The following is a 57671-nucleotide window of genomic DNA, read 5'->3' as shown; positions in this document are numbered from 1 at the left end:
GTCCTTCCACTCGGCGCCCTGGCCGCCGATGCCGAAAAACCACCTGCAAATGCCATGGCACCGGCTGCCGAGGCCCCACGCCCACCCTTGCTGGAACGCAGCCAGGAGGATGCACTGGCGCTGGAACGGCTGCTGCCCAAGGCTGAGCAGCAGACCCTGCAGGCCGGTGCCGACAGCTTCCTGGCCCTGTGGAAGCCGGCCAACGACAACGATCCGCAAGGGGCGGTGATCATTGTCCCCGGCGCAGGCGAAACGGCCGACTGGCCAAATGCAGTCGGCCCACTGCGGCAAAAATTCCCTGATATCGGCTGGCACAGCCTCAGCGTCAGCCTGCCCGACCTGCTCGCAGACAGCCCGCAAGCGCGGGTCGAAGCCACACCACCGGCAGCGCCTGCGCCAGACAAAGGCGAAAGCGCACCGGCCAAGGACGTTCCGGCCGATGCCAACGCCAACGTGGCCCAAGCCACCGCAGCCGATGCCGACACAGCAGAAAGCACCGATGCCGAACAAGCCAGCGAGCAGGCCGACCCGGCAGATGCCGAACGCATCTTCGCCCGCCTGGATGCCGCCGTGGCGTTCGCCCAACAACACAATGCCCGCAGCATCGTACTGATCGGCCATGGTAGCGGTGCATATTGGGCGGCGCGCTACCTGAGCGAGAAGCAGCCACCACAGGTACAAAAACTGGTGATGGTCGCTGCGCAGACCCCTGCACGGGTGGAGCAGGACCTGGAAAGCCTGGCCCCAACCTTGAAGGTACCCACGGCCGATATCTACTACGCCACCCGCAGCGCTGACCGCAACGCAGCCCAGCAACGGCTGCAGGCCAGCAAGCGGCAGAAGGATAGCCAGTACCGACAATTGTCATTGATTGCCATGCCAGCAAACAAAGCGGCGGAACAAGAACAATTGTTCCGCCGGGTGCGGGGGTGGATGAGCCCTCAGGGCTGAGTCAGGCTTGATCCTTGTGGCGGGGCGTCAAAGGCCGCGCCGCTTGCGGATCATGGCATAGGCCTGGTGCAACTCACGGGTACGCGCGGTTGCTTCACGCACCTGCGCCTCGCTGGCACCGGTACCTGCCAGCTTGTCCGGGTGATGCCGGCTGACAAGCCGACGATACGCCTGCTTGACCTTATCGGTGTCGGTGTCTGCGTCCACCGCCAGCAAGCGCAACGCTGCCGCGTAGGTCATGGGCACGCTTTCTGTACCCGTGGCCTTGCGCGGCTCGTACTCCAGGGACATGGCCTGCACCTGGCGTCGACTCATGCCCAGCTTCTGCCCCCAGTCCAGCAGCAACTCACGCTCCTTGTTGCCCATCTTGCCGTCAGCCCAGACCATGCGCCAGCAGGCCCGCAAGGTACCTTCCGCCGCGTGGGGCTGCTGACTGATGCGCCGCAGGTGCCCGCCAAGCCGGTCTTTGCCCGCCTTTCCACGGTTGAACGCATTGATGGCGCGCAACCGGGCTGCCTCGGCCAGGTCCAGGCGCACCATCTCCTGACGCGCCTGCTGGATATGCTGCTCGGCTACCCGGCCATCGCACTTGGCCAGGCGCCCGAGCATCACGAACAACAACTCGTCGTCGCGTAATGCGGGGCGCCCACCCAGGCGTTCGCGCATGTCTTCCCAGCCTTGCAAGCGCAGCCGGCGGTCGATGGCCTGCCCAAGCAACGCACCGAGCAAGGCACCCGGTATGCTCGCAACGGCAAAGCCGGCACCCACGCCTATCACCGTGCCTGGCCACCACATGTCAGGCGCGCTCGCCAATCAGAGACTCAGCCTCGGCCAGGCGTTCAAGCGTGCCAACATCCACCCAGTGCCCACGGTAGTGTTCGCCAGATACCTTGCCGGCCGCCATCGCCTGGCGCAGCAACGGTGCCAGCTTGAAGGCACCCGCCTGGCAACCTTCGAACAGCGCCGGGTGCAGCACGGAAATGCCGCTGAAGGTCAGCGTGCCGGGCGCGTCATCGCCGTCAACGACCTGCTCGCCCACCAGGCGGAAGTCACCACGGCCGTGATGGCCAGGGTTGTCGACCAGTACCAGGTGAGCCAGACCTTGCAGGGGAGCCTGCAATCGCGCGAAGTCGTAGTCGGTCCACACATCGCCATTCACCAGCAGGAACGGCGCATCACCCAACAAAGGCAGGGCCTTGAAGATGCCGCCGCCGGTTTCCAGCGGTTCACCTTCAGGTGAATAGCGAATGCTCAGACCGAAGCGGCTACCGTCGCCCAGATGGTCTTCGATCTGCTGGCCAAGCCAGGCATGGTTGATCACCACTTCGGTCACGCCCGCTGCCGCCAGGGCGCGCAAGTGGTACTCGATCAGCGGCTGGCCGGCGACCGGGACCAACGGTTTTGGGGTGTGCAGGGTCAGCGGGCGCATGCGCTCGCCCTTCCCCGCAGCCAGGATCATGGCCTTCATGCACGCGCTCCGGCCTGCAACTCGGCAATCAGCTCACCCAGCTCCGCCAATTCGGGCCGGCGACCGATCACTTCATTTATATAGGCGAAGAAACGCGGCACGTCGCCCAGGTAACGCGGCTTGCCGTCGCGGTGGCAGATACGGGCGAAGATGCCGATCACCTTCAGGTGCCGCTGCACGCCCATCAGGTCACTGGCGCGGTGGAAGGCTTCGAACTCGGCGTGCACCGGGATGCCAGCCGCCTGCGCCTGCTGCCAGTAGTCGCTCAGCCAACCTTCGACCCGCGCCTGCGGCCAGCTGACAAAGGCGTCCTTGAACAGGCAGGTTATGTCGTAGGTGACCGGGCCGTATACCGCATCCTGAAAGTCCAGCACACCAGGGTTGGGGGTGCTCTGCATCAGGTTGCGCGGCATGTAGTCACGGTGTACCAGCACCTTGGGCTGCGCCAGGGCGCTGTCGATCAGCAACTGGCTGACGCGCTGCCAGGTGGCCTTCTGTGCATCGGTGAAGGTCAGGCCCAGCTCACGCCCCACGTACCATTCGGGGAACAGTTCCACTTCCCGGCGCAGCAGGGCGTCGTCGTAGCTGGGCAGCGGCGCGTCCATTGGCAAACGCTGGAACTTCAGAAGGGCATCGATGGCGTCGGCGAACAGGCCATCGGCGTTGTCGGCATTGATGATGTCAAGGTATGTCTGAGTGCCCAGATCCCCAAGCAGCAAAAAGCCGCGTTCCAGGTCCTGGGCGTGGATCAGCGGCACATGTACGTCAGCGCTGGCCAGCAGGTGGTCGATGGCGACGAACGGTCGGCAGTTCTCCTGCGGGGGGGGCGCATCCATGATCACGAAACTGTGGCCAGCGCCCTGCCAACGGAAATAGCGGCGGAAGCTGGCGTCGCTGCTGGCAGCGGTCAGGCTGCCTGCAGGCACCTCGCCCCAGGCGTTGTCACGGAAAAGATCATTGAGCTGCTCATCGAGCCAGACCGTCAGTTGTTGCAGGCGTACATCGTGTTCAGGCATTGCAAGGGTCTCCGACGGCCCTAGCCGTCAAGCGGGTCATGCTTTATTATCCAGCATCTTTTTCAGACCATCGAGAGGCGTGCGGCCCCACACGCGGGCAGATGGCACGCAGGAAGCCCGGACTAATAAGATGGCATTGAAATCCCCCGCGTTTCGTAGAAAGTTTCCGTTGCTGGTAACCGGCGGTCTGCTGGCCCTGCAACCTCTGGCCACCTCATACGTAGTGGCAGCCGAACAGTTCGACTGCCAAGTGTCCGCCGCCGGTGGTTGGGACTGCAAGCCCAAAACCCCAGTCAACAACTTGCCGCCGCGCCCGGTGCACGAAGGTGCAGCCGTCAGCTCCGGCACCGAAGCGGCGGGCGAAGCCGAAACTGCGGACCGGCCCATGCTGGTCACCGAGGCCAAGGGCCGTGGCCTGAAGTCGCGCAGCGAAGACTACAGCCACCTGGACTGGGTTCCGCGTGAAAAGCTCACCGCCGCACAGCTGGCTGAAACCGGCCCGTACTGCGGTGGCGCGTATATCGAGCCGACCCGCCCGGGCATGGCCGACACCACGCCGAAGGACGAGTCGCCGACCTACATCAATGCCAAGGTATCCAAGTACCAGCAGGAGCAGCAGATCGCTACCCTCGCCGGTGACGTGGTGATGCGCCAGGGCAGCATGCAGGCCGAAGCCGACGAGGCCAACCTCTACCAGGCCGAAAACCGTGGCGAGCTCAAGGGCAACGTCAAGATCCGTGACAACGGTTCGCTGGTGGTCGGTGACGAGGCCCAGATCCAGCTCGACACTGGCGAAGCCCAGGTCGACAACGCCGAATACGTGATGCACAAGTCGCACATCCGCGGCAGTGCCCTGTACGCCAAGCGTGGCGAAAACGCCATCATCCGCCTCAAGGACGGTACGTACACCACCTGCGAACCGGGCAGCAACGCCTGGCAGCTGAAAGGCAACAACATCACCCTGAACCCGGCCACCGGTTTCGGTACTGCGACCAACGTTACACTTCGGGTCAAGGATTTCCCGGTGTTCTATACACCGTACATCTACTTCCCGATTGACGACCGTCGCCAGTCCGGTTTCCTGCCGCCGTCGTTCAGCACCAGCAGCGACACCGGCTTCATGCTGGTCACGCCGTACTACTTCAACCTGGCGCCCAACTACGACGCCACGTTGTACCCGCGTTACATGGCCAAGCGCGGCCTGCTGATGGAAGGCGAGTTCCGCTACCTGACACCTTCCAGCGAAGGCCAGTTCGGCGGCGCCTACCTGAACGACAAGAACGACGACCGCAAAGATCAGACGGATTACAAAGATCAGCGCTGGATGGTCAACTGGCAGCACAAGGGTGGCCTGGACGAACGCCTGATGACCGAGGTGGACTACACCGACATCAGCGACCCGTTCTACTTCCAGGACCTGGAATCCGACCAGATTGGCGTGGAAAGCCGCGACCTGCTGAACCAGCAGGGTGCGTTGACCTACCGAGGCGACAGCTACACCGCGCGGTTGAATGTGCATGCCTACGAGATGGCGACCATCTCGCAGATCACGCCGTATGATCGCCTGCCGCAGCTGACCCTGAACGGTACACTGCCGTTCCAGCCTGGCGGTTTGAACCTTGGGTACGAGACTGAAGCTGTTCGCTTTGATCGTGACCTGAAGGACGATTTCGTTCTGGACGAAGATGGCAATCCAGACGCCAGCGCCGGCGTACCCGGTCGTCGTCTTGACGAAAACATCTTCGGTGTAGCGCGTGCCAACGGTACCCGCCTGAACGTCGCCCCGTCCATCAGCCTGCCGATGGAGGCCAGCTACGGCTACATCACGCCGAAGCTGAAGTACATGTATACCCATTACGACCTTGACCTGGATAGCAAGGGCAAGAGCGACATTGCTGCCGCGAACGCAGACACACTGGACGTGTTCGGCGACTACAAAAGCAACCTGAACCGCGATATCCCGATTTTCAGCGTCGACAGCGGCCTGTATTTCGACCGCAACACCTCGTTGTTCGGCACCAACTACCGCCAGACCCTCGAACCGCGCATGTTCTACCTCTATGTCCCGTACAAGGACCAGATGGACATCCCGCTGTTCGACACGGGTGAAACCCTGTTCAGCTACGACTCGCTGTTCCGTGACAACCGTTTCAGTGGTACCGACCGCATCGGCGACGAGAACAAGTTGTCGCTGGGCGTGACCACCCGCTGGATCGAGGAGAACGGCTTCGAGCGCCAGAACTTCAGCATCGGCCAGGCCTACTACTTCAAGGACCGCAAGGTCCAGCTGCCAGGCATCGACTACCGCACCCGCAAGGACGCGCAGTCCGATGTATCGCCATACGCCCTGATGTACAACTACTACTTCAACCGCGACTGGCGCTTTAATTCGGACTTCAACTGGGACCCGGACAGCCGCAGCACCCGCTCGGGCAGCGCGATGTTCCACTACCAGCCTGAAGACAACCCGAACAAGATCGTCAACCTCGGTTATCGCTACCGTAACGACACCATTGCCTACGACTCGACCACGGGTACCTGGAAAGTGGGCGGCGGTGACTATGGCACCCCGGGCGATCCGAACTACATCAAGGATTACTACAAGATCCAGCAGCACGACTTCTCGGTCATCTGGCCGATCGTGCCGCAGTGGAACGTAATCGCTCGCTGGCAGCATGACTACAACCGCAACCGTACCCTGGAAGCCATGGGTGGTTTCGAATACGACAACTGCTGCTGGAAGCTGCGCCTGATCAACCGTTACTGGATCGACTACGACGATTTCAGCCAGGCCCTTCCACAGAACGAAAAAGGCGACCACGGTGTCTTCCTTCAGATCGTCCTGAAAGGCCTCGGCGGCGTAGTTGGCAACAAGGTCGAGTCTTTCCTCGACCAAGGCATTCAAGGTTACCGTGAACGTGAAGACCAAGCTTATTGATCGTCTGCGCCCAGTGTTGCTGGGCGTCGCTTTGCTGAGTGGCGCGGTGCATGCCGCGGTGCAACCTCTTGATCGCGTGGTGGCTATCGTCGACAACGACGTGGTCATGCAAAGCCAGCTGGACCAGCGTGTCCATGAGGTCCAGCAAACCATCGCCAAGCGCGGCGGCGGCGTGCCGCCGACCAGCGCCCTGGAACAGCAGGTCCTGGAACGCCTGATCGTCGAGAACCTGCAGCTGCAGATCGGCGAGCGCTCTGGCATACGCATCACCGACGAAGAGCTGAACCAGGCCATTGGCACCATTGCCCAGCGCAATGGCATGTCGCTGGACCAGTTCCGCGCGGCGCTGGCCCGTGACGGCCTGTCGTTCGACGACGCTCGCGAGCAGGTCAAGCGCGAGATGATCATCAGCCGCGTGCGCCAACGCCGCGTTGCCGAACGCATTCAGGTGTCCGAGCAGGAAGTGAAGAACTTCCTGGCCTCGGACCTGGGCAAGATGCAGATGTCGGAAGAGTACCGCCTGGCCAACATCCTCATCCCGACCCCGGAAGCCGCCAACTCGGACGATATCCAGAAGGCTGCGCGCAAGGTCGGTGACGTGTACCAGCAACTGCGCCAGGGTGCTGACTTCGGCCAGATGGCGATTGCCAACTCGGCCAGCGAAAACGCCCTGGAAGGCGGCGAGATGGGCTGGCGTAAAGCCGGTCAGCTGCCACCCGACTTCGCCAAGATGCTCAGCAGCATGCCGGTGGGCGAAATTACCCAGCCTATTCGCATCCCCAACGGCTTCATCATCCTCAAGCTCGAGGAGAAGCGTGGTGGCAGCGAGAACGTGCTGCGCGACGAAGTGCATGTACGCCACATCCTGATCAAGCCAAGCGAGATCCGCAGCGAGGCTGCCACCCAGCAACTGGCCGAGCGCCTGTACGATCGGATCAAGAACGGCGAAGACTTCGGCGAACTGGCCAAGAGCTTCTCGGAAGACCCGGGTTCGGCACTCAACGGCGGCGACCTCAACTGGGTCGATCCGAACAGCCTGGTACCGGAGTTCCGTGAACAGATGGCCAATGCCCAGCAAGGCGTAGTGACCAAACCGTTCAAGACCCAGTACGGCTGGCACGTTCTGGAAGTGCTGGGCCGCCGCGCCACCGACAGCACCGAGCAAGCTCGCGAACAGCAGGCCCTGAGCGTACTGCGCAACCGCAAGTATGACGAAGAACTGCAAACCTGGCTGCGCCAGATCCGCGACGAAGCCTACGTTGAAATCAAGCTGCCTGGCGCTGACCAGGCCGCCCAGTGAAGCCCCTGCGCTTCGCCGTCACCCCCGGCGAGCCGGCCGGCATAGGTCCCGACCTGTGCCTGCTGCTCGCCGCAGACGCCCAGCCTCACCCCCTGATCGCCATCACCAGCCGTGACCTGCTCGCCGAGCGGGCCACGCAGCTGGGGCTGGCCGTCAGCCTGCTGCCGGTAGCCCCGGGCCAATGGCCTGACCTCCCGGCACCCGCAGGTAGCCTGTACGTCTGGGATACCCCTTTGGCGGCCCCGGTGGTGCCAGGCCAGCTCGACAAGGCCAACGCAGCGTTCGTGCTGGAAACCCTGACCCGCGCCGGGCAAGGCTGCCTGGACGGGCACTTCGCCGGGATGATCACGGCCCCGGTGCACAAGGGTGTGATCAACGAAAGCGGTATCGCCTTTTCCGGGCACACCGAATTCCTTGCCGAACTGACCCGCACCGCACAAGTGGTAATGATGCTGGCCACCCGCGGCCTGCGCGTGGCCCTGGTGACCACGCACCTGCCACTGCGTGATGTTGCCGACGCTATCACTGCAGAGCGCGTCGAACGTGTAACCCGTATCCTGCATGCCGACATGCGCGACAAGTTTGGCATTGCCAACCCGCGTATCCTCGTGTGCGGCCTCAACCCGCATGCGGGCGAGGGCGGCCACCTGGGCCGCGAAGAAATCGACATCATCGAGCCGACCCTGGCCCGCCTGCGCACCGAAGGCATGGACCTGCGCGGACCGCTGCCGGCCGATACCCTGTTTACCCCCAAATATCTGGAGCACTGCGATGCGGTGCTGGCGATGTACCACGACCAGGGCCTTCCCGTACTCAAGTACAAAGGCTTCGGCGCTGCAGTGAACGTGACCCTGGGCCTGCCGATCATCCGCACGTCGGTTGACCACGGCACCGCCCTGGACCTGGCCGGCACTGGCAAAGTCGACACCGGCAGCCTGCGCGTCGCACTGGAAACCGCCTACCAGATGGCCGAGAACCGACCATGAACGAGCAATACCAACACCGGGCGCGCAAGCGCTTCGGCCAGAACTTCCTGCACGACGCCGGTATCATCGACCGCATCCTGCGTGCCATCAACGCCAAGGCCGGCGAACACCTGCTGGAAATCGGCCCGGGCCAGGGCGCCCTGACCGAAGGCCTGCTGGGCAGTGGCGCACAGCTGGACGTGGTGGAGCTGGACAAAGATCTGGTGCCGATCCTGCAGCACAAGTTCGCCGATCGCAGCAACTTCCGCCTGCACCAGGGCGACGCCCTGAAGTTCGACTTCAACCAGTTGGGCGTGCCGCCGCGCAGCCTCAAGGTGGTTGGCAACCTGCCCTACAACATCTCCACCCCGCTGATCTTCCACCTGCTCAGCCACGCCGGGCTGATCCGCGACATGCATTTCATGCTGCAAAAGGAAGTGGTCGAGCGCATGGCCGCCGGCCCTGGCGGCGGTGACTGGGGGCGCTTGTCGATCATGGTGCAGTACCACTGCCGCGTGGAGCACCTGTTCAATGTCGGCCCTGGTGCCTTCAACCCACCCCCGAAAGTGGATTCGGCGATCGTCCGCCTGGTGCCGCACGAAGTGCTGCCGTTCCCGGCCAAGGACCACCTGCTGCTGGAGCGTGTCGTTCGCGAAGCGTTCAACCAGCGCCGCAAGACCCTGCGCAACACCATGAAAGGCCTGCTGGACAGCGCCGCCATCGAGGCTGCTGGCGTTGATGGCAGCCTGCGCCCTGAACAGCTTGACCTGGCAGCCTTCGTGCGCCTGGCTGACCAACTGGCTGATCAGCAACAAGCCTGATTTAGCCCGTACCGGCCTCTTCGCGGGCCACAAGGGATCGCACAACCCTCAAATCCTGTGCGACCCCTTGTAGGAGCGGGTTTACCCGCGAAGAGGCCGGCACAGACAACACACCCCCCAAGCCCGATCACCGCTGGCCCTCCCCCCTCCCAATGGCCTAGACTGCATTATTGCGTCAGTTCGCCCAAGGCCCTTGCATGTCCGACCCCCGCTATCAAATCGACGTCAGCGTCGTGACCCGCTACCTGAAAGAACAATCCGACCCCGAAAACAGTCGCTTCGCTTTCGCCTACACCATTACCGTGCAGAACAACGGCTCGCTCAGTGCCAAGTTGCTGTCGCGCCACTGGCTGATCACCAACGGTGACGGCGAGGTAGAGGAAGTACGCGGTGCCGGCGTGGTCGGCCAGCAACCCAACATCGACCCTGGCCAGAGCCACACTTACAGCAGTGGTGCCGTCATCAGCACCCGCGTTGGCACCATGCAGGGCAGCTACCAGATGTTCGCCGAGGACGGTAAGCGCTTCGACGCCGAGATTGCCCCCTTCCGGCTGGCAGTGCCCGGAGCGCTGCACTGATGGCCACCTACGCCGTCGGAGACCTGCAGGGCTGCCTGCAGCCGCTCAAATGCCTGCTCGATCGCGTCAGTTTCAACCCCGCCGTCGACCGCCTGTGGCTGGTCGGCGACCTGGTCAACCGCGGCCCCGAGTCACTGGAAACCCTGCGCTTCCTGTACTCGATCCGTCATTCACTGGTCTGCGTGCTGGGCAACCATGACCTGCACCTGCTGGCCGCCTGGCACAACGTCGAGCGCCTCAAGAAAAGCGACACACTGCGCGAGATCATCGAAGCGCCGGACGCCGACCAGCTGTTCGACTGGCTGCGCCAGCAAAAGCTGCTGCATTACGACGAGCCTCGCGGTATCGCCCTGGTTCACGCCGGCATACCGCCACAATGGACCCTTGGCAAAGCCTTGGAACTCGCCGCCGAGGTCGAGGAAGTGCTGCGTGACGACACCCGCCTGCAGCTGTACCTCGACGGCATGTATGGCAACGAGCCGAACAAGTGGAGCAAGAACCTCGCCGGCGTCGAACGCCTGCGGGTCATCACCAACTACTTCACCCGCATGCGCTTCTGCACGGCCGATGGCAAACTCGACCTCAAGAGCAAGGAAGGCCTGGGTAGCGCGCCCAAAGGCTACAAAGCCTGGTACGCACACAAGGACCGCCGCTCACGCCACGTGAAGATCATCTTTGGCCATTGGGCCGCCCTGCAGGGTGAGGTCACCGAGCCCGACGTCATCGCCCTGGACACTGGCTGCGTATGGGGTGGCGCCATGACCCTGTACAACGTCGACAGCGGCGAATACCACCGCTGCGACTGCGCCGACGACGGCACCCTGCGCCAGCCGGCACAACCCACTACACTCAACGACCACACCTGAAGGAAGTAGTACCCATGAGCGAATTCAAGCGCATCCCTCCTGAGCAGGCCTTGGAGCTTCGCAAGAAAGAAGGTGCGGTCGTCGTCGACATTCGCGACCCGCAGGCCTTCGCCGCCGGCCACATCACCGGCGCCCGGCACCTGGATAACCACTCGGTCGCTGATTTCATTCGCAACGCCGACCTCGACGCGCCAACCCTGGTGGTCTGCTATCACGGCAATTCCAGCCAAAGTGCTGCCGCCTACCTGGTAGGCCAGGGTTTCTCCGACGTGTACAGCGTGGACGGCGGCTTCGAACTGTGGCGCGCGACCTACCCGGCCGAGACCGCCCAGGGCAACGCTGAATAATTTTTTATTTTCCCCTGCAGCCCGTGCGCCGCGCGGGCTTGCGGCTTATCTGACGAACGGTCGTTCGTAACTTCTGCCTTCCTCGCCCCTTTACCTTGCAGATAACCAACTACGCTTAAGCTCAGGCCATCCAAAAAGGGGAGAGCCGGTACACCGGCGTGCGGGTCATCGGTAGCGTTACAGGGTGTTCTGGGGGGTATACAGCAATCGGCCAACCCGGTTGCATGCCAGCATCAGCTGACTGATCCGGCGTCGTCTCCACGTATCGAGCGAGGTGACGTCATGAGTATTTTTAGCCACTTCCAACAACGTTTCGAGTCTACGCGCCAGGAAGAACTCTCGCTGCAGGAGTACCTCGAGCTGTGCAAAGAGGATCGCAGTGCCTACGCATCGGCGGCCGAACGGCTGTTGCTGGCCATCGGTGAGCCAGAGCTGATCGACACCTCTACCAACTCCAGGCTGTCGCGCATCTTCTCCAACAAGGTTATCCGCCGCTATCCGGCCTTTGCCGACTTCCATGGCATGGAAGAGTGCATCGACCAGATCGTGTCGTACTTCCGCCACGCCGCCCAAGGCCTGGAAGAGAAGAAACAGATCCTCTATCTGCTGGGCCCGGTAGGCGGCGGCAAGTCCTCGCTGGCGGAAAAACTCAAGCAGCTGATGGAAAAGGTGCCCTTCTACGCGATCAAGGGCTCGCCGGTATTCGAGTCACCTCTGGGCTTGTTCAATGCCACCGAAGATGGAGCCATCCTCGAGGAAGAGTTCGGCATCCCACGGCGCTACCTCAACACCATCATGTCGCCTTGGGCCACCAAGCGCCTGCAGGAGTTTGGCGGTGACATCTCCAAGTTCAAGGTGGTGAAGCTGTACCCGTCGATTCTTAACCAGATCGCCATTGCCAAGACCGAACCCGGCGATGAAAACAACCAGGACATCTCGGCCCTGGTCGGCAAGGTCGATATCCGCAAACTTGAGGAATACCCACAGAACGACGCCGACGCCTATAGCTACTCGGGCGCGCTGTGCCGGGCCAACCAGGGCCTGATGGAATTCGTCGAAATGTTCAAGGCGCCGATCAAGGTCCTGCACCCCTTGCTCACCGCCACCCAGGAAGGCAACTACAACAGTACCGAAGGCCTTGGAGCGATCCCCTATACCGGGATTCTGCTGGCGCACTCCAACGAATCGGAGTGGCACACCTTCCGTAACAACAAGAACAACGAAGCGTTCATCGACAGGATCTATATCGTCAAGGTGCCGTACTGCCTGCGGGTCAGCGATGAAATCAAGATCTACGACAAACTGCTGATCAACAGCTCGCTATCCAAGGCCCACTGTGCGCCAGATACGCTCAAGATGCTGGCTCAGTTCACGGTGCTTTCCCGCCTGAAAGAACCAGAGAACTCTAATATCTATTCCAAGATGCGCGTTTACGACGGGGAAAACCTCAAGGACACCGATCCAAAGGCCAAGTCGATCCAGGAATACCGGGACTCTGCGGGTGTCGACGAAGGCATGAACGGCCTGTCGACGCGCTTCGCCTTCAAGATCCTGTCCAAGGTGTTCAACTTCGACCCACACGAAATTGCCGCCAACCCGGTGCACCTGCTGTATGTCCTCGAACAGCAGATCGAACAGGAGCAATTCCCGGCTGAAGTGCGTGAACGCTATCTGCGCTACCTGAAGGAATACCTGGCTCCGCGCTACATCGAGTTTATCGGCAAGGAAATCCAGACCGCCTACCTGGAGTCCTACAGCGAATACGGCCAGAACATCTTCGACCGCTACGTGCTGTATGCAGACTTCTGGATCCAGGATCAGGAATACCGCGACCCGGAAACCGGCGAAATTCTCAACCGCATTGCGCTCAACGAGGAACTGGAGAAGATCGAGAAACCGGCTGGCATCAGCAACCCGAAAGACTTCCGCAACGAGATCGTCAACTTCGTACTGCGCGCACGCGCCAACAACAATGGCAAGAATCCAAGCTGGCTGAGTTATGAAAAGCTGCGGGTCGTGATCGAGAAGAAAATGTTCTCCAACACCGAAGACCTGCTGCCGGTCATCAGCTTCAACGCCAAGGCCAGCAAAGAGGACCAGAAGAAACACAACGACTTCGTCACCCGGATGGTGGAGCGTGGCTATACCGACAAACAGGTGCGCCTGCTGTCGGAATGGTACCTGCGGGTCAGGAAATCGCAATAAAGCGGCAAGCTACGAGCCGCAAGCTGCAAGCTGCCTGGCGTTGGCATCGCTGCCCGCGTCACAGCTTGCAGCGGCGGTGGCTGCGCTTTCTTGCAGCTTGAAGCTTGTGGCTTGCAGCTTGTGGGTTGCAGCTGCATCCAGTCACCGGAGGGACCATGAGCTACGTTATAGACCGACGCCTGAACGGCAAGAACAAGAGCACGGTCAACCGCCAGCGCTTCCTGCGGCGGTACCGCGAACATATCAAGAAGGCCGTCGAAGAGGCGGTGAGCCGCCGTTCCATCATGGATATGGAACATGGCGAGCAGATCAGTATTCCCGGGCGCGACATCGACGAACCGGTCTTGCACCATGGTCGCGGGGGCAAACAGACCATCGTGCATCCTGGCAACAAAGAATTCACTGCCGGTGAACACATCCCACGGCCGCAAGGCGGTGGAGGTGGCGGCGGTCGCGGCAAGGCCGGCAATTCCGGCGAGGGCATGGACGAGTTCGTCTTCCAGATCACCCAGGAAGAATTTCTCGAATTCATGTTCGAAGACCTTGAGCTACCCAACCTGGTCAAACGTCACCTGACGGGCGCCGACACCTTCAAGACTGTTCGCGCCGGCATCGCCAACGAAGGCAACCCGTCACGCATCAATATCGTGCGCACCCTGCGCTCGGCCCATGCCCGGCGTATCGCCCTGACCGGCAGCAGCCGCGCCCTGCTGCGCGAAGCACAAAAGGAACTCGATCGCCTGCGGGTCGAAGAGCCGGACAATTTCACCGATATCCAGGAAGTCGAACAGGAAATCGAGCGCCTGAAGGCACGTATCAACCGCCTGCCCTTCCTCGACACCTTCGACCTCAAGTACAACCTGCTGGTCAAGCAACCCAACCCCAGCTCGAAGGCAGTGATGTTCTGCCTGATGGACGTATCCGGTTCGATGACCCAGGCCACCAAGGACATCGCAAAGCGCTTCTTCATCCTGCTGTACCTGTTCCTCAAGCGTAACTACGAGCGCATCGAAGTCGTGTTCATTCGCCACCACACCAGTGCCCGGGAAGTCGATGAAGAAGAGTTCTTCTACTCGCGGGAAACCGGCGGCACCATCGTCTCCAGTGCCCTCAAGCTGATGCAGGAGATCATGGCCGAGCGTTACCCGGCCAGCGACTGGAACATCTATGCCGCGCAGGCTTCTGATGGCGACAACTGGAACGACGACTCGCCCATCTGCCGCGACATCCTTTCCAAACAGATCATGCCGCATGTGCAGTACTACACTTACGTTGAGATCACCCCCCGTGAACACCAGGCGCTGTGGTATGAATACGAGCGTATCGGAGATGCTTTCCCCGACACGTTCGCCCAGCAGCAGTTGGTATCGGCCGGCGACATCTACCCGGTCTTCCGTGAACTCTTCCAGCGCAGGTTAGCCACATGACCGCCAGAGCACAGAGACGCCAACCCATTTCCACTGGGTCCGAGTGGACGTTCGAGCTGATCCAGACCTACGACCGGGAAATCAGCCGCTTGGCCGAGCGTTACGCCCTGGACACCTACCCCAACCAGATCGAGGTCATCACTGCCGAACAGATGATGGACGCCTACGCCTCGGTCGGCATGCCGCTGGGCTACCACCACTGGTCCTACGGCAAGCAGTTCCTCAGTACGGAAAAGTCTTACAGCCGCGGCCAGATGGGCCTGGCCTACGAGATCGTGATCAACTCTGACCCCTGTATCGCCTACCTGATGGAAGAAAACACCATGTGCATGCAGGCACTGGTGATTGCGCACGCGTGCTACGGCCATAACAGTTTTTTCAAAGGCAATTACCTGTTCCGTACCTGGACTGACGCCAGTTCGATCATCGACTATCTGGTGTTCGCCAAGCAGTACATCGCCCAGTGCGAGGAGCGCCACGGTATCGATGCTGTGGAGGACTTGATCGACTCCTGCCATGCCCTGATGAACTACGGTGTCGACCGCTACAAGCGGCCTTACCCTATTTCTGCGGAAGAAGAGCGGCGCCGGCAACAGGAGCGCGAAGAGCATCTTCAGCGTCAGATCAACGACCTTTGGCGGACAATTCCGAAAAACGCCGAAAAGGGTAACGACCGCGATGAGGGGCGCTTCCCCGCCGAACCGCAGGAAAACATCCTGTATTTCATCGAGAAGAACGCCCCGCTGCTCGAACCCTGGCAACGTGAGGTAGTGCGCATCGTGCGCAAGATCGCCCAGTACTTCTACCCGCAGCGCCAGACCCAGGTCATGAACGAAGGTTGGGCAACCTTCTGGCACTACACCCTGATGAACGACCTGTACGACGAGGGGCTGATTACCGAAGGCTTCATGATGGAGTTCTTGCAGTCGCACACCAGCGTGGTGTTCCAGCCCGGCTTCGACAGCCCGTACTACAGCGGCATCAACCCCTACGCACTGGGTTTTGCGATGTACACCGACATCCGCCGCATGTGCGAAAACCCCACCGAGGAAGATCGCCACTGGTTCCCCGAAATTGCCGGCAGCGACTGGCTTTCTACCATCAAGTTCGCCATGAGCAGCTTCAAGGACGAGAGCTTCATCCTGCAGTACCTGTCGCCCAAGGTGATGCGCGACCTCAAGCTGTTCAGCATCCTCGATGACGACCAGCGCGACGACCTGCTGGTGCCCGCCATCCATGATGAGGCCGGCTACCGGGTGATTCGTGAGCAGCTGGCAGCGCAGTACAACCTGGGCAACCGTGAACCGAACGTACAGATCTGGAGCGTCGACCGCCGCGGAGACCGCTCGCTGACACTGCGGCACCAGCAACACAACCGCAAACCGCTGGGCGACTCGACCGACGAAGTGCTCAAGCACCTGCATCGCCTGTGGGGCTTCGATATCCACCTGGAGACCGTGCAAGGCGAGCAAGTGATGAGTACTCACCACATGCCGCCGCGCGGCGAGCATAGCGAAAGCGCCGACTACGGCCGCATGGACCTGGCTGTTATCCACCACCTCTGATGCGACCCCATGACCGCCGACGGGTTATCCTGTCGGCAGTTATGGAGAGCTGCACATGCACATCTACAAAGTTGGCGGCGCCGTGCGCGACCGTTTGCTCGGCCGCCCTGTCAGCGATATCGACTGGCTGGTGGTGGGCGCCACCGTCGAAGAAATGCTAGCAAAGGGCTATCGGCCGGTGGGAGCCGATTTCCCGGTGTTCCTGCACCCGAAAACCGGTGAGGAATACGCCCTGGCGCGCACCGAGCGCAAGAGTGGGCGAGGCTACGGCGGGTTCACTTTTCACGCCAGCCCCGACGTAACCCTGGAAGAGGACCTGATCCGCCGCGACCTCACCATCAATGCGATGGCCGAGGATGAGGCGGGCACGGTCTACGACCCCTACCAAGGCAAGAACGATCTGGATCAACGCCTGCTACGCCATGTTTCCCCGGCATTCGCCGAAGATCCTTTGCGGGTGCTGCGCGTTGCACGCTTTGCTGCCCGTTACGCACCACTGGGGTTCCGGGTTGCCGATGAAACCTTGGCGCTGATGCGCCAGATCAGTGCCTCGGGCGAACTGCAGGCACTCACTGCCGAGCGCAGCTGGAAGGAAATCGAGCGCGCGCTGATGGAAGTACAACCGCAGGTATTCTTCAAGGTGCTGAGCGCGTGTGGGGCCCTGCAGGAGCTGCTGCCAGAGCTCGATGACAGCTCCCGGACATTGGCGGCGCTGGAGCAGGCGGCGGCGCACGAACAACCGCTGCACGTGCGCTGGGCCTGCCTGTTGCGAGGGTTGGCACCGACATCGATCAAAGCCGTCAACCAGCGCCTGAAGGTACCGCGAGAGTGCCAGGAACTGGCAATGCTGGCCGGGGAATGCCTGGCGCAGGGTAATCAGGCGCTCGAACTGCCTGCCAAAGCACTGCTGGAGCTGTTGCAGAAGTTCGATGTTTACCGACGGCCGCAGCGATTTGAGGATTTTTTGGCCGTTTGCGAGATGGCGGCGCGGGGCGATGGCGAGCAGGGTTACCCACAGGCCGATTACCTGCGAGGCGCAGCAGCGGCGGCGCGAGCGGTGGATGTGAAGCCGTTGGTGCAAGCCGGGCTGACGGGTCAGGCACTTGGCGAAGCACTCAAAGGTGAACGGCTGAAAGCGCTCGAGGCTTACCAGCGCGGTTAGACCTACCGGCCTCTTCGCGGGTAAACCCGCTCCTACGGGAGGCACACATCAGAGGTTGGGCTCAGCCCGTCGTAGGAGCGGGTTTACCCGCGAAAGGGCCGGACCTGCTGGCCAATTTCCACCCGCGGTTCACCGTCGCAGCCGCCACAGTATTCGCGGGTAAACCCGCTCCTACAGGGGGCACACATCAGAGGTTGGGCTCAGCCCGTTGTAGGAGCGGGTTTACCCGCGAAGAGGCCGATACAGGCTCAAGCGGGCGTCAACTGTAACCCGCGCCACTCAAAGGCCACCGGGGCCAGTACCTGATCAATCTGCGCTTCCTGCCATAGCTGCGCCATGCGCTTGCCCACACCCGGATGCACCAGGTCGGGTGCCAGCAACGACAGCGGCCACAGCACAAAAGCGTTCTTCAGAATCTCGGCCCGGGGCAGTACCAGCCCATCGAAGGTACCGTGCAAATCGTCATACATCAGCACGTCGATATCCAGCGGCAGTCCCTTGCGGTCAGGTGCATAGCGGCCATTGTCGGCCTCGATGAACTTCAGCCGGCGGTCCAGCTCGATCAACGGCAACGCGGTTTGCCCCGTCACCACGAAGTTGATGAACGGCCCGCTCTTGATGCCCACCGCCTGGCTTTCGAAGGCCGGCGAACAGCGCATGTCAGTCAGGATGCCAGCCAACGCATCGAGCCCGGCGCACAAATGCGCCTCACGGTCGATATTGCTGCCCAGGCCCAGGTAAACCGTGCTCAGAGACATCCGCGCTCGATCTCCACGCCAACACCACCACGAGCCGCGGGCACCGCGCCCGGCTTGGTCAGCTTCAAGCGCACCCAGGGGATGTGGAACTCGTCCATCAGGGCTGCCACCAGGCGCTCGGCAAATGTCTCAACCAGTTCGAAACGGGCCTGTTCGGCAAACGCCTGGATGCGCGCCGACACACTGGCGTAATCCAGCGCCAGGTTCAGGTCGTCTCCGGCGGCGGCCGGGCGGTTGTCCCAGGCAAAGCTCAGGTCCAGGCGCAAGCACTGGCGAATATCCCGCTCCCAGTCATAGGCACCGATGACGGTATCGACTTCCAGGCCTTCGATGAACACTCTGTCCAAGCACTTCTCTCCACAGCACGACAAGGGCGACTGGCGCCGTTAGAATCAGGGCGTCCTCGCCCGGAATAGTTAGCATGTTTTGGTTACTGGCGTTGCTCGCCTACCTGCTCGGCTCGCTGTCCTTCGCCATTGTTCTCAGCCGCCTCTCGGGCAGCCCGGACCCGCGTTCCAGCGGCTCAGGCAATGCCGGCGCCACCAACATGCTACGCCTGGCAGGCCGTAAACTGGCGATCCTGACCCTGCTAGGCGACCTGTGCAAGGGCCTTTTGCCGGTATTGCTCGCCCGCGCTGCTGGGCTGGACCTGCACGCGCAGGCCTGGGTGGGCATATGCGCAGTGCTGGGCCACCTGTTCCCCCTGTACTTCCGTTTCAAGGGCGGCAAGGGCGTGGCGACGGCTGCCGGCATGCTCATGGCCCTGTACTTTCCGGCCGCGCTGCTGGCCATCGGCGCCTGGCTGCTGACCTTCTACCTCACGCGCACCAGCTCACTGGCCGCGCTGATTGCCACGCCACTCACCTTGCCATTGCTGGCCTGGCGCGAGCCCGAAGCCCTGCTGCCGATCAGCGTACTGACAGTGATGATCGTGTGGCGCCACCGCAACAACCTGCGCGACCTGTTTGCAGGGCGCGAACGGCACTTCTGAACCTTCGACGCGCTACCTTACAGCGGCGGCAACTGTTCCATCGGCCAGCGTGCCTGCACGCTGATCGCCAGGTCTTGCTGCTGCCCGGCCAGCAGGCGCTGGCAACCGGCGTAGGCGATCATCGCACCATTGTCGGTACAGAATTGCGGGCGCGCGTAGTACACGTTGCCCTTGATGCTACCGAGCATGTCCTCCAGAGACGCGCGCAGGGCCTTGTTGGCACTCACGCCACCCGCGATGACCAGCCGCTTGAGGCCGGTCTGCTTGAGCGCCCGCTTGCACTTGATGGTCAAAGTCTCCACCACCGCCTGCTGGAATGCCAGGGACAGGTCGCAACGGGTTTGCTCACTGTCGTCGCCAGCATTCTTGCATTGCTGCCAGGTGTTCAGGGCGAAGGTCTTGAGGCCACTGAAGCTGAATTCCAGGCCTGGCCGATCGGTCATTGGCCGCGGGAACACGAAGCGCCCGGCCACACCTTGTTCGGCCAGACGCGCGATTTCCGGACCACCCGGGTAATTGAGGCCGATCAGCTTGGCGGTCTTGTCGAACGCTTCACCGGCAGCATCGTCCAGGCTTTCGCCCAACAGTTCGTACTGACCGATGCCATCGACCCGAACCAGCTGGGTATGTCCACCGGAAACCAACAAAGCGACGAACGGAAACTCTGGCGGGTTTTCTTCCAGCATGGGTGCCAGCAGGTGACCCTCCATGTGGTGCACACCGATCGCCGGGATGTCCCAGGCAAAGGCCAGCGCCTGGGCGCAGGAAGCGCCCACCAGCAAGGCGCCGACCAGGCCGGGGCCCGCGGTGTAGGCGATGGCGTCGATTTCGGTGGCAACGCAGCCTGCCTCGTCCAGCACCTGGCGGATGAGCGGCAGCATGCGCTTGACGTGATCACGCGAGGCAAGCTCGGGCACCACGCCGCCGAAGACGCGGTGCAGGTCGATCTGGCTGAACAGTGCGTCGGCCAACAAACCGCGTTCACTGTCGTATAATGCGACGCCGGTTTCGTCGCAGGATGTTTCCAATCCCAGTACTAGCATGGGCTCGTCCCTTGTGGGGGCTGAATTCGAAGCCGCGCATGATAGTCCCCGTGTCGGGTGCCGACCAGCGGTTTTCGATCAGAGGCTTTGCATTCCGGCTTGCTAAGGGTTAACATCCGCAACCCTTGAAAACCGACGTTCTCCAGCACACCTTTGTTTTGCCAGGAGCACGTCTACCCCGGTAATGAATTAAGGTAGCCCTGGATGCCAGCCGTCAAAGTTAAAGAGAACGAACCCTTCGACGTAGCTCTGCGTCGTTTCAAGCGCTCCTGCGAAAAAGCCGGTGTACTGGCTGAAGTTCGTAGCCGCGAGTTTTACGAGAAGCCGACCGCAGAGCGTAAGCGCAAAGCAGCTGCTGCTGTTAAGCGTCACGCCAAGAAAGTTCAGCGCGAACAGCGCCGCGCCGTTCGTCTGTACTAATACAGGCGTTCAACGCAAAGCTTCTGCCCTGCCCGGCTAACCCCCGGGCGATGGCAGTGGTCGTTTCAAACTTGAGCAGCTAGCTCAAGGCCCTGCACAAGCTTCATGCGAACTGCATCATGGGCAACCTGCCTGAAACGTCAGAGCTGGTCCTCCTTGCTGTATGACCAGACGTGCACGTCCGACTGACGAGCCCTTAGGGGCTGGCGACGAGCACACATTCCCTCGCACTTCCCCAAGCAGCACTCGCCCCCTTCGGCGCGTGAGCGATTAGACTTGCCAGTTGCCAGATAACGAGACTGCCATGGCCGGGCTGATTCCCCAGAGTTTCATTGACGACCTGATCAACCGCCTCGACATCGTCGACGTGGTGAGTTCGCGCGTCCAGCTGAAAAAAACCGGCAAGAACTACTCCGCCTGCTGCCCGTTCCACAAAGAAAAAACCCCGTCCTTCACGGTCAGCCCCGACAAGCAGTTCTACTACTGCTTCGGCTGTGGCGCCGGTGGCAACGCCTTGGGCTTTGTCATGGACCACGACAACCTGGACTTCCCCCAGGCCGTCGAGGAACTGGCCCGCGCCGCCGGCATGGAAGTGCCCCGCGAGCAAGGCCGCCGCGACCAGAAGCCGCGCCAGCCCACTGACTCGCCACTGTACCCGCTACTGGACGCCGCCTCGGAGTTCTACCGCCAGGCCCTGCGCAGCCACCCGTCCCGCAAGGCAGCGGTGGACTACCTCAAGGGCCGCGGCCTGTCCGGGGAAATTGCCCGCGACTTCGGCCTGGGCTTTGCCCCGCCCGGCTGGGACAACCTGCTCAAGCACCTGGGTGCCGACACCCTGCAACAGAAGGTGATGATCGATGCCGGCCTGCTGATCGAGAACGCCGAGAGCGGCAAGCGCTACGACCGCTTCCGCGACCGGGTGATGTTCCCGATACGTGACAGCCGCGGGCGCATCATCGCCTTCGGTGGCCGGGTGCTCGGCGACGACAAGCCCAAGTACCTGAACTCCCCGGAAACCCCGGTGTTCCACAAGGGGCAGGAGCTGTACGGGCTGTACGAGGCGCGCAAGCACAACCGCAACCTCGACGAGATCATCGTCGTCGAGGGCTACATGGACGTCATCGCCCTGGCCCAGCAAGGCCTGCGCAATGCCGTGGCCACCCTTGGCACCGCCACCAGCGAAGAGCACCTCAAGCGCCTGTTCCGCGTGGTGCCCAGCGTGCTGTTCTGTTTTGACGGCGACCAGGCCGGGCGCAAGGCCGCCTGGCGCGCACTGGAATCGACATTGTCGAACCTTCAGGACGGCCGTCGCGCGCGCTTCCTGTTCCTGCCCGAAGGCGAAGACCCGGACAGCCTGGTGCGCGCCGAAGGTACCGACGCCTTCATGGCCCGTATCAACCAGCATTCCCAACCGCTGGCCGACTACTTCTTCGAGCAACTTGGCGTAGAAGCCGACCCGCGCTCGCTGGAAGGCAAGGCGCATATGGCGACCTTGGCCGCACCGTTGATCGAAAAGATCCCCGGCGCCAACCTGCGTCAGCTGATGCGCAACCGCCTGAAGGAAATCACCGGCCTCGACCCGCAGCAGGTCGAGCAGCTGGCGCAACAAGCGCCGGCGACCGGCAGCATGCCGGACTACGACCCTGGCTACGACTACGACGCCATGGCCAGCTACACCCCCGACTACGGCGACATGCCGCAGCACGATTTTGCCCCCGTTCATCAGGAGCAGGCGTGGAAACCCAACAAGGGGGGCAGCAAGAAGCCGTGGAGCGACAAACCCTGGGACAAGAACCGCAAGGGCGGCAAGCCCTGGCAGCAACGCGACGAAGCACCTCCCCGCGTACCAGCACCGGTCGAGCCGCCCACCCTGGCCGCCCTGCGCACCCTGCTGCACCACCCACTGCTGGCCGGCAAGGTGGAAGATGCCAGCCACTTCGCCGACGAAGAACACCTGTACAGCCAGCTGCTGGTGGCATTGATCGAAGCCGCGCAGAAAAATCCTGGGCTAAGCTCAATGCAGTTGATCGCACGTTGGCATGGCACCGAACAGGGCCGCCTGCTACGGGCTCTGGCGGAAAAGGAATGGCTTATCGTGGCCGACAACCTTGAACAACAGTTTTTCGACACTATAACTAGCTTGTCCGCCCGCCAACGCGAGCGCAGCCTGGAACAACTGCTCAGGAAATCACGTCAAAGCGAATTGACCAGCGAGGAAAAAACCCAGCTCCTCGCCCTGCTGAGTCGAAATGTTCCCGCACAAACGCCGACCTCATCTGGCGCGTGAGGCCCATGCTCGGGTATAATCCTCGGCTTGTTTTTTGCCCGCCAAGACCTTCAGTGGATAGGGTGTTATGTCCGGAAAAGCGCAACAGCAGTCTCGTATCAAAGAGTTGATCACCCGCGGTCGTGAGCAGGGCTACCTGACTTACGCGGAGGTCAACGACCACCTGCCTGAGGATATTTCAGATCCGGAACAGGTGGAAGACATCATCCGCATGATCAACGACATGGGGATCAACGTATTCGAGAGTGCTCCGGATGCGGATGCCCTTCTGTTGGCGGAAGCCGACACCGATGAAGCCGCGGCCGAAGAAGCCGCTGCTGCGTTGGCGGCAGTTGAAACCGATATCGGCCGCACGACCGACCCGGTGCGCATGTATATGCGCGAAATGGGTACTGTCGAGCTGCTGACCCGCGAAGGCGAGATCGAAATCGCCAAGCGTATCGAGGAAGGCATTCGTGAAGTCATGGGCGCCATCGCCCACTTCCCGGGCACTGTCGACTACATTCTCGGCGAATATGACCGCGTCACCACCGAGGGTGGCCGCCTGTCGGACGTTCTCAGCGGTTACATCGACCCTGACGACAACATTGCCGCGCCAACCGAAGAAGTGCCGATCCCAGGTGCCAAGGCCGCTGCGGCGAAGGAAGAGTCCGACGACGACGAAGAAGAATCCGAAAGCGGTGACGACGAGGAAGAGGCCGAGAGCGGCCCGGATCCGGTCGTCGCAGCCCAACGCTTCGGTGCGGTATCCGATCAGCTTCAGGCAACCTCCAAGGTCCTGAAGAAAAATGGTCGTAACCACAAGGAAAGCATCGAGGCCCTGCAGGCCCTGGCTGACCTGTTCATGCCGATCAAGCTGGTACCAAAGCAGTTCGAGGTACTGGTCGAGCGTGTCCGTGACGCCCTGAACCGTCTGCGACAGCAAGAACGCGCCATCATGCAGCTGTGCGTACGTGACGCCCGCATGCCGCGAGCCGACTTCCTGCGCATGTTCCCAAGCAACGAAACCGACCAGACCTGGAGCGGTGACCTGGCCAAGCGCAACACCAAGTGGGCTGCCGCCCTGGGTGAAAAGAACGCTGCCATCGTCGCTTGCCAACAGAAGCTGATCGACCTTGAGACCGAAACCGGCCTGACCGTTGCCGAGATCAAGGAAATCAACCGTCGCATGTCGATCGGTGAAGCCAAGGCCCGCCGCGCCAAGAAAGAAATGGTCGAGGCGAACCTGCGTCTGGTGATTTCCATCGCCAAGAAGTACACCAACCGTGGCCTGCAGTTCCTCGACCTGATCCAGGAAGGCAACATCGGTCTGATGAAAGCGGTGGACAAGTTCGAATACCGTCGCGGCTACAAGTTCTCGACCTATGCCACCTGGTGGATCCGTCAGGCGATCACCCGTTCGATCGCCGACCAGGCACGCACCATCCGTATTCCGGTGCACATGATCGAGACGATCAACAAGCTCAACCGTATTTCCCGCCAGATGCTGCAGGAAATGGGTCGCGAACCGACTCCGGAAGAGCTTGGTGAGCGCATGGAAATGCCTGAGGACAAGATCCGCAAGGTATTGAAGATCGCCAAAGAGCCGATCTCCATGGAAACCCCGATCGGTGACGACGAAGATTCGCACCTGGGCGACTTCATCGAGGACTCGACCATGCAGTCCCCGATCGACGTGGCCACGGTCGAAAGCCTCAAGGAAGCCACCCGTGACGTGCTCTCGGGCCTGACTGCACGCGAAGCCAAGGTGCTGCGCATGCGTTTCGGTATCGACATGAACACCGACCACACCCTCGAAGAGGTGGGCAAGCAGTTTGACGTAACGCGTGAGCGGATCCGTCAGATCGAAGCGAAGGCGTTGCGCAAGCTGCGCCACCCGACTCGCAGCGAGCACCTACGCTCCTTCCTCGACGAGTGATGACAAAACCCCGGCCCAGGCCGGGGTTTTTCTTTAGTGGCCCGTGACATAAAGCCCGCCTTCCGTTGCACACCTGCGGCAATGCCCGTCTACACTCGACTTCAGACCACCTGAGTGCGAGGCTGCCATGTCCTTGAAGCCGGCCATTCTGTTGCTGATCCTGATTTTGTGGAACACAACGGCCGGCGCCCTGACCCTGACAGATGAGGAGAACGCCTGGCTGGCTGCCCACCCGCAGCTGAAACTGGGCGTAGACGCCTCTTGGCCACCGTTCGAGTTTCGCGACCAGGAGGGCCGGTACCAGGGATTGGCCGCCGACTACATCGCCATGATCCAGCAGCGCCTGGGCGTGACGTTCAAACCGGTCGAACCCAGCAGCTGGACCGAGGTGCTGGCGCAGGCGCGGGAAAGCCGTATCGACCTGCTGCCCGGCATCATGTCCACCCCCGAACGCCAGGGCTTCCTGGCTTTCACTCGCCCGTACCTCGACTTCCCCATTGTCATCCTCGCGCACAAAGGCGGCGCACAACCGCGCAAGCTGGCTGACCTGTACGGCCTGAAAATTGCCGTGGTCGAGAACTACGCCCCGCACGAGTTGCTGCGTACCCACCACCCGGACCTCAACCTGGTTGCCCTGCCAAACGTCAGCTCCACGCTGCAAGCCCTGGCCACCGACCAAGTGGATGCCGTGGTCGGCGACCTCGCTTCCAGTATCTGGAGCCTGCGCCAACTCAAGCTCGACGGCCTCTACGTCAGCGGCGAAACGCCCTACCGCTACCAGTTGGCGATGGCCGTTCCCCGCGACAAGAGCGTGCTGGTCGGCATTCTCGACAAAGTGATGGCCGACATGAGCAGCAGCGAAATCAGCCAGATCCAGCAACATTGGGTGGGCAATGTGGTCGACCAGCGGATGTTCTGGTCCGACCTGCTGGTGTATGGCCTGCCAACGGTGCTGCTGCTGATGGCTGTGCTGGCAGTGGTCATTCGCATCAACCGCCGGCTCAGCTCGGAAATTTCCCGGCGCATCGCCCTTGAGCAAGAACTGCGCAGCAGCGAATACCACTACCGTGGCCTGGTCGAGAGCCTGTCAGCCATCGCCTGGGAAGCCGATGCCAACGACTTCACCTACAGCTACGTTTCACCCCATGCCGAAGACCTGCTTGGCTACCCATTGAGTGACTGGCTCAGGCCCGGTTTCTGGCGCAGCATCCTGCACCCGGAGGACGCGCTCTGGGCTCAGGCCTACTGCGACAGCGAGACCGCAGCGGGGCGCGACCACAGCCTGGACTACCGGGTGATCCGGGCTGACGGTCAGCCCCTCTGGGTACGCAATATCGTCAGCATGATCGAGCACGGCCACCAGCCAGTGATGCGCGGGCTGATGATCGACATCAGCGAAACCAAGCGCACTGAGGACGCCCTGCGCCTGTCCGAACAGAAGTTCGCCTCGGTATTCCAGCAGTGCCCCGATATCTTGCTGATCGCTCGCCACAGCGATGGCTGCCTGCTGGAGGTGAACGAGGCTTTCGAAGAGCAGATCGGACTGCCCCCAGACCAGGTCATTGGCCGCACTGCCACCGACCTTGACCTGTGGGGCGTAGAGGGCAGTGGCCCGCTCCTGCTTGAAAGGTTGCACCAAGGTGGTATCCGTAACCTGGAAATGAGCTTCCGTCGCAGCAACGGCCAACTGTTCACTGGCCTGACTTCGGCTGAAACCTTCGAACTGGACGGCACGCCCGCGCTGGTAGTGGCAGTACGCGACATCAGCCAGCTCAAGGAGACCCAGCAACAGCTGCAAACTTCGGAAGAAAAGTTCGCAAAGGCTTTCCACGCTTCGCCCGACGGCCTGCTGCTGTCGCGCCAGAGCGACGGTTTGCTGCTGGAGGTGAACGAAGGCTTCTGCCGCCTCACCGGCTACGACCTCAACCCAACCATCGACCAGACCTCGCTGGACCTGGGTATCTGGGTCGACCTCAACGAGCGCAAACGCCTGGTCGACCAGCTCAACCGCGACGGCTTCGTGCGCGACTTCACCTGCCATATCCGCCGCAGCGACGGGCAGATCCGACTGTGCGAGCTTTCCGCCCGGCCCCTGCCGATTACCGGCGTCGACTGCATGCTGACCATCGCCCGCGACATCACCGAGCGTCACCTGATGCAAGAAAAACTGCAGCTGGCCGCCACTGTGTTCGAGAACACTGCCGAAGGGGTGCTGATTACCGACATTGACCAGCGCATCAGTGCCGTCAACCGCGCCTTCAGCGAAATCACCGGCTACAGCGAGATCGAGGCCCTCGGCCAGACCCCGCGCCTGCTCGCCTCTGGCCAGCACGACAGCGCTTTCTACCTGGCCATGTGGCACCAGCTTACCGCCGAGGGCCACTGGCAGGGCGAAATCTACAACAAGCGCAAGAACGGCGAACTTTACCCAAGCTGGCTGACCATCAGCGCCGTGCGCAACAGCGACCGCGAGATCACCCACTTCGTGGCGGTTTTTGCAGACATCTCCAGCATCAAGCACGCCCAGGCCAAACTCGACTATCAGGCCCACCATGACCCGCTGACCGGCCTGCCCAATCGCACCTTGTTCGAAAACCGGCTGCAGGGCGTACTCACCTGCGCGCAGGTGTCCAACCGCCAGGGCGCAGTGCTGTTCCTGGACCTCGACCGCTTCAAGCACATCAACGACAGCCTTGGCCACCCGGTCGGCGACCTGCTGCTCAAGGGCATCGCCCAGCGCCTGAAAGAGCAGGTACGCGACGTTGACACCGTAGCCCGCCTTGGTGGCGACGAATTCATCATTCTGCTGCCCGGCTTGCACAAGCCCAGTGACGCCAGCACTATCGCCAACAAACTACTGGCCTGCTTCAACGCACCGTTCCAGGCCGGCGAGCATGAGTTTTTCACCAGCGCCAGCATCGGCATCAGCCTCTACCCACAGGATGGCACCGACGTCTCCACACTGATCCGCAACGCCGACGCCGCCATGTACCGCTCCAAGGCCAAAGGCCGCAACCGCGTCGAAGCCTACACCCGCGACCTCACCGCCCAGGCCAGCGAGCGCATCGCCCTGGAGCATGAGCTGCGCCGGGCCGTCGAACGCAACGAAATGAGCCTGTGCTTCCAGCCCAAGCTCAGCCTGAAGACCCAGAGCCTGGTGGGTGCTGAAGCGCTGATTCGCTGGAGCCACCCGACCTTTGGTGAGGTACCGCCGGAACACTTCATCCACTTGGCGGAAGAGAACGGCACCATCCTACAGCTCGGCGACTGGGTACTGGAGCAAGCCTGCCGGCAGATGCAGGCCTGGAAGCAGCACTACCAACCCTTCGGCCCGCTGTCGATCAACCTTGCCGGCGCCCAGCTGCGCCACCCGCACCTGGCACGGCGCATCGAACAACTGCTCAAGCACCATCAGTTGAAGGCCGGTGACCTGCAGTTGGAAATCACCGAGAACTTCATCATGAGCCAGGCAGAAGAGGCCCTGGCCGTGCTGTACCAACTGAAGAAACTCGGCGTACAGCTGGCCATCGATGACTTCGGCACCGGCTATTCCTCGCTCAGCTACCTGAAGCGCCTGCCGCTGGACATCCTCAAGATCGACAAGTCCTTCATCCGCGGCCTGCCCGACGATCCACACGACGCCGCCATTGCCCGGGCGATCATTGCCCTGGGCCGCAGCATGCAGCTGACCATCATTGCCGAAGGCGTGGAGAACCAGGCCCAGCAACGTTTCCTGGCGGCCGAGGGTTGCGAGCAGATCCAGGGCTACATCGTCAGCCTCCCGCTACCACCAGAGGAATTCGCGGCCGCGTTTCTTCGCATAGCACTATCGGATCTTTCAGATGGCACAGGTGCGAAACCCTCGTTATAATCCGCCCACTTACTGAGGGCCTATAGCTCAGTTGGTTAGAGCAGAGGACTCATAATCCTTTGGTCCACGGTTCGAGTCCGTGTGGGCCCACCACACTCAAAGCCGCGCACTGCGCGGCTTTCGTGTTTTTGGCGGAACCACCTCAGATACAGTCCTATGGTCTAAAGGTACAAATTAGGTACAGTGCGGCTTCGCTTGCACGCCTTTGGAGTCCTTCAGATGGCTACAATCGTCAAAACCCCTGCCGGCACCTGGAAGGCCGTTATCCGCAAGACCGGATGGCCGACCAACGCCAAAACCTTCCGCACCAAACGCGACGCTGAGGATTGGTCACGACGCACCGAAGACGAGATGGTGCGCGGTGTGTACATCCAGCGCAGCGGCTCTGAGCGCATGACGCTGGAAATAGCGCTCAAGCGCTACCTGACCGACATTACACCTACAAAGAAGCCTACGACTCAACGCGGTGAGATCTCCAAGGCTAAAAAGCTAACGGAGCATTTGGGCAAGTATTCTCTCGCAGCCCTTTCCGCTGAAACCATTGCCAACTATCGCGACAAGCGCCTTAACGAGCCAGGCCGCGCAGGCACGACCAGCAACAACACCGTTCGCCTGGAGCTGGCTCTACTGAGCCACGTTTTCACGGTCGCGATCCAGGAGTGGGGGCTGGGCCTGACGTTTAACCCCGTGTTGAATATACGCAAGCCAAGCCCCGGGGAGGGTCGCAATCGTAGACTCTCGCCGGATGAGGAACGGCGGCTGTTCGCAGAGGTGAATCGGCATAGCAATCCAATGCTTGGGTGGATCGTTGGCATCGCTCTGGAAACTGGTATGCGCTCAGGTGAAATCGCGTCGCTACGCAGACCTCAGGTGGATACAGAGCGACGCATCGTAAGACTCGTTGACACGAAAAATGATGGTCAACGAACTGTGCCACTGAGCAAGCGAGCGACTGCGCTTTTCAAAGCCGCGATGATGAATCCCGCTCGCCCTAGCGATTGCAATCTGGTGTTTTTTGGTGAACCTGGGAAGGACGGGAAACGTCGCCCCTACGCGTTCACAAAAATCTGGGGGCTACTGGTCAAGAAGCTACAGCTATCCGACTTCAGATTTCACGACTTGAGACATGAGGCGGTAAGCCGCCTTGTGGAGGGCGGTCTCTCCGACCAAGAGGTATCGAGCATCAGCGGCCACAAATCAATGCAAATGTTGAAAAGATATACGCACTTACGCTCCGAGGATCTAGTTGCCCGACTAGATAGCATGTCAAAAAGAAAGAAAAGTTTAGCTAAACCCCAAAAGGTAGTTTAGCTAAAGTCCTTAGCTATTCTATCGCGACCCACAAGCTGAAAATAAATTTTAGCCGCTAAAAAAACTACAACTCTGGAAAAGTTTAACTAAACAATTAAGAGGCACTATAGCTAAACTTTTTCACTGTCAAGTAGAGTTTGAAAAAATACTTTTAAAAATCGCGTTAGGTGTCATAGGATATCCGAAATTAAGCGGAGGACACCTAACATGACCACGGAAGAATACATACGCGACTTATTCTCTGGGGCTCCACTTTTGTCCCTTGAGCAGCTTGCAGAGGTATTACATAGAAGCAAGGACGGCCTGAGAATCAGCCTGAGTGGCGACAATGAGGTATCGAGAAAATTTCTTCCTTGCAAGGTCAGAATTGGCAGAAGGATTTACTTTAGAACCGCAGATGTAGCCAAGGTTCTCGAGCAGGGCTGACGACGATGTCTATATCCCTAATTGTAAAAAGGAAGGTATCCAGTCATTTCACAATCATCCCTAACGATGTAATAAGTGACCAAAACTTGAGTTGGAAATCGTTAGGACTATTGGTGAAATTGCTTTCCCTACCCCCAGGCTATCCGTATCTGACAATGGAATCGCTAGCCAAGAAAAATGGCACTGGTGCCGCCGCAACCAGGAGCGGACTGCAAGAGCTTGAGACCGCAGGCTATTTGAGCATCGAGCGCACCCACGACTCCCGAGGTCGATTCGCAAAGACGGTGTGGCATATCTCTGACGAACCGTCTGAAAGGGCCGACTCTGCACCATATTGCGAAAACCCAAACGTGGATAAACCGAAGACGGATCAGCCGCACCCGGAGAAACAAGCACATATAAATACTAAACAAACAATAAAACCAAAAAATAAAAAAACTACTACGTCGCCCAACCCAGCCCCGGCGGCCGGGGATCCTCCGCTACGGTTGGCGGCATTGGTCTCCGCGGAAACCAGGAGCCAAATTTTCAAGGCGCTGGAGCAGGTTGCGCCCATTGACCAGCAGCGGATGCTGAACGAGCTGTCAGCTGCAATCAAAGCAGGATCGATCAAAACCACAGCGATCAGGTGGTTCCACGGAGTGATCAAGCGCTACCGAGACGGCAGTTATAACTTCAAGGACCAATCATCTTCATGGGAGCCAGCGAGTTCCGATAACGCGCCTCCAAGGACCCCGACAGCAAGTCCGAAAGAAAGCCCCTCAACTGTCAAGAACGAGAGTCGGTCTACCGTAGGAAAGGAATATTTAAAGAAATTAAAGGTAAACAGGTCTAGCTCTAGCTTATCACCAGTTCGGATTTTGACAGTTGAGGGTCCAGAGCCTAGCTCTGAGACATAGTGGTCAAAGAGGTTGAAATGAAACCACTTACTGTACGGATCGCGGAACGAGTAGCTGCAACCTATCCGCCCTCAAGCCCTGCTACCAACTTGGCCAAGTTCATCCTGCTACGCGAGGATATTCTGCAAGCGATTGAAGGTGGTTGGTCTTTGTTAAGAATATGGACGACCTTGCATGATGAGGGATCTATCGACTTTGGCTATCAAGCGTTTCGTCGCTACGCCAAGCGATTGCTACCCGTACACTGCGGCGTTCAATAGCTATTGCACACCGTTGCTGAGCTGAACAATCGTTGCCCAGGCGTTCAATATTCGATCAATACCATTGTTTCAGCGATCACCTCATAACTGAACGCTGTAGCAACCCTATTGTTTACCCGAGATCACTGCTGACATTCATGCCAGCCATACGAATATTCAGGGCAAGACAGGTGAAGTTAGCTAACCGACAAGTCGGCTATCTAATTTCACTCTCGCGTAATCGCGCCTTCGGCGCTCAATGCTGTCTTGCTCTGCGAGGCAGTCGCTGCCGCGACTCTGTGAACACCAAAGAGAGGTCAGACCATGAACCGCAATGAAGCTGCGAGAGATACACGTAAACACGGAAAGCATTTACGTGTGCCGGTATTACCGAGTGAGGAGCTAACCATTAAAGAAAACGCATCCAAGGCGAGCCTGACGGTCGCTGAGTACCTGCGGCGCCTGAGCCTCGGCTATGAGATTACAAGCACGCTCGACTCCCAGTACGTAGCGCAGATAGTAAAGATCAACGCTGACCAAGGCCGCCTTGGTGGGCTTCTGAAGCTATGGCTAACCGATGACGCCAAATTGACGGCCTGCGGTACTCCGCTAACACCAGGCATGGTACGAGCGCTGCTGAAACGCATTGAGGCCAATCAAGACGAAATGCTTCGGCTGGTCCAGGCACTGAATTTTAGCGGCTAAAAAAATCGAGCCTTCGCTTCTGGAGTCCCTATGAAAAGATCGAAGAAACAGCAGTGGATTTTCGCGATAGCCAGCGCCCTGCCCTTGCACCTTGCATTCGCCGGAATCCCTGTCGTGGATGGAGTGAATCTGAGCCAGACGACTGTCAGCGCGATTCAAAATGTCGCTGCGGTGACTAAGCAGATCGAGCAGTACAAAACCCAACTGCAGCAGTACCAGATCATGCTGCGAAACTCAGCGGCTCCAGCAGACTACATCTGGAGTCAGGCCGATCAGACGATTTCTATGCTTCTCGCTGCTCAGGACACGCTCAGCTACTACAAGACCCAAGCTGGCAGTCTGGAGAAATATCTTGAGCGTTACCAGGATACGGCCCACTACGAAAGCGCATCTTGCATAGGCTCGGACGCGTGCGGTGTATCGGATCAACAAGCCATTGCACAAGCACAGAAAGAGGCCAGCTCCACAAAGAAGCGCGCGAATGATGCCCTACTGACCAGCGTCTCAAAGCAACAGGAAACATTGCGCAAAGACGCTGGTGAGCTCGCAGGCCTACAGCGACAGGCAACCAGCGCGGAAGGTCAGATGCAAGCCATCCAGGCAGCCAATCAGCTTGCTAGCGCACAGGCAAATCAGCTTCTGCAAATTCGCAGCTTGCTGATTGCTCAGCAAAACGCCCAGGCCACCAGCGCTCAAGTCCGTATTGATCGCGACGCTCAACACACCGCCGCTGACAAACGAGCACTGAGTAGCCGAAACAGCCCAAGCGCTGATAAAGGCTGGTGAGGTAAAGAGCATGCACGCACAAATTAAACGAATTCTCATTCTGAGCGCACTGCTGCTCAACGGCTGTGACGCTCCACAAGCGCCTACCTCTGTTGAGTGCGATACCCCGACGGAAGGACGAGATACATCTCAAAAAAATAGCTACGACGCTTGCGTCCTTGGGCATAAAAACACCCAAAGCGATGATAGGAAATGGTGACCCATGAAAAGATCATTGACCATCTACCTAGCCATAACAGCACTTTCGTTCAGCAAGACCGCACTCGCTGGTGGGCTCGATAGCGGAAACATGCTCAATAGAATCCTCGACAGCTTCTCGACCGTTGCCACCACTTGGCAATCCGAGATTACCGCCAGCGCGTCATGGCTGTTCTGGAGCCTCGCGCTGATCAGCATGGTGTGGACTTACGGCCTCATGGCACTACGAAATGCTGATCTACAGTCATTTTTTGCCGAAACCATCCGCTTCTTCGGCACCATGGGCTTTTTCTGGTGGCTGCTCCAAAATGCCCCAGCTATCTCAATGTCCATCATCAACACGATGCGGGCGATAAGCGCAAAAGCGGCAGGGCTAGGTACCGGATTATCTCCGTCAAGCATCGTGGATATCGGATTCGGCATCCTGACCAAGGTCAGCGCTTCTGCCTCGGTGTTGTCCCCAGTGGTATCCGCATTGATGCTCGCAGCAGCAATAGTGGTTCTGGTGATCTTGGCACTCATCGCCGTGAACATGCTGCTATTGCTGGTATCAGCTTGGCTGCTGGCGTACGCCGGGATCTTCCTCTTGGGCTTTGGAGGTAGCCGCTGGACCTCAGATATCGCGATCAATTTCTATAAAATGGTACTCGGGATTGGGGTTCAGCTATTCACCATGACTCTTCTGATTGGCGTAGGTAAATCATTCCTAGATCATTATTACAATGCATTTCAGACTGGTACACCCGATCTGAACAGCCTCTGCGTGCTGCTCGTTGCATCTGTGATCCTGCTATCTCTTACTAACAAGCTTCCCCCTATGCTTGCAGGTATCACGGGCTCATCAAGCCAAACCTCGGGAATCGGCGGCTTCGGGGCCGGATCTGCTATAGGGGCCGCTACCCTCGCCGCGTCGACGATTGCATCTGTAGGAAGCCAAGCACTGAAAGGCGCAACGGAAATAGTTGGTGGGGCGTCAGCAATTTCTTCAGCGTTCAAAGCGGCCCAAGGTGAGATGGAGAGCGCCGCTGCTGATACTGGTGAGCTTTCACATGATGATCAAGGGGTAAGGACATCGAATACCACGGGCTCATCCGCATTCGCCGATGCTATGGGTAACTCCTCAGGTGGGCAGACAAGCTACTCTGAGAAGTTGGTTGCTGCCGGACGACTCTCAAAGAACGCTGGCTCAATCATCGCGGAAACCATTGGCCAGAGCCACAAAAACCAAGCAAGCACAGCTACTGAGAATACGATTGGCGGAATGCTATCTAAAGCAATCCATGCAAAGCATCACGGATCGCATGCTGAAAAGGGTCCCCGCGAAAATGATGTTAACGGCGAATCCTCCGACGAGGTTTCGGATTTCGTTAACAAGAAACCTACAATAGAATAATACACAAGCACACACCGACATAGGCGTTGGTGCATTAACACTTGAACCAGGAGCGCAGATATGATCCAGCCGTCCACTTTCAAAGAACTACATTTTATTGACGATGATGATGACATCCCAACCACACTACCCCACTTCATAACACGAACAACTCTTCGCTCTATCGTCAGTGCAAGTACGTTGAAGACACTAGAAGAACTTACAAACAAGGAAATTACCAACTCGCCAAGAAAATGCGATTGATGTATAATGCAAACCCTAAAACTCTTACACTTTTTCGCACGCCAATAAAATGCCATCTTACTCTCGCATAATAAATCCTAAGCGGCACTTAGATTCCGCCGAGGCAGAGGGGCGAAAATTATTCCCATACTACGCTGGCTTTTCAAGCTCTTTTGTTGATAGTGTTTTCGAAACACTTGAAATCCCTAATGACTCCGTAATATTAGACCCCTGGAATGGTAGCGGCACTACCACCAACACGAGTTTGAAGCATGACTACTCAGTAATCGGGTCCGATTTAAACCCGGCTATGATTATCGTTGCCAAAGCATCTCTGGTGTCAAAATTTGATATAGATAGCTTGTTGCCACTTGCACACTCCATAATAAAAAAATCAACAAAATCTTATGCAGTCTTGGAGCAGGACCCTTTACTCAATTGGTTCGACTCTCGTTCAGCCGAGCACATAAGGAAAATAGAGTCCAGCATTAACTCTACCTTAGTATCACATACTCACTATGTGGAGCTCGGCTCATCTGAAGGGCTTGAAAAGACCACTCCAATTGCCGCCTTTTTCTATCTTTCGCTCTTTAGGTCGGTTAGAAGAATGGCGGCTAGCTTTGTCGCGTCTAATCCAACGTGGACTAAAGTTGGCAAAACCCCTGAAGAAAAAGTAACTGCATCCAAAGAAGAAATTTTTTCAAGTTTTCTCACGGAAGTAACATTGCTCGGCCAGCAGCACAAAGCAAATACATCCACAAAAGAAGTTGACACGACTAAACTGAAATTACTGCTATCGAATGCAGAAAGCCTACCACTATCCGAAAATTCAATCGGCGCAGTAATCACATCTCCGCCTTACTGCACTCGTATTGACTATGCAATCGCCACTTATATTGAGCTTGCGCTAATAAGGGTGGGCGCCGAGAAATTTTCACTTCTTCGTCGCGAACTTACGGGAAGCTCGACCGTACCTAAAAGCTACCTCGAAGAGAGAATTGAATGGGGACCTGCATGCTTAGAGTTTTTAGAGAGCCTTAAAAACCATCCATCCAAAGCCTCTCAAACCTACTACCTAAAGAACCATACGAAGTACTTCGACTCCTTATACAAGTCGCTAAATGAAACAGCGCGAGTCCTCAAGCCTAACGCGCCTTGCGTACTTGTTGTGCAAAACTCTTATTACAAAGAAATCCGAAACGATGTTGCATTGATCATTTCGCAGATGGCCCAAGGCATGGGCCTCAAGTTAAATCATCAAGCGGACTTCGTCGCAGCCCGCTCGATGGTCGACCTTAATAAAAAATCCAAGTCTTATATTAATAAGCGCCATACAGTAGAAAGCGTACTTATCCTCGAAAAGAATTGACTGTATCAGGATGCGTATGAAGCACGATGATCTGCCTTAACAAAGCCCAGATTAAGCGCTTGTTCCTCTAAGACGTCTAAGAAATAAGAGCAAATACTGTACACAGCGTTTAGCCTTATTTCCAATTCATTCAGAGAAAGTGAGCGCCCAGCGTTACTAGCCGACTCACGGCCATGGGCCACGGCGTTACGCTTTTCAGTTATCTCTCTAAAATATCCGACCTCGCTAGGGTGTTGCGTCGCCGGTCGAACAATTCCTAAACATTGAAAAATTTCCAGCACTGTCTTCGGGTATACATTATGCAGATAACTACCAAAGACAGTATCTGGTATATCGCAAAAAGAGCTGGAAAACTGGCTAGAAAATATTTCTCTCCTAGCATTCCATTTATTTTTTTCCGATCCTTCTCGGGCCGATTTAAGCTGCGAATCTAAAGCTATGGAATACAGCGCCTGCTCCAAATGCGCGGTCTGAACATTCAAACCGCACAAATGAACTATAAATTGCTGAACGCCCTGGGTAACTGTATATTCAATCGCACCATATAGGCTAACGTAAATAAGACCACGCAACGTTAGAGACATCGGCGTGACTGGCTGTGGAGCATCATCCACCAATTCTATCGACTTGATACTAGAGTATAGAATCCTAGCCTCAGAAAGCCTATCATTCGCCCCTTCTCGAGCAAGTTGGCAGATCATAACGCATCTCGCACGTGTTCGATGCGTCCCACCACAAACTTCTTCTGGTTGGACCCAGCTCCAGTGAATTTTTTCAAATCCGCACTGTCAACCAATGGAATAAGTTTGAGCGGATCAATTACCTTCCCTTGTTTTAATGCAAGAGCAACGCCCACTGATAAAGCTTCAAAAAGGTTTACCGGCGTAACACCCTTACCTCGATTTATTCCATTCGGAAACGCTTTCGCAAGCTCACCCATAACAGTTTCGAATAACTTCTTATCGGCTTGAGGAATGATATTGTGTCGAACATCACTCATAAAACCATTTAAAAACTCTTTGACCGAGTGATTAAAATCGCCATAACGATGTAAGTATACGAAAAATCTAAGAGCCAGCTCCTCATACGTTCCATTAGACGCATTTTTACTACTAATTTTTATCACAGTTCTAAAATCTTGCAACTGAGCCAAAGCTTTTAGATCTTCATTGTAAGCGCCTCTGTATACGCAGTTCCTTATTTCTTGGTCTGTAAGCGAAACACCACCGGTATTTAATCTCTCAAACAGATCAAAGCGAACAGCTAAGTCGGTACGGTCGTTCAACACAGTCACACGGATAGGTCGTGTCAAAAACTGCAATTGCATTGACTTTGGGAAATCCTCGAATCCAGCATCATTAAACGTGCTAAGTTTCTCCAGACCATGGATAACCAGAGGTTTATCTCGACTAATCCGCCCCAATAGCCCTGCTGTGCCTACGAAATGGCTCAGAGATCCTAGTCGTTGCACTCCATCAACAACTTCCCAAGTAGAATCAGCATTCATCGCCATGAACAAGCTGGGCACAGGAATCCCTAACATAACTGATTCAACCAGCACAGACTGTCTTTCCGAGTCCCAGATAAACTGGCGCTGGTACTCGGGAGGAACAAAAATGTCTCCGGACTCCACCATATCTAGGACTTGCCGAACAGAGAGATCATAGCTATCAAACGAAACTGTTTTTCTCTTAGCCTCAAGTTGGCTTTGCATAGCAGAAATCTTTTTTGCAGCGAGCGCCATTTCCTTTCCTTCCCTTTTCACAAAAATCCAGTCGGCTGGCTGATCGACCTAAAGAGGCTGTGCATCTATGCTTTGCTCGATCCATGCGCCTTCCATTTCGGAGTGCGCGTATGACAGCTGCACTCCCGTTCAGATTATGCTGGAAACGGTACAATGGAGGTACAGCTCTGTGCTTTCCTATGATTCGCCATTCTTCGCTAAACCCCCACAGGGGCTTCATCCCACCTTGCGTACCTTTCGGTAAGCTCTGTACGATTTGTGTAGGCTCGTAGCGACGCGAGCTAACTCATAATCCTTTGGTCCACGGTTCGAGTCCGTGTGGGCCCACCAGATACGACAAAGCCGCGCGATTGCGCGGCTTTTTCATGCCCGCAAGAAATAAATGGGCAGGGGCGCGTACATCCAGCGCAGCGGCGCCGAGCGCATGACCTTGGAAGTAGCGCTGAAACGGTATCTCAGCGAAATCAGCCCACCAAGAAGCCGATCACCCAGCACGCCGATAATCGCGGAAAGGTGCCCTATCGATACTTCAAGCCAAACACCCTAGCTTGAGGATCGGACAATGAGCCGAATAGCCACCATTATCAGCTCACAAAATGAGCCGAATATGCTCGCTAATCGGCTCACAGATGAGCAAACCTATGAATGAACCTAGGCCTGCCCCGTGACAACGGACGCCAGGAAGCTGGCTACAGAGCCAACTGCCTCAAGCCTTTGCGTATTCGTTCGGTGCGCTCATCACTGGCGCGGCGCCTGGGCTAAACGAAGAAGGCCGCACCACTGCACGATCCAGTCCATCGGGCGAGGCCATCAACCATGGGCAACCCCATAAAAACCCTCCCAGCCTGCTCCACCCCCCTCTGCCAACGTCCAGAAATGTACCGCTGTTGGTTAACCCCCTCCCGGACGCATCTCGACCTGCCGTGGGTTGTAGAAGGTCATGCCAGGCGGAATATCCCGCGTAACCAACGACATCGCGCCAATCACCACGTCATCGCCAATGTCGATTCGATCAGCAACGATGCAACTGTTGGCGCCCATGCTCACGTTGTCACCAATGCGCAGTGCGTACTCCTGCAACCCCAGGGTCTTGATGCCGATCGAGCAGTTCTGCCGGATGAAGAAGTTGCGCCCGATGCTCACATACCGGGTAATCACTACCCCCGGCAGGTGCGCGATGCGCAGGCCGGGGGCAATCTGGGCGCCGATGTCGATGTCCACCCCATACTTGAGGTTGAGCCGCTGTTGCATGCGCCGGGCGTGACGCCGGGCAAGGCCGCCGCGGGCGTCAAGGTACTGGGCCAGGCGATAGGCGAAGAGGAAACGCAGTTTGTTGTCCTTGCGTGCGCGGCGCAGCACGTTGAACAGCAGGCTGATAGGGCGTCCGGGCCTTTTCTTGTTGGAGACTTCCAGTCGCCAGCATTCGAGCAGGTGGTCGAGGTTCACGCTGAGGTTCCCGTTGGACTAGCGCTTCATCATGCCGAATTAGTGCCGAAGACGCAGCCTTCGGACATGCACGGCCGTTCTCACCAAAAGTGCCAAGCCGACGCCGTCAACGGTGATCGACTGTACCTGGCCTTGCCCTGATTGGCACAGGCTGGCTAGGCTAGCGGGCCAACCGTAGAGACTCGCCATGTCGGATTCCCGCTCCATCACGCTGGATGAAATCGATCGCCAGCTGATCGCCCTGCTGCAGATCAACGCCCGCGAAAGCGTCGCCACCCTCGCCCGCCAGTTGGGCATCGCCCGCACCACCGTCAATTCGCGCCTGGAGCGGCTGGAGAAAAACAAGGTTATCTCCGGCTATGGCGTACGCCTGGGCCAGAGTGTGATAGGCGGCGGGTTGCAGGCGTATGTCGGGATCAAGGTGCAGCCGCGTTCCGGCAAGGACGTGGTGCGGCGCCTGAGTGCCATGGGCCAGGTGCAGCAGCTGTGTGCGGTAAGCGGCGAATTCGACTATGTGGCCTGGCTGCGTACGGACTCGCCCGAGCAGCTGGATCAGTTGCTCGACCAGATTGGCAGTGTCGACGGGGTGGAGAAAACCACCACGTCGATCATTCTCAGCAGCAAGGTGGACCGTGGACAGCCGCTTTGAACGGACTGGCGCTCGGGTGAGGTTAGCGGGCGTGGGTCAGTTCTAGATTTCACGACAGGAGCCGGTTGTAGGAGCGGGTTTACCCGCGAATAGGGCAGAGAATCTACCGACGCATTCGCGGGTGAACCCGCTCCTACAAAGGGCCAGGGCGGTTTTTGAATTACCTCGACCGCCTGCCTCGTCTTAATGAACATGAGCTTAATCATTACGACGAAACTAACTACATTCAGACAACACTCTGCACCTTAATAACGAACACCCCACTCCCTAAAATGACAGCCAGGCATCTCCTATACTCAGGCTCCGCTCCTCGCGCAGCCTCTCTGGCAAGGTCATTTCATGAACAAGAAGAACCGCCACCCCGCCGACGGCAAGAAGCCGATCACCATTTTCGGCCCGGACTTCCCTTTTGCTTTCGACGACTGGCTGGAACACCCGGCAGGCCTGGGCAGCATTCCGGCTGAGCGCCATGGGGAAGAGGTGGCCATTGTCGGTGCCGGTATCGCCGGCCTGGTAGCGGCCTACGAGCTGATGAAGCTGGGCCTCAAGCCGGTGGTGTACGAGGCTTCCAAGCTGGGCGGCCGGCTGCGCTCGCAAGCCTTCAATGGCACTGACGGGATCGTTGCCGAGCTGGGTGGCATGCGCTTCCCGGTGTCGTCCACCGCCTTCTACCACTACGTCGACAAGCTGGGCCTGGAGACCAAGCCCTTCCCCAACCCGCTGACCCCGGCTTCGGGCAGCACGGTGATCGACCTGGAAGGCCAGACCTACTACGCCGAGAAGCCCACCGACCTGCCGCAACTGTTTCATGAGGTGGCCAACGCCTGGGCCGATGCGCTGGAGAGCGGTGCGCAGTTCGCCGATATCCAGCAGGCCATCCGCGACCGTGATGTACCGCGCCTGAAGGAACTTTGGAACAAGCTGGTGCCACTGTGGGACGACCGCACATTCTACGACTTCGTCGCCACCTCGCGCTCTTTTGCCAAGCTGAGCTTCCAGCACCGCGAAGTGTTCGGCCAGGTCGGTTTCGGCACCGGCGGTTGGGACTCGGACTTCCCCAACTCGATGCTGGAAATCTTCCGCGTGGTGATGACCAACTGCGACGACCACCAGCACCTGGTGATCGGGGGCGTGGAACAAGTGCCACAAGGCATCTGGCGCCACGTACCGGAACGCTGCGTGCATTGGCCAGAGGGCACCAGCCTGAGCACGCTGCATGGCGGCGCACCGCGTACCGGGGTCAAGCGCATTGCCCGCGCTGCCGATGGCCGCCTGGCGGTCACCGACAACTGGGGCGATACCCGCCACTACAGCGCAGTACTCGCCACCTGCCAGACCTGGTTGCTGACCACCCAGATCGACTGCGAAGAATCGCTGTTCTCGCAAAAGATGTGGATGGCCCTGGACCGTACCCGCTACATGCAGTCGTCGAAAACCTTCGTCATGGTCGACCGCCCGTTCTGGAAGGACAAGGACCCGGAAACCGGCCGTGACCTGCTGAGCATGACCCTCACCGACCGCCTCACCCGCGGCACTTACCTGTTCGACAACGGCAACGACAAGCCCGGGGTGATCTGCCTGTCGTACTCGTGGATGAGCGACGCGCTGAAGATGCTGCCGCACCCGGTGGAAAAGCGCGTACAACTGGCCCTGGATGCGCTGAAGAAGATCTACCCGAAGACTGATATCGCCGGGCACATCATCGGCGACCCGATCACGGTTTCCTGGGAGGCCGACCCGTACTTCCTCGGCGCCTTCAAAGGCGCGCTTCCGGGCCATTACCGCTACAACCAGCGCATGTACGCGCACTTCATGCAGCAGGACATGCCGGCGGAGCAGCGCGGTATCTTCATTGCCGGTGACGACGTGTCATGGACCCCCGCCTGGGTTGAAGGCGCGGTACAGACGTCGCTGAATGCGGTGTGGGGTATCATGAACCACTTTGGTGGCCACACCCACCCCGGCAACCCCGGCCCGGGCGATGTGTTCAATGAAATCGGCCCGATCGCCCTGGCGGATTGAGACAAGGAGGCACCATGCACATCGCTCTGTACCAGGGCGCACCCAAGCCACTGGATGTGCCCGGCAACCTGCAACGGCTGCGCCACCAGGCGCAGTTGGCAGCCGAACGCGGCGCACAGTTGCTGGTGTGCCCGGAGATGTTCCTGACCGGCTACAACATCGGCCTGGCCCAGGTCGAGCGCCTGGCCGAGGCCGCCGATGGCCCGGCAGCCATGACCGTGGTGGAGATCGCCCAGGCGCACCGCATCGCCATTGTCTATGGCTACCCGGAGCGCGGCGATGACGGGGCGATCTACAACAGTGTGCAGCTGATCGATGCGCATGGCCGCAGCCTGAGCAATTACCGCAAGACCCACCTGTTCGGTGAACTGGACCGCTCGATGTTCAGCCCTGGTGCGGACCACTTCCCGGTGGTGGAACTGGAAGGCTGGAAGGTTGGCCTGCTGATCTGCTACGACATCGAGTTCCCGGAGAACGCCCGACGCCTGGCGCTGGACGGCGCCGAGCTGATCCTGGTGCCGACGGCGAACATGACGCCGTACGACTTTACCTGCCAGGTGACCGTGAGGGCACGGGCGCAGGAAAACCAGTGCTACCTGGTATATGCCAACTACTGCGGCGCGGAAGAAGAGATCCAGTATTGCGGGCAGAGCAGCATCATCGGCCCGGATGGCAGCTTGCTGGCCATGGCTGGGCGGGATGAGTGCCAGTTGTTGGCAGAGCTCGAACATGAGCGGGTGGTACAGGGGCGCAGGGCGTTTCCCTACCTGACCGATTTGCGCCAGGAGCTGCACCTGCGTAAAGGCTGACAGGGGCCGCTATGCGGCCCATTCGCGGGCACGCCCGCTCCCACGGGATCTGCGCTGCCTTTCATACCGGCGCCATACCCGCGAAAAGGCCGGGCCTGCAAACAAATCGGTTAGCATGGAGCGCAGCCACCGGAGCCCCCATGCCTGACGCCATCCGCCAACTCACCCTCGCCAACGGCTTGCAGTTGACCCTGCGCCACGCCCCTCGCCTCAAGCGCTCGGCCGCCGCACTGCGGGTGCACGCGGGCAGCCACGACGCGCCTGCCAAATGGCCCGGTCTGGCGCACTTCCTCGAACACCTGTTCTTCCTCGGTACCCCGCGCTTCCCGCTGGAAGACGGCCTGATGCGCTACGTGCAAGCCCTGGGCGGCCAGGTCAACGCCAGCACGCGCGAACGCGCCACCGACTTTTTCTTCGAGGTGCCCCCCAACACGCTCGGTGGCGGTCTAGAGCGCCTGTGCCAAATGCTGGCAGAACCGGATCTGGGCATCGAACGCCAACGCCGTGAACGCGAAGTGATCCACGCCGAATTCATCGCCTGGTCGCGCAATCCATCGGCCCAACAGCAGTTCGCCTTGCTGCAGTCAGTGTCGGCCAAGCATCCACTGGGCGCTTTTCATGCTGGCAATCGATACACCCTGGCCTTGCACGACGCGGCTTTCCAGCAAGCGCTTGCGGGCTTTCATCAACGCTTCTACCAAGGCGGCCAGATCTGCTTGAGCCTTTGCGGTCCGCAGCCGCTGGATGAACTTGAACACCTTGCCCGGCAGCATGCCGAACTGTTCGCCGCAGGTGAGCGCGTGCCGCAAATGCCCCCGCCGCCACTGCCAGCAATCGCTAGCTCCCTGACCTTCACTCACCAAGGCCTCCCCAGCGGCGCCGAGCACGCCCTGGAACTGCTGATCGCTTACCTGGAGGACAGCCGCCCAGGTACCTGGCTGGGCACGCTGCGCGAGCGTGGCTGGCTACAACGTTTCACGGCCGAAAGGTTGTATGCGTTCGCCGGTCAGCTGCTGTGGCACCTTGACCTGAAGCTCAGTGCCGACGCTTGCCCGGACGAAGCCAGCGCCCTGCTGCAAGGTTGGTTGAGGTTCATCCGCCAGGCCGACCGCGAACAGTTGAACCACCAATTCGGCCTGTTGCAGCGCAGCCGTGCGCACAGTGCCAGCGCGCTCGAGCTGGCCCGCCGGGACAGCACAGGCCAGCCGTTCGCCAAGCTGGATGCCCAAGGGTTGCAGGCGCTTGGCGCCCTGCTGGAAAGCCTGCCTGGTGGCGACCATGGCGATTGGCAGCTTTTGCCAGTCGACCCATTGCTGAAGGCTGACCTGCCCCATGCCAAGGCGCAGCCGCTGCCGGCAGCGCTGAAGATCAGTGACCAGCTCCCGCCCGCGCGCCAATACGCTGCGCTGTACCTGCGCTGGCATGTACCTTCGCCGTTGCGCCAGCAGCTACAGCTTGTGCTGGAACTGGCCCTGGCACCGCTGCAGGAACGCTGTAACCGCGCCTCCGTGCAACTGCATTACAGCAGCGCCGGAGAATACTGGCAGTTGCACTGCGCCGGCCTGCCAGCAGCAGTGCTGCGGGCAGTGGAACAAGCCTTGGCCTTGATGCTCAAGCCACCTGCCAGTTGCTGGCTGCCCTGCACGGCGCTGCCCCCGGCCCTGATCCCCATCAGGGCCCTGCTCAAGCAACTGCCAGACGCGGTACGGGGTAGCCTGCCCGCAGCGCTGCCTGCCTGCACGCTTACCCAGCAGCAACTCGACAGCCTGTGGCTGCACACCGAGTGGCATGGCATGGCCGCAGGCTTCGAGGATACCGCGCTAAAGGCCTTGGGCACTGCGCTGCAGCAGTGCCCTGGGCAAGGCTGGCGACCTGGCCCCCTGCCAACCTGGGCAAACCACCGCTGGCAGCATGTTCAAGTGCCAGGCAGCGAACATGCCCTGCTGCTGTTCTGCCCGTTGCCTGCTGCCAAAGAGGCCGCAGGCCGCCTGTTAGCCCAATTGCTGCAAGGGCCGGTTTACCAGCGCCTGCGGGTAGACTTGCAACTCGGCTACGCGGTGTTCAGCGCCTTTCGTCAGGTCGAGGGGGTCGGTGGGCTGTTGTTTGGTGTGCAGTCCCCCCACACCGGTCAGGCACAGGTGCTCGACCACCTGCTCAGCCTGCTGCGCCATGGCGTCACCCTTGACCCGGCCGCTCGCCAGGCATTGGCTGGGCAATTCGACGAGCCCGCCATGGCCAATGCCGATGTCGCCGAATGGGCGTGGCAGACACACTTGGCCACACAAGCCGATCGGCTGGATGTGCTGCGCAGGTCTATCCTGACTACGCGGCAGACGGATCTGGACCACCTGCTGAGCGCCCTGCTCGACCCAGGTTCCGCTTGGCTATGTTTGGCCAACGCTGCCGCGCCAGACACTTCCTGGCAGGGCGAAAATCGATGATTATTACGCGAACTGCAACGGCGCTTCTCGAATAATTAACCTTCCGGTTCAAATTTTTCTTGTAAGATAGCGCAATCCCGTTTTCACGGAACTGCCAACGCATGGCGGTACCCAAGTAGTAGCTGAACAACCCAACCCTCATTCGGAAGGAGTAATTCCATGTGGACCAAACCTGCATACACTGACCTGCGTATCGGCTTCGAAGTCACCATGTACTTCGCTAACCGCTAAGCCAGGCTTAGGGTTTCACGCCTCGGCCTGCCGGGGCGTTTTCGTTTTTCAGATCCGGTTTCTGCATAGAGAGTGGCCATGTACATCCAGGTTCTCGGCTCCGCCGCCGGTGGCGGGTTCCCGCAGTGGAACTGCAACTGCGTCAACTGCAAGGGCTACCGTGATGGCACCCTGAAAGCCACGGCGCGCACCCAGTCATCCATCGCCCTGTCCGACGACGGTGTGCACTGGATATTGTGCAATGCCTCGCCCGACATCCGCGCCCAACTGCAAGCCTTTGCGCCGATGCAGCCGGCCCGGGCACTGCGCGACACCGGTATCAACGCCATCGTCCTGCTGGACAGCCAGATCGACCACACCACCGGCCTGCTCAGCCTGCGCGAAGGCTGCCCGCATCAGGTGTGGTGCACGGACATGGTCCACCAGGACCTGACCACCGGTTTCCCGCTGTTCAACATGCTCAGCCACTGGAACGGTGGCCTGCAGTGGAACCGTATCGAGCTGGAAGGCAGCTTCGTGATCGACGCCTGCCCCAACCTCAAGTTCACCCCCTTCCCCCTGCGCAGCGCCGCGCCGCCTTATTCGCCACACCGCTTCGACCCGCACCCGGGCGATAACCTGGGTTTGATGGTCGAAGACACCCGCACCGGCGGCAAGCTGTTCTACGCCCCGGGCCTGGGCCAGGTAGACGAAAAGCTGCTGGCGATGATGCACGGTGCCGACTGCCTGCTGGTCGACGGCACTCTGTGGGAAGACGACGAAATGCAGCGCCGTGGCGTGGGCACCCGCACCGGCCGCGAGATGGGTCACCTGGCCCAGAACGGCCCTGGCGGCATGCTGGAAGTGCTCGACGGCTTCCCGCGCCAGCGCAAGGTACTTATCCACATCAACAACACCAACCCGATTCTCGATGAAAACTCCCCCGAGCGCGCCGAAGTCCTGCGCCGGGGCGTCGAAGTTGCCTTCGATGGCATGAGCATCGAGTTGTAAAACAGTCTGTGAGGCGACACCAGACCCTGTGGGAGCGGGCATGCCCGCGAAAAAGCCAACACGGTCCATGGCACCGGCTTCGCCGGTGTTCGCGGGCACGCCCGCTCCCACAAGGGAGAGGGTGTGCCAGGCCAGATAATCGTTCTACAGGAGCCAGCCGAATGAGCGACGCACTGCCAATGTCCCCTGCCGAATTCGAGCAGGCCCTGCGCGCCAAGGGCGCCTATTACCACATCCATCACCCGTACCACGTGGCGATGTACCAAGGGCGCGCCACCCGCGAGCAGATTCAGGGCTGGGTGGCCAACCGCTTCTATTACCAGGTCAACATCCCGATGAAGGATGCCGCGATCCTGGCCAACTGCCCGGACCGCGAAGTGCGCCGCGAGTGGATCCAGCGCCTGCTCGACCACGATGGTGCTCCCGGCGAGGATGGCGGCATCGAAGCCTGGCTGCGCCTGGGCCAGGCTGTCGGGCTGGACCCGGACCAATTGCGCTCGCAAGAACTGGTATTGCCTGGCGTGCGCTTTGCCGTGGACGCCTACGTCAACTTCGCCCGCCGCGCCAGCTGGCAGGAAGCCGCCAGCAGCTCGCTGACCGAGCTGTTCGCCCCGCAAATCCACCAGTCACGCCTGGACAGCTGGCCGCAGCACTACCCGTGGATCGACCCCGCCGGCTATGAGTATTTCCGTACCCGCCTGGGCCAGGCGCGACGCGATGTGGAACACGGCCTGGCGATTACCCTGCAGCACTACACCACCCGTGCGGGCCAGGAGCGTATGCTGGAGATACTGCAGTTCAAGCTGGATATCCTCTGGAGTATGCTCGATGCCATGAGCATGGCCTACGAACTGAACCGCCCACCCTATCACTCCGTCACCCAGGAACGGGTGTGGCACAAGGGAATCACCCTATGAGTTTCGACCGTAACCAGGTACCCAACTGGCGCCCCGGCTACCGCTTCCAGTACGAGCCGGCGCAAAAGGGCCATGTGTTGCTGTACCCCGAAGGCATGATCAAGCTCAACGACAGCGCGAGCCTGATCGGTGGCCTGATCGACGGCCAGCGTGACGTGGCAGCGATCATCAGCGAACTCGAACAGCAATTCCCCGGTGTCCCGGAAGTGGCGGACGACATCGAGCAGTTCATGGAGGTGGCCCGTGCCGAACACTGGATCGTCCTCGCCTGAGTTGCCGCCCACGCCCGAGGTCGGCCTGCCGCTGTGGCTGCTGGCCGAACTGACCTACCGCTGCCCGCTGCAGTGCCCTTACTGCTCCAACCCGCTGGACTTCGCCGCCCAGGGCCAGGAGCTGAGCACCGAACAGTGGTTCAAGGTCATGGCTGAAGCGCGGGAAATGGGTGCCGCACAAATCGGCTTTTCCGGCGGTGAACCGCTGGTACGTCAGGACCTTGCCCAGCTGATCGCAGAGGCCCGTCGCCTGGGTTACTACACCAACCTGATCACCTCGGGCATTGGCCTGACCGAGGCGCGCATCGCCGACTTCAAGAAGGCCGGCCTGGACCATATCCAGATCAGCTTCCAGGCCAGCGACGAGCAGGTGAACAACCTGCTGGCCGGCTCGAAAAAGGCTTTTGCACAGAAGCTGGAAATGGCCCGCGCGGTGAAAGCCCATGGCTACCCGATGGTGCTCAACTTCGTCACCCATCGGCACAACATCGACAAGATCGACCGCATCATCGAGCTGTGCATTGCCCTGGAGGCCGACTTTGTCGAGCTCGCCACGTGCCAGTTCTATGGCTGGGCGCACCTCAACCGCCTGGGGCTGCTGCCAACCCGCGCGCAGCTCGAGCGGGCCGAACGTATCACCAACGAATACCGGGACAAGCTCAAGGCCGAGGGCAACCCGTGCAAGCTGATTTTCGTTACCCCTGACTACTACGAAGAGCGCCCCAAGGCCTGCATGAACGGCTGGGGCAACCTGTTCCTCACCATCACCCCGGACGGCACCGCATTGCCCTGCCACGGCGCCCGCCAGCTGCCGGTGCAGTTTCCGAATGTACGCGACCACGACTTGCACCATATCTGGTATGAATCGTTCGGTTTCAACCGTTTCCGTGGCTATGAGTGGATGCGCGAACCGTGCCGCTCCTGCGACGAGAAAGAAAAGGACTTCGGCGGCTGTCGCTGCCAGGCCTTCATGCTGACCGGTGATGCCAGCAACGCCGACCCGGTGTGCGCCAAGTCGACCGAGCACGGCATCATCCTCAAGGCCCGCGAGGAGGCAGAAACCGCCCAGCTCGCGATCGAACAGATGACCTTCCGCAATGATCGAAACTCCCGTGTCATCGCCCGCGGCTGAATTCAGCGCGGCCCAGGCGGTTGCCGCCGGCACCGACTTCGCCGAACTCAAGGTCAGTGCCGACGGGCTGTTCTGGAACGAATTCCGCCCGGCCGATGGAGCGTGCCGTATCTGGCACTGGCTGCACTACCAGGCCCGCTGCCTGACCCCGGACGGCTTCAGCGTACGCAGCCGGGTCTATGAGTACGGCGGCGGCAGCTTCTGCCTGGGTGGCGACGGGCTGGTGTTCGTCAACGAAAAGGATCAGCAGGTCTACACCCAGCCGCTGGACGATCTGTTACCACGTGCACTGACCCAGGATGCCAGCTGCCGCTATGGCGATGTGCAGTGGCACGACGGCCAGGTGCTGGCCGTCGAAGAGCGCCATGCCGAGCAAGTAGAGCACCGCCTGGTCGCTTTGGGTGACAGCAGCCGCGAGGTGCTCGCCGAGGGCGCCGACTTCTATGCCTCGCCTGCTGTCAGTGCCGATGGCCAGCGCCTGGCGTGGATCGAATGGGACCGCCCGGCGCAGCCCTGGACCGTCACCCGGCTGATGTATCGCGCGCGCGATGCCAGCGGCCACTGGGGGCCGGCGCAATGTGTAGCCGCCGCAGAAGAATCGCTGCAACAACCACGCTTCGATGCCGAAGGTCGGCTCTACTGCCTGTCCGACCGCAATGGCTTCTGGCAACCCTGGGGTGAGGTCGATGGCCAATGGCAGGCGTTGCCTGCTGCACCGGCGGACCATGCTGCTGCGCCTTGGCAATTGGGCACCTGTACCTGGCTGGCACTGGGCCCGCAAAGCTACCTGGCCAGCTGGTTCGAAGACGGCTTCGGGCAATTGGGGCTGCGTGGTGAAGATGGCCGTATGGAGCGTTTCGCCAGTGCCTACACACGCTTTCGCAGCCTGACCATGGACAGCGAACACCTGTATGCCATTGCCGCGTCGCCCATCAGCCCACCGGCAGTCATTGCCATTGACCGCGGCAACCATGAAGTACGCGTACTGGCCGGTGGTGCCGAAATACTGCCAGCAGGGCAAATCAGCCTACCGCAGCCGATCCACTACGGCAGTGGCGGCGAGCAGGCCCATGGTTTCTTCTACCCGCCAGCGCAGCCGCAAGGCGCCGCACCGCTGGTGGTGTTCATCCACGGCGGGCCAACCTCAGCCTGCTATCCCGTGCTCGACCCGCGCATCCAGTACTGGACCCAGCGTGGCTTTGCCGTGGCCGACCTCAACTACCGGGGCAGCACCGGCTATGGTCGGGAATACCGCCAGGCACTGCACCTGCGCTGGGGCGAAAGTGACGTGGCCGATGCCTGCGCGGCGGTCGAATACCTGGCTGCTCAAGGCCTGGTCGACAAGCACAAGGCGTTTATCCGCGGTGGTAGCGCCGGTGGCTACACCACCTTGTGCGCCTTGGCGTTCCATGACGTGTTCCGCGCTGGCGCCAGCCTCTATGGGGTCAGCGACCCGCTAGCCCTTGGCCGTGCCACGCACAAGTTCGAAGGGGATTACCTGGACTGGCTGATCGGCGACCCGCAGCGGGACGCTGAACGCTATCGCCAGCGCACGCCGCTGCTGCATGCGCAGCGCATCAAGGTGCCGGTGATTTTCTTCCAGGGTGAGCTGGATGCGGTGGTGGTGCCGGAGCAGACACGCGCCATGTTGACGGCGCTACAGGCCAACGGGATCGACGCTGAAGGGCATTTTTATGCGCAGGAGCGGCACGGGTTCCGCAAGGCCGAGAACCTGGCGCATGCCTTGGAAGAAGAGTGGAAGTTCTATTGCCGGGTGTTGGCGCAGTAGTTCCAGGCGCCCCGAGCAGGAGCGACCTTGCGCTGCTCCTGCAGGGGTCAATCTCTGCCTGTATCAACGCTTGGCGATGATATACACCGCATGCACGATCCCCGGAATGTATCCCAGCAAGGTCAGCAGAATATTCAGCCAGAACGCCCCGCCAAACCCCACCTGCAGAAACACGCCCAGCGGTGGCAGAAGAATGGCGATGATGATGCGAATAAAGTCCATGCGAGTCTCTCCTGAAGGGTTACATCAAAGACTAGCTCCCAGCCGTAGAGGTTCCACAGGCAAAAAAAAACGCCCCGGGCCGAATGAAACAGGCCAGGGGCGATGCGCAGGAACGCCAGACGGTTCGTTGAATTCTTTGGCAGGCCGCTACGCCGGCACTTCGCGACGGGCCTGCTGCTGGGCATGCAGGCGGGCGAAAGCGCGCGCCAGGCGCAGCAGCATTTCGTCGATGTTGCCTTTGCTCACAGTCAGCGCCGGTGAAAAGCGCACTACATCCACTTGCGGCGCGTTGAGCAGCAGGCCTTCGTGCAGGGCCGCGGCCACCAGTTCGCGGGCCAGGTTTTCTTTCAGTTGCAGGGCCCATAACAGCCCGTGACCGCGCACTTCACCCTGACCATAGCGCCCGGTCAGGCGGCTCAGGCCTTCACGCAGGTGACGACCGTTGTCCTGGACCTGGGCCAGAAAGCCAGGTTCCAGCACGCTGTCCAGCACCGCCAGGCCGGCGGCGCACATCAGCGCGTTGCCGTGATGGCTGCCTTCCAGCTCACCAGGCTCGGCGCAGCATGCCTTGCCCCTCGCCAACAAGGCGGCCAGCGGCACGCCGCCCCCCAGGCCCTTGCCCAAGGTGATGATGTCGGCACGCACGCCATAGAGCTCCTCGGCCAGCAGCGCACCACAGCGACCAATACCGGTCTGCACCTCATCAAGGATCAGCAGAATGCCCAGTTCGCGGCAGAGCGTTTCCACGCCCTTGAGGTATTCCTGAGTAGCGGGAATAACGCCCGCCTCACCCTGTATCGGCTCGAGCATGATTGCCACGGTGCGTGAATCCACCTCGGCGTGCAGCGCCGCCAGGTCATTGAACTGCACCTTGCTGAAACCCGGCAGGCCAGGTTCGCAGCGATTGCACGGCAACGGGTCGGACGCGGACAGCGCGCCCAGGCTCCGGCCATGGCAGGCTTGGCTGGCAGTAATGATGTGATAGGCGCCATTGCGGTGCAGCTGGCCCCACTTGCGCGCCAGCTTGATCGCCCCTTCACAGGCCTCGGCACCGCTGTTGAGCAGGTAGGCCTGGTCACTGCCGGTACTCTGACACAGCCGGTTGACCAGCCCCAGCAAGCCACGGTTGTGGAAGCCCGAGCCCGGGTTGATCAAGGCCTGAGCCTGGTTGCCCAACGCTTTGACCAGCACGCTGGGGCTGTGGCCCAAGCTGTTGACCGCACCGCCCTGAGTGAAGTCCAGGTAGGCATGCCCTTCGTTGTCCCACAACCACGAGCCCTGGCCACGCACGAATACCTGCGCTGCACGTTCGGCGCCGGGCATCAGGCGCTCAGGCGACAGCTCAGACGCGTGCGGCACGATCACCGGCGCACGCTTGGGCTCGGCGACGGCGGCAGGAGCCGAGCGGCGCAGGTTGAACAGGTTCATCAGGGCTCCAACCAATCACGGTAAAGGGCAGCCACGGTGCGGTCTTGATGCCGGCACTCGATATTTTGCCTTGCCTATCAAAAGTGTTTTTCATCCGGGGTAACAATCGACCGAATCATCGCTGTAACCCTTTGGAATACGGCGATAGACTAGGCTTCAGCAGGGTTTTCGACCATTTCGTTTTTCCAGCATTTTCGATAAGTGTTGCTTATGGATTTCCGCCAACTGCGTTATTTCGTCGCGGTGTACGAAGAAGGCCACGTAGGCCGTGCCGCCGAACGCCTGTCGCTGTCACAGCCGGCGCTTTCCCAGCAGATCCGCCAGTTGGAGCACAGCCTCGACCTGAGCCTGTTCGAGCGCAGCAACAAACGCTTGCTGCCGACCCTGGCCGCCCACACCTTGTACAACCATGCCCTGCCGTTGCTCGACGGCCTGCAGCGGGCCCACGAGGCCATGCGCAACTTCAAGGGCCAGTCGCTGCGCACCTTGGCTATCGGTGTATTGCAGACCGTGCGGCCAAGCCTGATACCGCAGCTGCTTGAACGGCTGCGCAAGGCTCAACCTCACCTGGTCGTGCAGATTTACGAGTTGTCGGGGTTGGAGATCGAACGGCGCCTGCTCAACGGCAACCTGGACATCGGCATCAGCTATTTGCCGCCGCGCCAGCCAGGGCTGCATGGCCTGCTGCTGTACGAAGACGAGCTGCAACTGGTCATACCCGATACCCACCCGCTGAAGGACTTCAAGAAGGTGTCCATCCGCCAAGCCGCCGAGTTGCCCATGCTGATGCTGGGCGAGGAGTTCCAGATCCGTCAGATCTGGCAGGCGCAGCTGGCCAGCCAAGGCCGACGGCCGCAGGTGCAGGCAGAGATGAACAATATGGCAGGGATTCTCGATAGCCTCGCGCACACTGCGCTGGCGACCATTCTGCCGGGGCGCGCCAAGGAGGCCGCCGAAGATGATCAGGGGCTGCTGTGGAAGCCGTTGAGCGAGCCGCGCGTGCCGTTGAAGGTCGGCCTGGTATTTCGCGATGCCCAGCGCCAGCAGGCCTCTGTAGAGCTGCTGCGCACGTTGCTGGAGGAAGAGACGGACGCTCGCCTGATGGGAGCATAACCGCTGGATGTGCTGGCCTGAAAAACACGCACGCAAAGAAAACCCCGCCGAAGCGGGGTTTTCCAGACTGTTTCCCTGTGACATCCGTATCGCCCCGCCATCCTGGCAGGTGGTCCTTCGTCGTCGTCCTTGATCTGTCCTTTGCGCTTCCTGCGCAACGTCCATGTGGTAAAGATTAACCGTGGATCCAATCTTAGAACAGTGGTGAAAAGTCACCACGTCGTGTAGGAAAAAGCTTACACAGGAGATTCATTGACAGATATGCGATGGCTTGGGGCCGCTTCGCGGCCCAGTCCCGACGCAAGGCCGCTCCACATATCCAAACTTAGGCGATACCTGTGGGAGCGGCCTTGCGTCGCGATTGGGCTGCGCAGCAGCCCCAAAAATCGATCAGAACTGCTCGGCTTCCAGCAGGTACAGCGACTCACTCCCCGCCTTCACCGAAGCCACCAGCGAATCCACCCGTGGCAGCAACCGCGCAAAGTAGAACCGCGCCGTACCCAGCTTGCCTGAATAGAACGGCGCATCCCCCTCGCCCGCCAGCGCCGCCCGCGCCATCAGTGCCCACATGTAGCCATAGGCAACATAGCCAAAGGCATGCAGGTACTCGACCGAAGCCGCGCCAATTTCATTCGGGTTGCCCTTGGCCTGCTGCAATACCCACTCGGTCAAACCGTCAAGCTGGTCGAGCGAAGCGCCCAGTGGCTTGGCGAATTCGTCCAGTTCGCTGCCTGCACCGGTAATGAACTGGCGAATCTCGTCAGAGAACAGCTTGTAGTATGCCCCGCCGCTGGCCACCACTTTACGCCCCATCAGGTCGAGGGCCTGGATGCCATTGGTACCCTCGTAGATCTGGGTAATGCGCACATCGCGCACCAACTGCTCCTGCCCCCACTCACGAATGTAACCATGCCCGCCGAATACCTGCTGGCCATGCACTGTGCACTCCAGGCCCAGGTCGGTGAGGAAGGCCTTGGCCACCGGTGTCAGCAGTGCCACCAGCTCTTCGCTGCGTTTGCGCACGCTGGCGTCTTCGCTGTACTTGGCACTGTCCAGTTGCATGGCCACGTAGGTGGAGAAAGCGCGGCCACCCTCGATCAGCGCCTTCATGGTCAACAGCATGCGACGCACGTCCGGGTGGACGATGATCGGGTCGGCAGCCTTGTCCTTGGCTTGTGGGCCGGTCGGGGCACGGCTTTGCAGGCGATCGCGGGCGTACTCCACGGCGTTCTGGTAGGAGCGCTCGGCCGAAGCCAGGCCTTGAATGCCGACGCCCAGGCGCTCGTAGTTCATCATGGTGAACATGGCCGCCAGGCCTTTGTTCGGCTCACCGACGATGTAGCCGACAGCTTCGTCGAAGTTCATCACACAGGTAGCCGAAGCCTGGATGCCCATTTTGTGCTCGATCGAGCCGCAAGTGGCCGGGTTCCGTGCGCCGAGGCTACCGTCTTCATTGACCAGGAACTTCGGCACCAGGAACAGCGAAATCCCTTTCGGCCCCGCCGGTGCATCCGGCAACTTGGCCAGCACCAGATGGATGATGTTCTCGGTCAGGTCGTGTTCACCACCGGTAATGAAGATCTTGGTGCCGCTGACCTTGTAGCTGCCGTCAGCCTGGGGCTCGGCCTTGGTGCGGATGATGCCCAGGTCGGTGCCGGCATGCGGCTCGGTCAGGCACATGGAGCCGGCCCAAACGCCGGCATACATGTTCGGAAGGTATTTTTCCTTCAAGGCCTCGCTGGCGTGGGCGTTGATCGACAGGCAGGCGCCGGCGGTCAGCATCGGGTACAGACCGAAGGCCAGGCTGGACGCGTTGACCATTTCCTCGACCTGGGCCGAGATGGCCTTGGGCATACCCATACCACCGAACAGCGGGTCGCCGCCCACGCCCACCCAGCCGCCTTCGGCGTAGGTGTTGTAGGCCTCGATGAAACCGGCTGGGGTGCGTACCGCGCCGTTGTCCCAATGGCAGCCCTCCTCGTCGGCGGCGCGGCTGAGAGGCGCAATGGTCCTGGCGGTGACCTTGCCGGCTTCTTCCAGCACGGCCATGGCCGTGTCGGCATCGACAACCTCGGCCAGCCCGGGCAACTGCGTCCACTGCTCGGCCACGTTGAAGACTTCATTCAGTACGAAGCGCATGTCGCGCAGCGGCGCTTTATAGTCAGCCATGACAACCTCTCGCTAGTCGGGTCGGGGCGGTCTCGGGGAACCGCGACACTGGGGTTACTGGCAGTGTAACCGAACAACTTTTGCGAGACATAGGGTCATCAATCGACTGCATAGTCTAATTCGGTCACGCCGTGCGCACTGCCCCACGCGGTGATTGTCGCCCATGCACCATGACACAATTGCGCCCCGCGCCTTTGGCACTGTAAAGCGCCTGGTCGGCGGATTTCAGCACCGCCTCGGGGTTGCGATGATCGGCCTGGCGCTCGGCCACGCCGATACTGATGGTGACCGAGACCGTGCCGCCGGCGCTGCCAGCCCGGCGCTGGCGCCCGGCGGTATCGTCCTGCGGGCGGTTGTGCTGATCGCGCAGGTGCATCACGTAATTGGCGATCACTTCACGCACGGCTTCCACATGCGGCACGCATTCCGCGGCGGTCTTGCCGGCGAACACCAGGGCGAACTCCTCCCCGCCATATCGGTAGGCACGGCCACCGCCGGTGACCTTGGACAAGCGGCTGGCGACCAACCGCAGCACCTGGTCCCCGACGTCATGGCCGTGGGTGTCGTTGAATTTCTTGAAGTGGTCGACATCGGTCATGGCGATCACATAGTTACGCCCCAGGCGCTGCATGCGCTCGTTCAGCGCACGGCGCCCCGGCAGGCCAGTCAGCTCGTCACGGAAGGCCATCTGATAAGCCTCGTGCGCCACCGCTGCGGCGATCATCAGCATTACCTGGCTGCACATGATGTTCAAGGTAAACGGCAGGATGAAGGTTTGCGGCAGCATCCAGAAAATCCCCAGCAGACCGATCAACTGCGCGGCGTGCAGCGGCCGGGGTGCACGCAGGTACTGCACCACCAGCAGAATGAACACACCCAGGAACAGTGGGTAGACCATCTGGATCAGGCTCATCCAGTGGCCATGCAAAGCCGGCCAGCGGATCTCCGCCAACCAGGTCAGCAACGCCTCGGGGTAGCTTTGCTGGAGGGCCACCGCCACACTGCCCACGGCAAACAGCACCGCACCGCGGGCGACCAGGTCCTGCAGCAGGTGCGTACGCTCCTGCCAGGCGCCATACAGCCCGAACAGCGCCGGCAGCAACAGGCAGACAAGGTGGAAGATCACCGCGGCGTCCTCACGCACGCGGCCATGGTCACGGTAGAAGTCGGTCTGGGTATCGAGCAGGAAGTAGGCGATGTACACCGTCAGCATCAGGAACAGCTCACGCTGACGGCGGTAAACCGCGCAGTAGGTGCCACCCAGCAGCAGAACCAAGGTAGGCAGGACATTGAACAGCGATGTGAAAAAGACGCTGAGGTCTCTCACATAGGCTGCGGCGAGCCCTGCCAGCAACAAGAACAGCGACGGCAGGAAGTGGCTTGCGCGAACAGCGTTAAGACGAAACAAGGGTAATCTCCAACCCGGCAGATCAATAATGGCATTGTGCCCTCACTTCATCGGCAGTGCACTGGAACAGTTGAATTTGCGGTTGGATGAACGAACTTCCCATGCACCGTGTCGCATCCTTCGCGGGTAAACCCGCTCCTACGACGGCCTGTGTTCAACCCCTGATGTGTGGCCACCACCGATCAGTGTGGTAGGAGCGGGTTTACCCGCGAATACGGTGGCGGCGGCAACGGTGAACGGCGGGTGGAGATTGGCCAGCAGGACCGGCCTCTTCGCGGGTGAACCCGCTCCTACACGACGGCCTGTGTTCAACCCCTGAGGTGGGTCCACCACCAATCCGCGTAGGAGCGGGTTTACCCGCGAATACGGTGGCGGCGGCAACGGTGAACGGCGGGTGGAGATTGGCCAGCAGGACCGGCCTCTTCGCGGGTGAACCCGCTCCTA

The 57671-nt window shown here is 60.0% G+C and carries 48 protein-coding genes, 1 tRNA gene and 1 pseudogene (1 of these 50 running past the window's edge); 37 read left to right on the top strand and 13 right to left on the bottom strand.

Going from position 1 to position 57671, the window contains the following annotated elements; genetic code table 11:
* On the top strand, positions 1-951 hold the 3' portion of the coding sequence (locus tag N5D53_RS16595; RefSeq protein ID WP_010951747.1) for an alpha/beta hydrolase family protein. The gene continues 48 nt to the left of window position 1, outside the view; 951 of the gene's 999 nt are visible here — the last part of the coding sequence; its start codon lies beyond the left edge, outside the window; the stop codon is at positions 949-951.
* A 27-nt stretch (positions 952-978) separates the two neighbouring features.
* Here the strand turns inward: N5D53_RS16595 and N5D53_RS16590 are convergent, their stop codons facing one another.
* Genes N5D53_RS16590 through N5D53_RS16580 form a run of 3 tightly spaced genes read right to left on the bottom strand, consistent with a single transcriptional unit; the run spans position 979 to position 3435 of the window.
* Complete coding sequence (locus N5D53_RS16590) at positions 979-1746, bottom strand: TerB family tellurite resistance protein (RefSeq protein WP_104960677.1); 768 nt, start codon at positions 1744-1746, stop codon at positions 979-981.
* A 1-nt stretch (position 1747) separates the two neighbouring features.
* Complete coding sequence (gene murU / locus N5D53_RS16585) at positions 1748-2419, bottom strand: N-acetylmuramate alpha-1-phosphate uridylyltransferase MurU (protein ID WP_010951745.1); 672 nt, start codon at positions 2417-2419, stop codon at positions 1748-1750.
* Positions 2416-3435: a phosphotransferase gene (locus tag N5D53_RS16580; protein WP_014755129.1), complete on the bottom strand. Its 1020-nt coding sequence runs from the start codon at positions 3433-3435 to the stop codon at positions 2416-2418. The genes murU and N5D53_RS16580 overlap by 4 nt, the downstream gene beginning before the upstream one ends.
* A 130-nt stretch (positions 3436-3565) precedes the next feature.
* Between N5D53_RS16580 and N5D53_RS16575 the strand changes: the two genes are divergently transcribed.
* From N5D53_RS16575 to N5D53_RS16525, 11 genes are all read left to right on the top strand, one after another.
* Positions 3566-6373, top strand: coding sequence for an LPS-assembly protein LptD (locus N5D53_RS16575; RefSeq protein ID WP_104960675.1), 2808 nt, complete (start codon positions 3566-3568; stop codon positions 6371-6373).
* On the top strand, positions 6348-7673 hold the full coding sequence (surA, locus tag N5D53_RS16570) for a peptidylprolyl isomerase SurA (RefSeq protein ID WP_017148055.1): 1326 nt from the start codon (positions 6348-6350) through the stop codon (positions 7671-7673). The genes N5D53_RS16575 and surA overlap by 26 nt, the downstream gene beginning before the upstream one ends.
* Complete coding sequence (gene pdxA, locus N5D53_RS16565) at positions 7670-8659, top strand: 4-hydroxythreonine-4-phosphate dehydrogenase PdxA (protein WP_003255557.1); 990 nt, start codon at positions 7670-7672, stop codon at positions 8657-8659. The genes surA and pdxA overlap by 4 nt, the downstream gene beginning before the upstream one ends.
* Positions 8656-9459, top strand: a complete 804-nt coding sequence (rsmA, locus tag N5D53_RS16560) for a 16S rRNA (adenine(1518)-N(6)/adenine(1519)-N(6))-dimethyltransferase RsmA (RefSeq protein WP_003255558.1) — start codon at positions 8656-8658, stop codon at positions 9457-9459. Before pdxA ends, rsmA begins: the two co-directional genes overlap by 4 nt.
* Positions 9460-9656: 197 nt before the next feature.
* Positions 9657-10037, top strand: a complete 381-nt coding sequence (gene apaG, locus N5D53_RS16555) for a Co2+/Mg2+ efflux protein ApaG (protein WP_003255559.1) — start codon at positions 9657-9659, stop codon at positions 10035-10037.
* Positions 10037-10903, top strand: coding sequence for a symmetrical bis(5'-nucleosyl)-tetraphosphatase (locus tag N5D53_RS16550; protein ID WP_004576191.1), 867 nt, complete (start codon positions 10037-10039; stop codon positions 10901-10903). Before apaG ends, N5D53_RS16550 begins: the two co-directional genes overlap by 1 nt.
* A gap of 14 nt (positions 10904-10917) precedes the next feature.
* Positions 10918-11250: a thiosulfate sulfurtransferase GlpE gene (glpE, locus tag N5D53_RS16545; protein ID WP_010951742.1), complete on the top strand. Its 333-nt coding sequence runs from the start codon at positions 10918-10920 to the stop codon at positions 11248-11250.
* A 282-nt stretch (positions 11251-11532) separates the two neighbouring features.
* A complete protein-coding gene (locus tag N5D53_RS16540) occupies positions 11533-13455 on the top strand; it encodes a PrkA family serine protein kinase (protein WP_104960674.1) in 1923 nt (640 codons plus the stop codon).
* Positions 13456-13610: 155 nt separating this feature from the next.
* Positions 13611-14882 carry a YeaH/YhbH family protein gene (locus N5D53_RS16535; protein ID WP_003255564.1) on the top strand — a complete coding sequence of 424 codons (1272 nt, stop codon included), beginning with the start codon at positions 13611-13613 and terminating at the stop codon, positions 14880-14882.
* A complete protein-coding gene (locus N5D53_RS16530) occupies positions 14879-16447 on the top strand; it encodes a SpoVR family protein (RefSeq protein ID WP_010951740.1) in 1569 nt (522 codons plus the stop codon). The genes N5D53_RS16535 and N5D53_RS16530 overlap by 4 nt, the downstream gene beginning before the upstream one ends.
* Before the next feature lie 55 nt (positions 16448-16502).
* A complete protein-coding gene (locus N5D53_RS16525) occupies positions 16503-17609 on the top strand; it encodes a multifunctional CCA addition/repair protein (protein ID WP_190869747.1) in 1107 nt (368 codons plus the stop codon).
* Positions 17610-17857: 248 nt separating this feature from the next.
* Here the strand turns inward: N5D53_RS16525 and folK are convergent, their stop codons facing one another.
* Both folK and folB read right to left on the bottom strand, forming a co-directional pair.
* Positions 17858-18367 carry a 2-amino-4-hydroxy-6-hydroxymethyldihydropteridine diphosphokinase gene (folK, locus tag N5D53_RS16520; RefSeq protein WP_003255569.1) on the bottom strand — a complete coding sequence of 170 codons (510 nt, stop codon included), beginning with the start codon at positions 18365-18367 and terminating at the stop codon, positions 17858-17860.
* Complete coding sequence (folB, locus tag N5D53_RS16515) at positions 18358-18714, bottom strand: dihydroneopterin aldolase (protein ID WP_190869748.1); 357 nt, start codon at positions 18712-18714, stop codon at positions 18358-18360. Before folB ends, folK begins: the two co-directional genes overlap by 10 nt.
* Positions 18715-18788: 74 nt before the next feature.
* Between folB and plsY the strand changes: the two genes are divergently transcribed.
* Positions 18789-19358, top strand: coding sequence for a glycerol-3-phosphate 1-O-acyltransferase PlsY (plsY, locus tag N5D53_RS16510; RefSeq protein ID WP_010951737.1), 570 nt, complete (start codon positions 18789-18791; stop codon positions 19356-19358).
* Positions 19359-19375: 17 nt separating this feature from the next.
* Here the strand turns inward: plsY and tsaD are convergent, their stop codons facing one another.
* Positions 19376-20401 (bottom strand): tRNA (adenosine(37)-N6)-threonylcarbamoyltransferase complex transferase subunit TsaD, encoded by a 1026-nt coding sequence (gene tsaD, locus N5D53_RS16505; RefSeq protein WP_021782705.1) that lies wholly within the window; start codon positions 20399-20401, stop codon positions 19376-19378.
* A 204-nt stretch (positions 20402-20605) separates the two neighbouring features.
* On the opposite strand from tsaD, the gene rpsU reads away from it, so the two are divergent.
* From rpsU to N5D53_RS16445, 12 genes are all read left to right on the top strand, one after another.
* Positions 20606-20821: a 30S ribosomal protein S21 gene (gene rpsU / locus N5D53_RS16500; RefSeq protein WP_003255575.1), complete on the top strand. Its 216-nt coding sequence runs from the start codon at positions 20606-20608 to the stop codon at positions 20819-20821.
* Positions 20822-21125: 304 nt separating this feature from the next.
* A complete protein-coding gene (gene dnaG / locus N5D53_RS16495) occupies positions 21126-23108 on the top strand; it encodes a DNA primase (protein ID WP_104960672.1) in 1983 nt (660 codons plus the stop codon).
* Between the two features lie 67 nt (positions 23109-23175).
* Positions 23176-25026 (top strand): RNA polymerase sigma factor RpoD, encoded by a 1851-nt coding sequence (rpoD, locus tag N5D53_RS16490; protein WP_003255578.1) that lies wholly within the window; start codon positions 23176-23178, stop codon positions 25024-25026.
* Positions 25027-25153: 127 nt separating this feature from the next.
* Complete coding sequence (locus tag N5D53_RS16485) at positions 25154-28897, top strand: bifunctional diguanylate cyclase/phosphodiesterase (protein WP_010951734.1); 3744 nt, start codon at positions 25154-25156, stop codon at positions 28895-28897.
* A gap of 16 nt (positions 28898-28913) precedes the next feature.
* Positions 28914-28990, top strand: a tRNA-Ile gene (locus tag N5D53_RS16480).
* 126 nt (positions 28991-29116) lie between these two features.
* Positions 29117-30208: a site-specific integrase gene (locus tag N5D53_RS16475; RefSeq protein WP_156311185.1), complete on the top strand. Its 1092-nt coding sequence runs from the start codon at positions 29117-29119 to the stop codon at positions 30206-30208.
* Positions 30209-30415: 207 nt separating this feature from the next.
* The gene (locus N5D53_RS16470) at positions 30416-30634 is read left to right on the top strand and encodes a hypothetical protein (RefSeq protein WP_028633554.1); all 219 of its coding nucleotides are present in this window, start codon (positions 30416-30418) and stop codon (positions 30632-30634) included.
* Between the two features lie 916 nt (positions 30635-31550).
* Positions 31551-31793 (top strand): TraK family protein, encoded by a 243-nt coding sequence (locus tag N5D53_RS16465; RefSeq protein ID WP_279840553.1) that lies wholly within the window; start codon positions 31551-31553, stop codon positions 31791-31793.
* A 303-nt stretch (positions 31794-32096) separates the two neighbouring features.
* Positions 32097-32477 carry a conjugal transfer transcriptional regulator TraJ gene (gene traJ / locus N5D53_RS16460; protein ID WP_279840552.1) on the top strand — a complete coding sequence of 127 codons (381 nt, stop codon included), beginning with the start codon at positions 32097-32099 and terminating at the stop codon, positions 32475-32477.
* Between the two features lie 30 nt (positions 32478-32507).
* Positions 32508-33263 (top strand): P-type conjugative transfer protein TrbJ, encoded by a 756-nt coding sequence (gene trbJ / locus N5D53_RS16455; protein ID WP_172230323.1) that lies wholly within the window; start codon positions 32508-32510, stop codon positions 33261-33263.
* Positions 33264-33465: 202 nt separating this feature from the next.
* A complete protein-coding gene (trbL, locus tag N5D53_RS16450; protein ID WP_279840551.1) occupies positions 33466-34854 on the top strand; it encodes a P-type conjugative transfer protein TrbL in 1389 nt (462 codons plus the stop codon).
* Between the two features lie 292 nt (positions 34855-35146).
* Entirely contained in the window at positions 35147-36445 is a 1299-nt protein-coding gene (locus tag N5D53_RS16445; protein WP_279840550.1) for a DNA methylase, read from the top strand.
* A gap of 5 nt (positions 36446-36450) precedes the next feature.
* On the opposite strand, the gene N5D53_RS16440 is transcribed toward N5D53_RS16445, so the two are convergent.
* On the bottom strand, positions 36451-37146 hold the full coding sequence (locus tag N5D53_RS16440; protein ID WP_279840549.1) for an MAE_28990/MAE_18760 family HEPN-like nuclease: 696 nt from the start codon (positions 37144-37146) through the stop codon (positions 36451-36453).
* The gene (locus N5D53_RS16435) at positions 37143-38189 is read right to left on the bottom strand and encodes a DUF262 domain-containing protein (RefSeq protein ID WP_279840548.1); all 1047 of its coding nucleotides are present in this window, start codon (positions 38187-38189) and stop codon (positions 37143-37145) included. The genes N5D53_RS16440 and N5D53_RS16435 overlap by 4 nt, the downstream gene beginning before the upstream one ends.
* Positions 38190-38571: 382 nt before the next feature.
* Here N5D53_RS16435 and N5D53_RS16430 point away from each other — a divergent pair.
* Positions 38572-38685: pseudogene (locus tag N5D53_RS16430) on the top strand (site-specific integrase); the annotation flags it as partial.
* Positions 38686-39080: 395 nt separating this feature from the next.
* Here the strand turns inward: N5D53_RS16430 and N5D53_RS16425 are convergent.
* Positions 39081-39635: a serine acetyltransferase gene (locus N5D53_RS16425; protein WP_190869751.1), complete on the bottom strand. Its 555-nt coding sequence runs from the start codon at positions 39633-39635 to the stop codon at positions 39081-39083.
* Between the two features lie 187 nt (positions 39636-39822).
* Between N5D53_RS16425 and N5D53_RS16420 the strand changes: the two genes are divergently transcribed.
* The 10 genes from N5D53_RS16420 (at position 39823) to N5D53_RS16375 (ending at position 50887) form a co-directional block, all read left to right on the top strand.
* Positions 39823-40284 carry an Lrp/AsnC family transcriptional regulator gene (locus tag N5D53_RS16420; protein WP_003255583.1) on the top strand — a complete coding sequence of 154 codons (462 nt, stop codon included), beginning with the start codon at positions 39823-39825 and terminating at the stop codon, positions 40282-40284.
* A 339-nt stretch (positions 40285-40623) separates the two neighbouring features.
* Positions 40624-42306, top strand: coding sequence for an NAD(P)/FAD-dependent oxidoreductase (locus N5D53_RS16415; protein ID WP_190869752.1), 1683 nt, complete (start codon positions 40624-40626; stop codon positions 42304-42306).
* A gap of 14 nt (positions 42307-42320) precedes the next feature.
* On the top strand, positions 42321-43115 hold the full coding sequence (locus tag N5D53_RS16410) for a carbon-nitrogen hydrolase family protein (protein WP_190869753.1): 795 nt from the start codon (positions 42321-42323) through the stop codon (positions 43113-43115).
* Positions 43116-43255: 140 nt separating this feature from the next.
* On the top strand, positions 43256-45556 hold the full coding sequence (gene pqqF, locus N5D53_RS16405) for a pyrroloquinoline quinone biosynthesis protein PqqF (protein ID WP_190869754.1): 2301 nt from the start codon (positions 43256-43258) through the stop codon (positions 45554-45556).
* A gap of 159 nt (positions 45557-45715) precedes the next feature.
* A complete protein-coding gene (gene pqqA / locus N5D53_RS16400; protein ID WP_003243383.1) occupies positions 45716-45787 on the top strand; it encodes a pyrroloquinoline quinone precursor peptide PqqA in 72 nt (23 codons plus the stop codon).
* 78 nt (positions 45788-45865) lie between these two features.
* On the top strand, positions 45866-46777 hold the full coding sequence (pqqB, locus tag N5D53_RS16395; RefSeq protein WP_010951729.1) for a pyrroloquinoline quinone biosynthesis protein PqqB: 912 nt from the start codon (positions 45866-45868) through the stop codon (positions 46775-46777).
* A gap of 161 nt (positions 46778-46938) precedes the next feature.
* Positions 46939-47694 carry a pyrroloquinoline-quinone synthase PqqC gene (gene pqqC, locus N5D53_RS16390; protein WP_003255592.1) on the top strand — a complete coding sequence of 252 codons (756 nt, stop codon included), beginning with the start codon at positions 46939-46941 and terminating at the stop codon, positions 47692-47694.
* Positions 47691-47966 (top strand): pyrroloquinoline quinone biosynthesis peptide chaperone PqqD, encoded by a 276-nt coding sequence (gene pqqD / locus N5D53_RS16385; protein ID WP_010951728.1) that lies wholly within the window; start codon positions 47691-47693, stop codon positions 47964-47966. The genes pqqC and pqqD overlap by 4 nt, the downstream gene beginning before the upstream one ends.
* Positions 47938-49098, top strand: coding sequence for a pyrroloquinoline quinone biosynthesis protein PqqE (gene pqqE, locus N5D53_RS16380; protein ID WP_014860209.1), 1161 nt, complete (start codon positions 47938-47940; stop codon positions 49096-49098). Before pqqD ends, pqqE begins: the two co-directional genes overlap by 29 nt.
* Positions 49064-50887 (top strand): S9 family peptidase, encoded by a 1824-nt coding sequence (locus N5D53_RS16375; RefSeq protein WP_190869755.1) that lies wholly within the window; start codon positions 49064-49066, stop codon positions 50885-50887. The genes pqqE and N5D53_RS16375 overlap by 35 nt, the downstream gene beginning before the upstream one ends.
* Positions 50888-50950: 63 nt before the next feature.
* On the opposite strand, the gene N5D53_RS16370 is transcribed toward N5D53_RS16375, so the two are convergent.
* Both N5D53_RS16370 and N5D53_RS16365 read right to left on the bottom strand, forming a co-directional pair.
* Positions 50951-51109, bottom strand: a complete 159-nt coding sequence (locus tag N5D53_RS16370; protein WP_003177654.1) for a YqaE/Pmp3 family membrane protein — start codon at positions 51107-51109, stop codon at positions 50951-50953.
* Between the two features lie 147 nt (positions 51110-51256).
* A complete protein-coding gene (locus N5D53_RS16365) occupies positions 51257-52537 on the bottom strand; it encodes an aminotransferase class III-fold pyridoxal phosphate-dependent enzyme (RefSeq protein WP_190869756.1) in 1281 nt (426 codons plus the stop codon).
* A 210-nt stretch (positions 52538-52747) separates the two neighbouring features.
* Here N5D53_RS16365 and N5D53_RS16360 point away from each other — a divergent pair, with 210 nt between their 5' ends.
* Entirely contained in the window at positions 52748-53650 is a 903-nt protein-coding gene (locus N5D53_RS16360; RefSeq protein ID WP_190869757.1) for a LysR family transcriptional regulator, read from the top strand.
* Between the two features lie 390 nt (positions 53651-54040).
* On the opposite strand, the gene N5D53_RS16355 is transcribed toward N5D53_RS16360, so the two are convergent.
* On the bottom strand, positions 54041-55819 hold the full coding sequence (locus N5D53_RS16355) for an acyl-CoA dehydrogenase C-terminal domain-containing protein (RefSeq protein ID WP_104960654.1): 1779 nt from the start codon (positions 55817-55819) through the stop codon (positions 54041-54043).
* A gap of 124 nt (positions 55820-55943) precedes the next feature.
* Positions 55944-57227 (bottom strand): GGDEF domain-containing protein, encoded by a 1284-nt coding sequence (locus N5D53_RS16350; protein WP_064491642.1) that lies wholly within the window; start codon positions 57225-57227, stop codon positions 55944-55946.
* Positions 57228-57671: the final 444 nt, after the last annotated feature.

The sequence above is a fragment of the Pseudomonas sp. GD03862 genome (genome assembly GCF_029840855.1).
Classification (GTDB): domain Bacteria; phylum Pseudomonadota; class Gammaproteobacteria; order Pseudomonadales; family Pseudomonadaceae; genus Aquipseudomonas; species Aquipseudomonas alloputida.
This window is presented reverse-complemented; position numbering and strand designations above follow the sequence as displayed.

Excerpts from the sequence above, each read along its gene's own strand:
- N5D53_RS16590 (WP_104960677.1), bottom strand. The coding sequence starts at position 1,746 with ATGTGGTGGCCAGGCACGGTGATAGGCGTGGGTGCCGGCTTTGCCGTT.
- murU (WP_010951745.1), bottom strand. The coding sequence starts at position 2,419 with ATGAAGGCCATGATCCTGGCTGCGGGGAAGGGCGAGCGCATGCGCCCG.
- N5D53_RS16580 (WP_014755129.1), bottom strand. The coding sequence starts at position 3,435 with ATGCCTGAACACGATGTACGCCTGCAACAACTGACGGTCTGGCTCGAT.
- N5D53_RS16575 (WP_104960675.1), top strand. The coding sequence starts at position 3,566 with ATGGCATTGAAATCCCCCGCGTTTCGTAGAAAGTTTCCGTTGCTGGTA.
- rsmA (WP_003255558.1), top strand. The coding sequence starts at position 8,656 with ATGAACGAGCAATACCAACACCGGGCGCGCAAGCGCTTCGGCCAGAAC.
- apaG (WP_003255559.1), top strand. The coding sequence starts at position 9,657 with ATGTCCGACCCCCGCTATCAAATCGACGTCAGCGTCGTGACCCGCTAC.
- N5D53_RS16550 (WP_004576191.1), top strand. The coding sequence starts at position 10,037 with ATGGCCACCTACGCCGTCGGAGACCTGCAGGGCTGCCTGCAGCCGCTC.
- glpE (WP_010951742.1), top strand. The coding sequence starts at position 10,918 with ATGAGCGAATTCAAGCGCATCCCTCCTGAGCAGGCCTTGGAGCTTCGC.
- N5D53_RS16540 (WP_104960674.1), top strand. The coding sequence starts at position 11,533 with ATGAGTATTTTTAGCCACTTCCAACAACGTTTCGAGTCTACGCGCCAG.
- N5D53_RS16535 (WP_003255564.1), top strand. The coding sequence starts at position 13,611 with ATGAGCTACGTTATAGACCGACGCCTGAACGGCAAGAACAAGAGCACG.
- N5D53_RS16530 (WP_010951740.1), top strand. The coding sequence starts at position 14,879 with ATGACCGCCAGAGCACAGAGACGCCAACCCATTTCCACTGGGTCCGAG.
- N5D53_RS16525 (WP_190869747.1), top strand. The coding sequence starts at position 16,503 with ATGCACATCTACAAAGTTGGCGGCGCCGTGCGCGACCGTTTGCTCGGC.
- folK (WP_003255569.1), bottom strand. The coding sequence starts at position 18,367 with ATGTCTCTGAGCACGGTTTACCTGGGCCTGGGCAGCAATATCGACCGT.
- plsY (WP_010951737.1), top strand. The coding sequence starts at position 18,789 with ATGTTTTGGTTACTGGCGTTGCTCGCCTACCTGCTCGGCTCGCTGTCC.
- tsaD (WP_021782705.1), bottom strand. The coding sequence starts at position 20,401 with ATGCTAGTACTGGGATTGGAAACATCCTGCGACGAAACCGGCGTCGCA.
- rpsU (WP_003255575.1), top strand. The coding sequence starts at position 20,606 with ATGCCAGCCGTCAAAGTTAAAGAGAACGAACCCTTCGACGTAGCTCTG.
- dnaG (WP_104960672.1), top strand. The coding sequence starts at position 21,126 with ATGGCCGGGCTGATTCCCCAGAGTTTCATTGACGACCTGATCAACCGC.
- rpoD (WP_003255578.1), top strand. The coding sequence starts at position 23,176 with ATGTCCGGAAAAGCGCAACAGCAGTCTCGTATCAAAGAGTTGATCACC.
- N5D53_RS16485 (WP_010951734.1), top strand. The coding sequence starts at position 25,154 with ATGTCCTTGAAGCCGGCCATTCTGTTGCTGATCCTGATTTTGTGGAAC.
- N5D53_RS16475 (WP_156311185.1), top strand. The coding sequence starts at position 29,117 with ATGGCTACAATCGTCAAAACCCCTGCCGGCACCTGGAAGGCCGTTATC.
- N5D53_RS16470 (WP_028633554.1), top strand. The coding sequence starts at position 30,416 with ATGACCACGGAAGAATACATACGCGACTTATTCTCTGGGGCTCCACTT.
- N5D53_RS16465 (WP_279840553.1), top strand. The coding sequence starts at position 31,551 with ATGAAACCACTTACTGTACGGATCGCGGAACGAGTAGCTGCAACCTAT.
- traJ (WP_279840552.1), top strand. The coding sequence starts at position 32,097 with ATGAACCGCAATGAAGCTGCGAGAGATACACGTAAACACGGAAAGCAT.
- trbJ (WP_172230323.1), top strand. The coding sequence starts at position 32,508 with ATGAAAAGATCGAAGAAACAGCAGTGGATTTTCGCGATAGCCAGCGCC.
- trbL (WP_279840551.1), top strand. The coding sequence starts at position 33,466 with ATGAAAAGATCATTGACCATCTACCTAGCCATAACAGCACTTTCGTTC.
- N5D53_RS16445 (WP_279840550.1), top strand. The coding sequence starts at position 35,147 with ATGCCATCTTACTCTCGCATAATAAATCCTAAGCGGCACTTAGATTCC.
- N5D53_RS16440 (WP_279840549.1), bottom strand. The coding sequence starts at position 37,146 with ATGATCTGCCAACTTGCTCGAGAAGGGGCGAATGATAGGCTTTCTGAG.
- N5D53_RS16435 (WP_279840548.1), bottom strand. The coding sequence starts at position 38,189 with ATGGCGCTCGCTGCAAAAAAGATTTCTGCTATGCAAAGCCAACTTGAG.
- N5D53_RS16420 (WP_003255583.1), top strand. The coding sequence starts at position 39,823 with ATGTCGGATTCCCGCTCCATCACGCTGGATGAAATCGATCGCCAGCTG.
- N5D53_RS16415 (WP_190869752.1), top strand. The coding sequence starts at position 40,624 with ATGAACAAGAAGAACCGCCACCCCGCCGACGGCAAGAAGCCGATCACC.
- N5D53_RS16410 (WP_190869753.1), top strand. The coding sequence starts at position 42,321 with ATGCACATCGCTCTGTACCAGGGCGCACCCAAGCCACTGGATGTGCCC.
- pqqF (WP_190869754.1), top strand. The coding sequence starts at position 43,256 with ATGCCTGACGCCATCCGCCAACTCACCCTCGCCAACGGCTTGCAGTTG.
- pqqB (WP_010951729.1), top strand. The coding sequence starts at position 45,866 with ATGTACATCCAGGTTCTCGGCTCCGCCGCCGGTGGCGGGTTCCCGCAG.
- pqqC (WP_003255592.1), top strand. The coding sequence starts at position 46,939 with ATGAGCGACGCACTGCCAATGTCCCCTGCCGAATTCGAGCAGGCCCTG.
- pqqD (WP_010951728.1), top strand. The coding sequence starts at position 47,691 with ATGAGTTTCGACCGTAACCAGGTACCCAACTGGCGCCCCGGCTACCGC.
- N5D53_RS16375 (WP_190869755.1), top strand. The coding sequence starts at position 49,064 with ATGATCGAAACTCCCGTGTCATCGCCCGCGGCTGAATTCAGCGCGGCC.
- N5D53_RS16370 (WP_003177654.1), bottom strand. The coding sequence starts at position 51,109 with ATGGACTTTATTCGCATCATCATCGCCATTCTTCTGCCACCGCTGGGC.
- N5D53_RS16365 (WP_190869756.1), bottom strand. The coding sequence starts at position 52,537 with ATGAACCTGTTCAACCTGCGCCGCTCGGCTCCTGCCGCCGTCGCCGAG.
- N5D53_RS16360 (WP_190869757.1), top strand. The coding sequence starts at position 52,748 with ATGGATTTCCGCCAACTGCGTTATTTCGTCGCGGTGTACGAAGAAGGC.
- N5D53_RS16355 (WP_104960654.1), bottom strand. The coding sequence starts at position 55,819 with ATGGCTGACTATAAAGCGCCGCTGCGCGACATGCGCTTCGTACTGAAT.